Annotated in this window: 42 protein-coding genes and 1 tRNA gene (2 of these 43 running past the window's edge); 25 read left to right on the top strand and 18 right to left on the bottom strand. The window is 60.7% G+C overall.

Annotation, left to right across the window (positions count from 1 at the left end):
• The 4 genes from EI291_RS10305 to EI291_RS10290 all read left to right on the top strand — a co-directional run.
• On the top strand, positions 1-406 hold the final stretch of the coding sequence (locus EI291_RS10305; protein WP_125419732.1) for a SulP family inorganic anion transporter. Its footprint begins 1,133 nt before the window's first position; 406 of the gene's 1,539 nt are visible here — the last part of the coding sequence; its start codon lies off the left edge, out of view; it ends in the stop codon at positions 404-406.
• 320 nt (positions 407-726) lie between these two features.
• Positions 727-1,776 (top strand): 2Fe-2S iron-sulfur cluster-binding protein, encoded by a 1,050-nt coding sequence (locus tag EI291_RS23420; RefSeq protein ID WP_125419731.1) that lies wholly within the window; start codon positions 727-729, stop codon positions 1,774-1,776.
• 10 nt (positions 1,777-1,786) lie between these two features.
• Positions 1,787-2,824 (top strand): FAD binding domain-containing protein, encoded by a 1,038-nt coding sequence (locus EI291_RS10295; protein WP_125419730.1) that lies wholly within the window; start codon positions 1,787-1,789, stop codon positions 2,822-2,824.
• A gap of 111 nt (positions 2,825-2,935) precedes the next feature.
• On the top strand, positions 2,936-5,188 hold the full coding sequence (locus tag EI291_RS10290; protein WP_125419729.1) for a xanthine dehydrogenase family protein molybdopterin-binding subunit: 2,253 nt from the start codon (positions 2,936-2,938) through the stop codon (positions 5,186-5,188).
• 93 nt (positions 5,189-5,281) lie between these two features.
• Here EI291_RS10290 and EI291_RS10285 read toward each other — a convergent pair whose 3' ends face one another.
• Together EI291_RS10285 and EI291_RS10280 are read right to left on the bottom strand one after the other, a co-directional pair.
• Complete coding sequence (locus tag EI291_RS10285) at positions 5,282-7,081, bottom strand: M61 family metallopeptidase (protein WP_125419728.1); 1,800 nt, start codon at positions 7,079-7,081, stop codon at positions 5,282-5,284.
• 108 nt (positions 7,082-7,189) lie between these two features.
• On the bottom strand, positions 7,190-8,239 hold the full coding sequence (locus EI291_RS10280) for an SMP-30/gluconolactonase/LRE family protein (RefSeq protein WP_240635483.1): 1,050 nt from the start codon (positions 8,237-8,239) through the stop codon (positions 7,190-7,192).
• 184 nt (positions 8,240-8,423) lie between these two features.
• On the opposite strand from EI291_RS10280, the gene EI291_RS10275 reads away from it, so the two are divergent.
• Positions 8,424-9,437 (top strand): SMP-30/gluconolactonase/LRE family protein, encoded by a 1,014-nt coding sequence (locus EI291_RS10275; protein WP_125419726.1) that lies wholly within the window; start codon positions 8,424-8,426, stop codon positions 9,435-9,437.
• 3 nt (positions 9,438-9,440) lie between these two features.
• Here EI291_RS10275 and EI291_RS10270 read toward each other — a convergent pair whose 3' ends face one another.
• Entirely contained in the window at positions 9,441-10,241 is an 801-nt protein-coding gene (locus EI291_RS10270; RefSeq protein ID WP_125419725.1) for an XRE family transcriptional regulator, read from the bottom strand.
• Between the two features lie 208 nt (positions 10,242-10,449).
• Between EI291_RS10270 and EI291_RS10265 the strand changes: the two genes are divergently transcribed.
• From EI291_RS10265 to EI291_RS10225, 9 genes are all read left to right on the top strand, one after another.
• Positions 10,450-10,857 carry a YbjN domain-containing protein gene (locus EI291_RS10265; protein ID WP_125419724.1) on the top strand — a complete coding sequence of 136 codons (408 nt, stop codon included), beginning with the start codon at positions 10,450-10,452 and terminating at the stop codon, positions 10,855-10,857.
• 65 nt (positions 10,858-10,922) lie between these two features.
• Positions 10,923-11,627: a PspA/IM30 family protein gene (locus tag EI291_RS10260; RefSeq protein ID WP_125419723.1), complete on the top strand. Its 705-nt coding sequence runs from the start codon at positions 10,923-10,925 to the stop codon at positions 11,625-11,627.
• Between the two features lie 48 nt (positions 11,628-11,675).
• Complete coding sequence (locus EI291_RS10255; RefSeq protein ID WP_125419722.1) at positions 11,676-11,912, top strand: hypothetical protein; 237 nt, start codon at positions 11,676-11,678, stop codon at positions 11,910-11,912.
• Between the two features lie 43 nt (positions 11,913-11,955).
• Positions 11,956-12,615, top strand: a complete 660-nt coding sequence (locus tag EI291_RS10250; protein ID WP_125419721.1) for a hypothetical protein — start codon at positions 11,956-11,958, stop codon at positions 12,613-12,615.
• A 158-nt stretch (positions 12,616-12,773) separates the two neighbouring features.
• The gene (locus tag EI291_RS10245) at positions 12,774-14,942 is read left to right on the top strand and encodes a flotillin family protein (RefSeq protein WP_240635482.1); all 2,169 of its coding nucleotides are present in this window, start codon (positions 12,774-12,776) and stop codon (positions 14,940-14,942) included.
• 192 nt (positions 14,943-15,134) lie between these two features.
• Positions 15,135-15,557, top strand: coding sequence for an endonuclease domain-containing protein (locus EI291_RS10240; protein ID WP_125419720.1), 423 nt, complete (start codon positions 15,135-15,137; stop codon positions 15,555-15,557).
• A gap of 39 nt (positions 15,558-15,596) precedes the next feature.
• Complete coding sequence (locus EI291_RS10235; RefSeq protein WP_125419719.1) at positions 15,597-20,660, top strand: DNA repair ATPase; 5,064 nt, start codon at positions 15,597-15,599, stop codon at positions 20,658-20,660.
• Positions 20,661-20,713: 53 nt separating this feature from the next.
• On the top strand, positions 20,714-22,501 hold the full coding sequence (locus tag EI291_RS10230; protein WP_125419718.1) for a Shedu anti-phage system protein SduA domain-containing protein: 1,788 nt from the start codon (positions 20,714-20,716) through the stop codon (positions 22,499-22,501).
• A 71-nt stretch (positions 22,502-22,572) separates the two neighbouring features.
• Positions 22,573-23,112: a pyridoxamine 5'-phosphate oxidase family protein gene (locus tag EI291_RS10225; protein ID WP_125419717.1), complete on the top strand. Its 540-nt coding sequence runs from the start codon at positions 22,573-22,575 to the stop codon at positions 23,110-23,112.
• A 142-nt stretch (positions 23,113-23,254) separates the two neighbouring features.
• Here EI291_RS10225 and EI291_RS10220 read toward each other — a convergent pair whose 3' ends face one another.
• Together EI291_RS10220 and EI291_RS23415 are read right to left on the bottom strand one after the other, a co-directional pair.
• Positions 23,255-24,301, bottom strand: a complete 1,047-nt coding sequence (locus EI291_RS10220; protein ID WP_125419716.1) for a CUB domain-containing protein — start codon at positions 24,299-24,301, stop codon at positions 23,255-23,257.
• 72 nt (positions 24,302-24,373) lie between these two features.
• Complete coding sequence (locus tag EI291_RS23415; protein WP_125419715.1) at positions 24,374-25,201, bottom strand: hypothetical protein; 828 nt, start codon at positions 25,199-25,201, stop codon at positions 24,374-24,376.
• Positions 25,202-25,882: 681 nt separating this feature from the next.
• Here EI291_RS23415 and EI291_RS10210 point away from each other — a divergent pair.
• Positions 25,883-26,968, top strand: coding sequence for a fatty acid desaturase family protein (locus tag EI291_RS10210; protein ID WP_125419714.1), 1,086 nt, complete (start codon positions 25,883-25,885; stop codon positions 26,966-26,968).
• A 103-nt stretch (positions 26,969-27,071) separates the two neighbouring features.
• Here the strand turns inward: EI291_RS10210 and EI291_RS10205 are convergent, their stop codons facing one another.
• Positions 27,072-27,419, bottom strand: coding sequence for a DUF3140 domain-containing protein (locus tag EI291_RS10205; protein WP_125419713.1), 348 nt, complete (start codon positions 27,417-27,419; stop codon positions 27,072-27,074).
• Between the two features lie 133 nt (positions 27,420-27,552).
• Between EI291_RS10205 and EI291_RS10200 the strand changes: the two genes are divergently transcribed.
• Together EI291_RS10200 and EI291_RS10195 are read left to right on the top strand one after the other, a co-directional pair.
• Complete coding sequence (locus tag EI291_RS10200) at positions 27,553-27,975, top strand: STAS/SEC14 domain-containing protein (RefSeq protein ID WP_125419712.1); 423 nt, start codon at positions 27,553-27,555, stop codon at positions 27,973-27,975.
• 31 nt (positions 27,976-28,006) lie between these two features.
• A complete protein-coding gene (locus EI291_RS10195) occupies positions 28,007-29,320 on the top strand; it encodes a flavin monoamine oxidase family protein (protein WP_125419711.1) in 1,314 nt (437 codons plus the stop codon).
• Positions 29,321-29,389: 69 nt separating this feature from the next.
• On the opposite strand, the gene EI291_RS10190 is transcribed toward EI291_RS10195, so the two are convergent.
• From EI291_RS10190 to EI291_RS10155, 8 genes are all read right to left on the bottom strand, one after another.
• Positions 29,390-29,758 (bottom strand): hypothetical protein, encoded by a 369-nt coding sequence (locus tag EI291_RS10190; RefSeq protein WP_125419710.1) that lies wholly within the window; start codon positions 29,756-29,758, stop codon positions 29,390-29,392.
• Between the two features lie 276 nt (positions 29,759-30,034).
• On the bottom strand, positions 30,035-31,042 hold the full coding sequence (asnA, locus tag EI291_RS10185; RefSeq protein WP_125419709.1) for an aspartate--ammonia ligase: 1,008 nt from the start codon (positions 31,040-31,042) through the stop codon (positions 30,035-30,037).
• Positions 31,043-31,487: 445 nt separating this feature from the next.
• Positions 31,488-32,204: a PD-(D/E)XK nuclease-like domain-containing protein gene (locus tag EI291_RS10180; protein WP_125419708.1), complete on the bottom strand. Its 717-nt coding sequence runs from the start codon at positions 32,202-32,204 to the stop codon at positions 31,488-31,490.
• A 157-nt stretch (positions 32,205-32,361) separates the two neighbouring features.
• A complete protein-coding gene (gene gnd / locus EI291_RS10175; RefSeq protein ID WP_125419707.1) occupies positions 32,362-33,357 on the bottom strand; it encodes a phosphogluconate dehydrogenase (NAD(+)-dependent, decarboxylating) in 996 nt (331 codons plus the stop codon).
• A 204-nt stretch (positions 33,358-33,561) separates the two neighbouring features.
• Positions 33,562-34,179 carry a cyclase family protein gene (locus EI291_RS10170; RefSeq protein ID WP_125419706.1) on the bottom strand — a complete coding sequence of 206 codons (618 nt, stop codon included), beginning with the start codon at positions 34,177-34,179 and terminating at the stop codon, positions 33,562-33,564.
• Positions 34,180-34,275: 96 nt separating this feature from the next.
• Complete coding sequence (locus EI291_RS10165; RefSeq protein ID WP_125419705.1) at positions 34,276-36,921, bottom strand: MGH1-like glycoside hydrolase domain-containing protein; 2,646 nt, start codon at positions 36,919-36,921, stop codon at positions 34,276-34,278.
• A gap of 102 nt (positions 36,922-37,023) precedes the next feature.
• Positions 37,024-37,842 carry an SDR family oxidoreductase gene (locus EI291_RS10160; RefSeq protein WP_125419704.1) on the bottom strand — a complete coding sequence of 273 codons (819 nt, stop codon included), beginning with the start codon at positions 37,840-37,842 and terminating at the stop codon, positions 37,024-37,026.
• Between the two features lie 169 nt (positions 37,843-38,011).
• A tRNA-Lys gene (locus EI291_RS10155) sits at positions 38,012-38,087 on the bottom strand.
• A 195-nt stretch (positions 38,088-38,282) separates the two neighbouring features.
• Between EI291_RS10155 and EI291_RS10150 the strand changes: the two genes are divergently transcribed.
• Positions 38,283-38,882, top strand: a complete 600-nt coding sequence (locus EI291_RS10150; RefSeq protein WP_125419703.1) for a hypothetical protein — start codon at positions 38,283-38,285, stop codon at positions 38,880-38,882.
• Positions 38,883-39,022: 140 nt separating this feature from the next.
• Here EI291_RS10150 and EI291_RS10145 read toward each other — a convergent pair whose 3' ends face one another.
• Both EI291_RS10145 and EI291_RS10140 read right to left on the bottom strand, forming a co-directional pair.
• Positions 39,023-39,775, bottom strand: coding sequence for a TerC family protein (locus EI291_RS10145; RefSeq protein ID WP_125419702.1), 753 nt, complete (start codon positions 39,773-39,775; stop codon positions 39,023-39,025).
• A 31-nt stretch (positions 39,776-39,806) separates the two neighbouring features.
• On the bottom strand, positions 39,807-40,613 hold the full coding sequence (locus tag EI291_RS10140; RefSeq protein WP_125419701.1) for an SDR family oxidoreductase: 807 nt from the start codon (positions 40,611-40,613) through the stop codon (positions 39,807-39,809).
• Positions 40,614-40,826: 213 nt separating this feature from the next.
• Here EI291_RS10140 and EI291_RS10135 point away from each other — a divergent pair, with 213 nt between their 5' ends.
• The 5 genes from EI291_RS10135 to EI291_RS10115 all read left to right on the top strand — a co-directional run bounded on the left by EI291_RS10135 (position 40,827) and on the right by EI291_RS10115 (position 52,879).
• Positions 40,827-43,070, top strand: a complete 2,244-nt coding sequence (locus EI291_RS10135) for a GEVED domain-containing protein (RefSeq protein ID WP_125419700.1) — start codon at positions 40,827-40,829, stop codon at positions 43,068-43,070.
• A gap of 73 nt (positions 43,071-43,143) precedes the next feature.
• Positions 43,144-47,754, top strand: a complete 4,611-nt coding sequence (locus EI291_RS10130) for a T9SS type B sorting domain-containing protein (protein WP_125419699.1) — start codon at positions 43,144-43,146, stop codon at positions 47,752-47,754.
• 74 nt (positions 47,755-47,828) lie between these two features.
• On the top strand, positions 47,829-50,162 hold the full coding sequence (locus tag EI291_RS10125; RefSeq protein ID WP_125419698.1) for an erythromycin esterase family protein: 2,334 nt from the start codon (positions 47,829-47,831) through the stop codon (positions 50,160-50,162).
• Between the two features lie 154 nt (positions 50,163-50,316).
• Entirely contained in the window at positions 50,317-51,726 is a 1,410-nt protein-coding gene (gene rlmD / locus EI291_RS10120) for a 23S rRNA (uracil(1939)-C(5))-methyltransferase RlmD (protein ID WP_394343378.1), read from the top strand.
• Positions 51,727-52,504: 778 nt separating this feature from the next.
• Positions 52,505-52,879: a hypothetical protein gene (locus EI291_RS10115; protein WP_125419697.1), complete on the top strand. Its 375-nt coding sequence runs from the start codon at positions 52,505-52,507 to the stop codon at positions 52,877-52,879.
• A 167-nt stretch (positions 52,880-53,046) separates the two neighbouring features.
• On the opposite strand, the gene thiL is transcribed toward EI291_RS10115, so the two are convergent.
• Both thiL and EI291_RS10105 read right to left on the bottom strand, forming a co-directional pair.
• Positions 53,047-54,069, bottom strand: coding sequence for a thiamine-phosphate kinase (gene thiL, locus EI291_RS10110; protein WP_125419696.1), 1,023 nt, complete (start codon positions 54,067-54,069; stop codon positions 53,047-53,049).
• A 224-nt stretch (positions 54,070-54,293) separates the two neighbouring features.
• On the bottom strand, positions 54,294-55,367 hold the full coding sequence (locus EI291_RS10105) for a T9SS type A sorting domain-containing protein (protein WP_125419695.1): 1,074 nt from the start codon (positions 55,365-55,367) through the stop codon (positions 54,294-54,296).
• A gap of 342 nt (positions 55,368-55,709) precedes the next feature.
• Between EI291_RS10105 and EI291_RS10100 the strand changes: the two genes are divergently transcribed.
• Positions 55,710-56,303, top strand: coding sequence for a hypothetical protein (locus EI291_RS10100; RefSeq protein WP_125419694.1), 594 nt, complete (start codon positions 55,710-55,712; stop codon positions 56,301-56,303).
• Positions 56,304-56,571: 268 nt separating this feature from the next.
• Positions 56,572-57,671: the 5' portion of a HelD family protein gene (locus EI291_RS10095; RefSeq protein WP_240635481.1), read on the top strand. The gene runs 958 nt beyond the window's last position; the window shows 1,100 of its 2,058 coding nt (coding positions 1-1,100); it begins with the start codon at positions 56,572-56,574; its stop codon lies off the right edge, out of view.

Here is a 57,671-nt window from a genome sequence, read left to right as displayed (position 1 = left end):
CCTGGCGCTGGCGGTGCTGCTGGGCGTGGTGGTGTCGGCTTTGGCTTTCGCCTGGGAGAATGCCCAGCGCATCCGGGCCCGCAAGCACCTGGATGCCGACGGCGTGAAGCACTACGAGCTGTATGGCCCGCTGTTTTTTGGCTCGGTGCAGGCTTTTACGGAGAAGTTCGACCCCGTCACTGACCCAACTGAGGTGGTGATTGATTTCCGGGAAAGTCGGGTGGCCGATATGTCGGGTATTGATGCGTTGCACAAGCTCACGGAGCGGTACCAGCGGGCCGGCAAAACCCTGCGCCTGCGCCACCTCAGCCCCGATTGCCGCCGCCTACTCGCCAATGCCGGGGCGCTCGTTGAAGTCAACATTCAAGAAGACCCCGAGTACATAGTGGCTACCCCGCAGGGCTAGTCTGTACCGCCACGTTACATGTCCACCGCCCCGGTTGCCTTGGCAGCCGGGGCGGTGCGTTTTAGCGGCAGCTACCTGTTAGCTTCCACGCGCCCCACCCATTCGTGCAGAATTATGCCGCGGCCGGTAGCGGCAGGCAGATGGCAGCCGGCTTCTGAAAATCGGTTTCCAACGCTGCAACGGCATTTTTGGGCCTACTGATGGCGACTTGCTACCCACCGTGCGCGGTGCCCGGTTCCGCCGCCGGCCGGGCCCGGGTGGCGCGGAGCCCCCACATTCCGGGCTGTTTCGCGTATGCGGGTCTGAACCTGACCTGTAGTATGTCCGACGAACCAAGACTCCCGCTTGGCGAGCCAGCCCCCGATTGTCTGCTCCCCAATGGCCGATATCTGCACGAGCTGCGCGGTCAACCCGTGCTGCTGGCCTTCGCCCCCGAGGAATGGAACCCGGCCCACGCCCACCAGAGCACCATTTTCACCCAGCTGCTGGGCGCATTCGATGCCGGCAGCTCCGCGCCCGAGGCGGTGGTTTCCTGCTGGCACTCCCTGAGCTGCCACGGGCCGGTGGCGGCGCAGTTTGGCGTGGCGGGCCAGCGGGCCCTGCTGCTGCTGGACGAGCAGGGCCGGCTCCGCTGGCAGACCACCATCCGCCCCGGGCATGAGCTGCGGACGGGACAGGTGCTGGCCGCCCTGGAGGCACTACGCCCCGACGCCCCCGCCCCGTGTGCGGCTGCCGGGGAAGCGGCTGCCGGGGCCGCCCTGGCACCGGCCGGCGGCGGCTTGTCGCGCCGCACCTTTGTAACGGCGACGCTGGCTACTGCGGCGCTGCTGTTGCTGGTGGGCGCGGCGGAGGCTGCCGGGCCAGTTTCACCCACCGAAACCCAGCCGCCTATGCCTGCTCCCGAAGCCGCTACCGTGCCCGTCACCCTCACCATCAACGGCGAAGCGCACCGCCTGGAAGTGGAGCCCCGCGTGGTGTTACTGGATGCGCTGCGCGAAAACCTGCACCTGACCGGCACCAAAAAGGGCTGCGACCATGGCCAGTGCGGCGCCTGCACGGTGCATCTGGACGGGCACAGCGCCTTGTCCTGCCTCACGCTGGCGGTGATGAGCGAGGGCCGGAAAATAACCACCATCGAAGGGCTGGCCCAGGGCGAGACGCTGCACCCCATGCAGGCCGCCTTCGTGAAGCACGACGCCTTTCAGTGCGGCTACTGCACGCCGGGCCAGATTATGGCCGCCACGGCGCTGGTGCAGGACAAACAGCGCCGCTCGGCCGCGGAAATCCGGGAGGCAATGAGCGGCAACCTATGCCGGTGCGCGGCCTACCCCAACATCATTGCCGCCATTCAGGAAATCCAAACCGCTTAGCCGCCCTCCCATGCACCCATTCACCTACCAACGGGCCACCACGCCCGCCCAGGCCGTAGCGGCCGTGGCCCCGGCTCCCGGGGCGGCCTTTGTGGCCGGCGGCACCTCCCAGCTCGATTTAATGAAGGAAGATGTGCTGCGCCCCAGCCTGCTGGTGGACGTGACGGCGCTGCCCCTCACCACCATCAGCGCGCTGAACGGCGGGCTGCGGCTGGGCGCGGGCGTCTCGAACACGGCGGCGGCGCTGCACCCCGAGGTGGCGGCCCGCTACCCAGCCGTGAGCGAGGCTTTGCTGGCGGGAGCTTCCACCCAAATCCGGAACATGGCCAGCCTGGGCGGCAACCCATTGCAGCGCACCCGCTGCCCTTACTTCCGCGACCCGGCCCAGGCCTGCAACAAGCGGGAACCGGGCTCGGGCTGCGCGGCGCTCCAAGGCATCAACAAAGTGCACGCCCTGTTCGGGGCCTCGAATAGCTGCGTGGCTACCCACCCCAGCGACCTGGCCGTGGCCCTGGCCGCCCTCGATGCCCAGGTGCAGGTAACCGGCCCCAACGGCCCACGCACCATTGCCTTCCCCGACCTGCACCGCCTGCCCGGCGACACGCCCCAACAGGATACCACCCTGGCCCACGGCGAGCTGATTACCAGCATTGATTTGCCTGCCTTTACCGGTCGCTCCCATTACCTGAAGGTGCGTGAGCGGGCCAGCTACGCCTTTGCGCTGGTATCGTGCGCGGTTGCGCTGGAAATGGAGGGCCAGAAGATTCGGCGGGCGCGGGTGGCGCTGGGCGGCGTGGCCCACAAGCCCTGGCGGGTGCCGGCGGCCGAGGCCCTGCTGGCCGGCAAGAAGCCCTCCGAGAAGCTGTTCCGCGCCGCCGCCGAAGCGGCTTTTGCGGATGCCAAGCCGCTGGAGCACAACGCCTACAAAATCCCGATGGGCCGCAACCTGATGGAGCGGGCACTGCTGGAAACCAGCGGCTTGCAGCCCTTGCAGGGCCCCGCCGGCACCGCCTTCGCCGCCAGCGTGGGCGGGGTAAGCGGCGAGTAAACATTTAGCTGTTAGCTGATGGCTATTGGCTGTTGGCTTCCCGCTCTAAGAAGAAAATTCACACCGACAAAAAGCTAACAGCCAACCGCTAGTAGCTAACAGCTTAATAAAATGGTAGAAGCAACCGGCAAACCGCTTGAACGAGTTGATGGGCGGCTGAAAGTAATGGGGGCGGCGCGCTTCAGCGCCGAGTGGGACGTGCCAGGCCTCGCCTACGGTGCCATCGTGAGCAGCAACGTGGCCCACGGCTCCGTGCGCGCCATCGACAGCGCGGCGGCTTTGCGGGCGCCCGGCGTGCTGGCCGTGCTCACCCACGAAAACGCGCCCCGCCTCCAGCCCATGCCCGAGAAGGTGAACGGCTCGTTGTTCCGGGGCGAGGGCGGCATCACGGAAACCCGCCAGCCGTTGCAGAACGCCACCGTGGAGTACGCCGGTCAGCCCCTGGCCGTGGTGGTGGCCGATACGCTGGAACGGGCCCGCCACGCCGCCAGCCTGGTGCGCGTGACCTACGACGTGCGCCCGCCCGAGCTGACTTTGGAAGCCTCCACCCGCCGCACCCTGCCCGAAACCTTCACCGGCAACCAGGACGAAAAGCTGCAGGTAACCGTGGGCGACCCGAAAACGGCCCTGGCCGCCGCCCCGGTCAAGCTCACGCGGGTGTATGAATCGGGCATTACCCACCACAACCCCATCGAGCAGCTGGCCAGCATTGCCCGCTGGGAAACTCGCAACGGGGCCGAGTTTCTGACCCTCTACGACACCACCCGCGGCGTGGAAAACCTGCAGGAAGTGGTATCCAGCTCGCTGAGCCTGCCCAAGGACAACGTGTACATCATCTGCCCGTTCATTGGCGGTGCGTTCGGCTCCAAGGGCTGGATGTTTGCCCCGCCCCTGCTCACGGCCATGGCGGCCCGGGTAGTGAAGCGGCCGGTGAAGATAGAGTGGCGGCGACAGGACATGTTTGCCGTGGCCGGCCAGCGCGCCGCCACCCGCCAGACGCTCAGCCTCGGGGCCGCCCCCGACGGCCGGCTCACGGCCCTGCAACACGATACCCAAACGCATTCTTCCCAGTCGAGCGGCTACACGGAGCCCTGCGCCCGGGTTTCGCGCATGATGTACGCGGTGCCGAACCTGGGCTTTGCCCACCAGCTCCACCACCTGCACCTGCCTTCCCCCTGCCCCATGCGCGGCCCCGGCGAAACCGTGGGCGGCTGGGCCCTGGAGTGCGCCATGGATGAGCTGGCCGCCGAGCTGAACTTGGACCCCGTGGAGCTGCGCTTGCGCAACTACGCCGAGAAAAACCCCGAAACTGGTAAGCCCTGGAGCAGCAAGCACCTGCGTGAGTGCTACGCCCGCGGCCAGGAGCTCATTGGCTGGAGCAAGCGCAACCCCAAGCCCCGCTCCATGCGCGAGGGCAACAGCCTCATCGGCTACGGCATGGCCACCACCATGTACCCCGCCGCCCGCCGCCCCGCCGCGGCCAAAGCCACGTTGTTTGCCGACGGCCGCGCTTTGGTGCAAAGCGCCACCCACGAAATGGGCAATGGGGCCTACACCATCTTCCGCCAGATCAGCGCCGACGGGCTGGGGCTGCCGGTGGAGCAAGTACGCTTCGAGCTGGGCGACTCGGCTCTGCCGGCGGCCCCCACCAGCGGCGGCTCGGCCACCACGGCCACCATCGGGCCGGCTTCCCTGGCTGCCTGCCGCAACGTGCTGGCCGCCCTCAAGCAGCTGGCTATCCGGGATGCGAAGTCGCCGCTGTACGGGGCAACGGCCGACGACCTGGAGGCCCGCGACGGCCGGCTGGTGCGCAAGGCCAATCCCGCTCAGGCCGAGGACTACGGTACCATTCTGCGCCGGGCCAAGCTGCCTTCTTTGGAAGCCAGCGGTGAGGCCAAGCCCGGCGAGGAGCGGGAGAACTACTCGTTCTATTCGTTCGGGGCCATATTTGTGAAGGTGCGGGTAGACGAGCTGACGGGTACCGTGCGGGTGGATAAGCTGTGCGCCGTGCTGGACGTGGGCCGCCTGATGAACCCCCGCACCGCCCACTCCCAGATTATCGGGGGCGTAGCCATGGGCCTGGGCGCGGCCCTCATGGAAGAAACCCAGTACGACCCGCGCAGCGGCCGCGCCGTGGTGCGCAACCTGGCCGACTACCACGTGCCCAGCATGGCCGATACCCCCGATATCCAGGTGGAATGGCTGAATATTCCCGACCCGCACATCAGTGAGCTGGGGGCGCGGGGCATCGGCGAAATCGGCTGCGTGGGCACGCCGGCGGCCATCACCAACGCCGTGTACCACGCCACCGGCCGCCGCTTCCGCTCCCTGCCCCTCACCCCCGATAAAATTGTGCAGGGGTAGCCCTGCACCACCCGCAGCAAAAAGCCCGCCCCGGCTCTCCATCTTGAGAGAACCGGGGCGGGCTTTTTACCAGCCTTGGGTGTGCGGAAAACCCTACAGGTTTTTCATCCACGCCTCGCGCAAAGCCAGCTGGGCCGGCGTGGCGCTGGGGTTCTGACTGAACACGTAGCGCTTCACTTCCTCGGTGCTGCCCAGCTTCACGCGCAGGGTTTGCTCCTGGCCGTTGCGGACGATGGTGAGGGGCAGCTCGGAGCCAGGGGCGCGGCTGGCGGCGCGGCGCAGGCCGGCGTAGTCGTTACGCACGCCGTCCACGGCCACTAGCTGGTCGCCCACCTGCACGCCGGCCTCGGCCAGGGGGCCGCCTACGCGGGTGAAGTACACGCCCGCTTCGCGCGGGGCCAGCCCGATGGCACCCAGCGAGGCAATCTGCTTGCCGGTGCGCTGAATGGGCTGATAGCTCACGCCTACTTTGGCGTAGTACTCGGCCAGGGGCAGCGGCTCGGCATTCTGCACGTAGCGCTTGAAGAAGTCGCCGATTTCGGGGTACGTCAGCTTGGTGAAGTCTTCGAAGAAGGTTTTCTCGCTGAAGGGCTTGTTGGGGCCGTACTGCTTGGCCAGCTGCAGCAGCACGTCGCGCAGGCCGCGTTTGCCGCCGCTCAGCTCCAGCAGGCGCAAATCGAGCAGACCGGCCGTGAGGGCCCCGCGCTGGTAGATGTTGCCGTACTGGCGCTGGCCCTCATCCGAAAACGAGTTCAGGCCCAGACGACTGAGGCTGTAGGTGGTATCGGCGCGGGTCCGGTCGTACTGCACTTTATCGTGCAGCATGCTCAGGTAGTCGTCCAGGGGCACCAGGCCGCCGCGCAGCTGCATCATGTGCGAGGCCCATTCGGTAGTGCCTTCGTAGAGCCACAGATGCTCGGAGCCGGTGGGCTGCACGAAGTTGAACTGCTCAATCACCTCGGAGTGGATGTTGAGCGGCGTCATCACGTGGAAAAACTCGTGGGCCGCAATATCCACCACCCCCTGCGCCGACTCAGGCGTGAGCGGCTGCTCGGGCAGCACGTACTCGGAGCTGTAGGAGTGTTCCCAGGCCCCGGCCGAGCGGTCGGCGAAGTGGTAGAGGAAGGCGTAGCGGTTCACCGGCAGCTGGCCCCCGAAGAAACTCTGGGCGGCCGTCAGCATCTTCTGCATATAGCCCAGCAGCGGCTCGGCCTGCACCTTATCGGTGGCCGAGTAGCAGTACAAGGCCACATCGGCATTGCCCAGCTTGGTGCTGGCCTCGGTGAGGCGGCCCAGCAGAATGGGCGAATCCACGGCGTGATCGTAGCTTTTCAGGTGGTAGTAGCCGTCCTTATCGGCCTGCAGCACCGAGCCGGCCTTCCAGCCGCTGGGATACTGCAGCTTCAGGCGCAGCGGGGCGGCCTGCAGGCCCTGGGGGTAGCCCAGCAGTGTCTGGCCGTTGAGCAGGGCGTGGTCCAGTTCCAGCGAGGAGCCGCACATGCGGTATATGTTGTGCTCCTTTACCGGGGTGTCCCAGGTTTCGGCAATGGTGTAGCGGATTTTGCGGGTTTTATCGGGCTGGCTGAGCTGCCACTGGTTGGTGTTCAGCTGCTTTACTTCCAGCGGCTTGCCTTTCTCATCGAAGGCCTGGAAGTTGCTCACGAAGCGGCCCATGTCCATCACCTGGTAGGTGCCGGGTGCGGTGGCCGCAAACTGGTAGATGGCCTGGTCTTTCTTGAGTTTGGGCAGCTCCAGCTTCACCTGAAAGGCGTTGCTGTTGGTGGCCGGGTCCATGCTCACGGTGTAGGTCAGCTCCTTGGGGCCTTTAGCCAGGGCCGGCGCGGCCAGGCCCAGCAAAGCGGCCAAAGCAGCCGAACGGAAAATCGGGTTCATGCAGGATGTAACGGGTGAAAAGTGCGCTAACAGACGCGGCCCGGCCCCAACCGTTGCGTTGAAACCGGGCCGCGCAGCCCGCAAAGATTACCCGATTTTAAGAAGCGGCTACGGCAGCTTCATCCGGAACAGGCGGAATGGGTACTCCACCCGGTCCTGGCCGTTGTTCCACTTGGGCGTGCGCTCAATCTGGGCGGCGGTGAGGTAGAGGTAGCCGCCCGGGCCGAGGCCAAACGAATCGGGCCAGAGCAGGCGCGCATCCTGCACCACGGTTTCCAGGCGGCCGGCGGGCGTTACGCGGCGCACGGCGTGGCCCGGCGAGTCGGTGAGGTACACGTTGCCGGCGGCATCGGCCAGCATACCGTGCGAGATGCCCACCTCTCCTATTTCCTCCACCTGTGCGGCCACCTGGGCCGGGCTGAGGCTGGCGTCGCGCAGGGCTTCGGTGGCAATGCGGTAGAGCTTGGTCTGGTTGATGGCGCGGTAGTAGAGGTAGCGGAAATCGTGGGTGAGGGCAATGCCGTTCACGTTGCTGCTGAAGGGCTTGCCGTTCTTATCCTTCACTTCCTTGCCATCAATCCGCAGCACGAAGCCCGGGGCGGCCAGCACCGACTTATGGCCCTGCAGCACCAACCGGCTGCGGCCGGTGCGCAAATCCAGCACCACCAGCGCCGCCAGCTTGGGGTCGGAGAGGTAGGCGACCTGCTGCTCGGTATCCACGCGCACGTCGTTGAGGCCCGACCGTTCCCGGGGCAGGTCCTCGAACCGGTAAATCCGCTCAACTTTATTAGTCGCCAGGTTGATATGCACCAGCTTCACGCCTTCCTTCAGGGGCGCTTCGTCGTCGGGGTTGGCGGGGTCCAGTACCCACAGGTGGTCGTTGCGGTCCACGAATAAAGCCTGCACGTTTACCCAGCGGCTGGCGGCTTTCGTGGAATCCCACTGGTTCCACAGGGCATCGGGGAAGGGCCGGCGCTGCCCGTCCACGATTTCCGCCAGCCCGAAATCGTAATCTTTCGGCTTCTTGGGGAAGGTGACGAAAATGCGGTTCTGCTGCGACACGGCCACCCCGATGGGCTGGTGGCGGCCAAACTCGGCCACCGGCTCCAGGGTGGAAAGCGGCCGTACGGATTGGGCGGAAGCGGCGGATGCAGTCATAAGCAAAGCGAGAGGCAGCAGCAGTACACGGGCGAAGGGCATGGCAAACGGCGCGGGGATGGAAGCCGGCGGCAAGTCGTTCGTACGCGGCCCTTCCGCCGGAAGTTGGCCCCAGCGGCATAACCCCCAAGCCCGCCCCTCGGTACACCCCAGACAGACTCCGCCCATTTTCTCCTCCCCGCTTATGCGTTTCTCCGTGCTTACCGCCGCCCTGCTGCTGCCCCTGCTGGCTCCGGCGCAGGCCCCGCGCTTCACCACCATCGGCCGCGTAGTAGCGCAGGTGCCAGCCTTTAACCAGCTCATTGCCCCCGGCACGCCCATCGAAGTGGTGGCCTCGGGCCTGAGCCACGCCGAAGGTCCACTGTGGGTGCCCGATAGCACCATGCTGCTGTTTTCCGATTCGCCCACCCGCACGATTTACCGCTGGTCGGAGCGCAATGGGCTCAGCAAATTCCTGGAAAGCAGCGGTTTTAGCGGCCGGATGCCCTACGGCAAAGAGCCCGGCACCAACGGCCTGGCGCTGGATGCGCAGGGTAACCTGCTGCTGGCCGAGCACGGCGACCGGCGCGTGGCCCTGCTGCCCCTCGGCCAGCCCGGCGGCAAGCGCACCCTCACCGATGCCTTCGCGGGTCGCCGCTACAACAGCCCCAACGACGTGGTAGCGCATCCCAGCGGCAGCATATACTTCTCCGATCCACCCTTTGGCCTGCCCCAGCAGGCCCAGAGCCCTTTGCGCGAGCAGCCCGGCAACTACGTGTACCGCCGCCGCCCCGATGGCCGCGTCAGCCCGGAAATCACCGACCTGACGCTGCCCAACGGCCTGGCCCTGTCGGCTGATGGCCGCCAGCTGTTCGTCTCGCAGTCTGATTCGCTGCGGCCCGTACTGATGGCGTACCCGGTGCGCGGCAACGGCAAGCTGGGCGCTGGCCAGGTGTTTTTCGATATGCGGCCCCTCCCCCGCCGGCCCAAGGAAGTACCCGACGGCCTGAAGCTGGACCGCGCCGGCAACGTGTGGGCTTCGGGCCACGGCGGCGTGGTGGTCATTTCGCCCCAGGGCCAGCACCTGGGCACCATCGACGTGGGCGAGGTCGTATCCAACTGCGCGTGGGGCGACGATGGGCGCACCCTCTACTTCACGGCCGGCTCGCTGGTATGCCGCGTGAAAACGCTGGTGCAGGGCACCACCGGCGGCCGGTAAGCCTCACTCGCCCAGGCGGGCCAGCAGCTCCTCCACCTGCCGCTCCAGCCGCGTCACCCGGTCCTCGATGCGCGACGGGGGCCGCAGGTGGGTGGTAAATACGGCCTTCACTTCCCAGATTTCCAGGGCCTGGTCGAGGGCGAATTCCTGGGCCCCGTAGTCGGGGTTGTCGGCGCGTAGTTTGAGCACCGTGGCCGACAGCCGCTCGGCCAGCCGGCGCACCAGCAGGCCCCGCTGCGTGAGGAACGCGTAAATGCGGCCAGGGCGCAGGCTGCCGCCCGCCGCCCGATCAACGCGGCAGCACAATACCACATCCTGGTGGCGCAGGCCCTGCTGCTGGTGCTGCATTTCGGCCCCCACAATCTCGAAGGCGCGGGTGGTGGGGCCCAGCTCGTGCGGAAACGTGAGCGGCGGCAGCGCGTCGATGAAAGCGGTGTTGTGGTGCTGCACGATGTACTCGAGCAGGCGGTCGGCGGGCACGAAGGGCGTGAGCTGGGCCAGGCGGTCGGCGGCGGCAGCAGCGGCAGCAGCGGCCGGGGTGGCGGGTACTTCGGTAGTCGGTTCCTGCCGAAAAATATCGAAGTGGTAGAGCTCGTTCACCGTCAGTTCTTTTGTCAGTAGCAAGTCTACCGACAAGCCAAAATGCTGAGCAATCTGAATCAGCGTTTCCATTTTGGGCTCCGACCGGCCTTCCTCGTAGGCCCCCACACTGGGTCGGGCCAACCCAAACAGCTCCGCAAAAGCCGCCTGACTCAGCTTCTTGACGGTTCTTATCTTCCGGATGTTCTTTCCAACGAACGACATGGGCAGAAAAAAATATTCGCTCAAAGTTTGAGCACATCTCAAACTTTGAGTACACTTGCAGCGTAAAGCTACCACAATACCGGTGACGGGTTCCAACCACTCGCTATTTTTTTGAGCCACCAGCGGATTCTTCTGCTTCCGCCGCCGTTTGGGCCGCCCGCCTGCGTACCTTCCGGCCTCCCTCTACCCGCCATATTCTCCCTGCCCGATGAGCAACCCCTACTTCGCCAAAGTTCAGACCTACCTGCTGGAGCTGGAATTTGAGATTCAGCACCAGGACGAGGCCACCAACCTGCTGGTGGTGAGCAAGCCGGAGCTGGGCATCGACCATCTGGTGCTGGGATGCGGCGAGCCGCTGCTGATTCTGGAGCAGTATCTGCTGGAGCTGCCCGCCCCCAATTGCGACATCTACCAGCGCCTGCTGCAGAAAAACCGGGACATCATTCACGGGGCCTTCGTGCTGGATGACACGGGCCGCCGGGTGATTTTCCGCGATACGCTGCAGCTGGAGCACCTTGACCGGCCCGAGCTGGAGGCCGTGTTCAACTCCCTGGCTTTGCTGCTGAGCGAATTCAGCGACGAGCTGATTGCGTTTTCGAAAGGCTCCCTGAGCTGACGGGCCAGCCGCTACGGTTGGTGCCCGGGCATTCTCCGATTTTTCATCATCACGCTTCAACTGCCATGAATCTCTTCAACCGCATCTTCAAAATCGGTCAGGCGGAAGCCCATTCGGCCGTCAATCAGCTCGAAGACCCAATCAAAATGACCGAGCAGGGCCTGCGCGACCTGCGCCAGGACTTGGACAAGGCCCTGCACGCGCTGGCCGAGGTGAAGGCCCAGGCCATCCGGAGCCGCAACGAAGCCGAAACGGAGCGGGGCCGGGCGCTGGAATACGAAAACAAAGCCGTGCTGCTGCTCCAGAAAGCCCACCGGCAAGAGCTGGCTACGGCCGAAGCCGACCGGCTGGCCACCGAGGCGCTGCTGAAGAAAACCCAGCACGAAGCTCAGGCCGCCCGCGCCGCGCAGGATCAGCAGACGTTTGAAGCCTCGGCCCAGCAGCTCGACCAGAACGTGCAGCAGCTCAAAAGCACCATTTCGCAGTGGGATAATGAGCTGAAGACGCTGAAAGCCCGCGTGACGGTGAGCACGGCCACCAAAACCATCAACCAGCAGCTGGCCCAGCTGGATTCGTCGGGCACGGTGGCCCTGCTGGAGCGCATGAAGGAGAAAGTGGCCGCCGAGGAAGCCTTGGCCGAATCGTACGGGCAGATTGCCCAGGAAAGCCGCACCATCGACCAGGAAATCGACAAGGCCCTGGGCCAGGACGGCAGCGGCCAGGCTTCGGCTGATTTGCAGGCCCTCAAGGCCCGGCTGGGACTGAGCTAACCGCCTCTCCCAGCTATTCTCTGGCAACATTATTCTCTATCGAATACCATGAATACCCACGAAAAACGCCCCTTATACCTGGGTTTTGCCCTGTTGCTCTGTAGCGTTGTGGCCCGGGTGCAGCACTACGATTTGCAGGGGCTGACACCCATTATGCCCTTTGGCTGGGTGCTCATCGTGGTGGCATACCAGCGGTACAGCAAGCGGCTGGAGCGGCGCAACGCCGAGCTGGAACAGCAGCTTCAACCGTCCCTGCCAACGGCTACACCTGCCCAGGGCCGATAAGTCAACTGAGTGATTTTTGGCCACCCATGCTCCCTTCCGGCCTATGACCGAACTTCTACACGCCGCGGTTTCGCCACCCAACCTGCTGGCCACGGGCCTGCTGGTGTTCGTGCTGTTGTACTGGCTGACCGTTATCTTGGGCCTGCTTGATTTCAAGACCCTGGACATCCAGACCAGCCACGACTTCGATGCCCCGCACCACGCGCACCTGGATACTGATGCTTCTCACGCGGGCGTGAGCTGGCTCAACCACGCGCTGGCGTTTTTCAACCTGGGCCGGGTACCGCTGATGGTGTTTTTGAGCTTCGTGGCCCTGCCGCTGTGGGTGGGCAGCATTCTGCTCAATTACTACCTCGGCAACGAATCCTGGCTGCTGGGGCTGGGGCTGCTGGTGCCCCTGCTCATTGGCAGTCTGCTGCTGGCTAAGGTGCTCACGCTGCCCTTCGTGCACCTGTTTGCTGCCATGGAGCGCAACCACGACGAGGGCGCGCAGCCGCTGGGCAAGGTGTGTACCGTGCTGCTGCCCGCCACCCACGAGCGGCTGGGCCAGGCCAGTGTGCAGCTGCGCAGCGGCGCCCCGCTCATGCTCAACGTGCGGGCCGCTTCGGCCGCTACCGAGTTGAAAAAAGGCGATACCGCCCTGATTATCGACTACGATGCCGCCCGCCGCTGCTACCTTGTGGAGCCCTATGACGCCCTCTGAACTACCTCCCTCCCCCGGCCGCCGGCCGCCGCGCTACTGGCTGCTAGAAGTCATTCTGGAGTTGCTGGTAGTCATCCTCGAAATTCTGGCTGCTTAGCACTTTTCTCTCTTCGCCCATCTTCTCTCCCGATTTGCCTCTACTCCTACTCCTTACATCCATGTTAGAACAACTTTCCCTGGTGGTGATTGTCGTCATTGCCATCCTGATTCTGGGCTTTCTTGCCATTGTGGCCCGCATGTACCAGAAAGCGGTGCAGGGTGAAGCCCTGGTGCGTACCGGCCTGGGCGACACGAAGGTGTCGTTCAGCGGCATCTTTGTGGTGCCCATTCTGCACAAGTTGGAGGTGATGGACATCAAGCTTAAAACCATCGTCATTGCCCGGGCCGGCTCCGAGGGGCTGGTGTGCAAAGACAACCTGCGGGCCGATGTGAAGGTGAACTTCTTCGTGCGGGTGAACAAGACCGAGCAGGATGTCATCAACGTGGCCCAGAGCATCGGGGCGCACCGCGCCTCCGACCCGGCCGCGCTGGAAAGCCTGTTCGACGCCAAGTTTTCGGAAGCCCTCAAAACGGTGGGCAAGCACTTCGACTTCATTGAACTCTACAACTCCCGCGAGCAGTTCAAGCAGGAAATCCTGCGCATCATCGGCACCGACCTCAACGGCTACGTGCTCGACGACTGCGCCATCGACTACCTGGAGCAAACCCCGCTCACGGCCCTCAACCAAGACAACATTCTCGACGCCGAAGGCATCAAGAAGATTATTGCCCTCACCTCGGAGCAGAAAATCCAGGCCAACTCCATTCAGCGGGAGCAGCAGAAAACCATCAAGAAGCAGGACGTAGAGGCGCAGGAAACCATTCTGCAGCTGGAAAAGCAGCTGATTGAAAACCAGGAAAAGCAGAAGCGCGAAGTGGCCAACATCAAGGCCCGCGAAATGGCCGAAACCGAGAAAGTGCAGCAGGAAGAACGCCTGAAGGGCGAAAAGGCCCGCATTGCCACCGAGGAGGAAGTCCGCATTGCCGAGCAGAACCGGGACCGGCAGGTGCTGGTGGCCGAGCGCAACAAGCAGCGCACCGACGCCGTGGAAACGGAGCGCGTAGCCCAGGCCAAGGCTCTGGAAGCCAACGAGCGGGAGCGGATTGTGGCCCTGGCCCAGATTGAGAAGGAAAAGGCCCTGGAAGAGGAGCGCAAGAACATCCAGACCATCATCCGGGAGCGGGTGGTGGTGGAGAAGGCCACCGTGCAAGAGGAGGAGCGCATCAAGGACACCCGCGCCCAGGCCCAGGCCGACCGGGAGAAGCTGGTGGCCATTACGGCCGCCAAGCAGCAGGCCGAGGCCGCCACGGTGGCCCTGGTAGGCAACGCCGACATGGAGAAGCAGGCCGCCGAGTTCCGTGCCAAGCAGGCCCTCATCGACGCCGAAGCCGAGAAGGCCGCGTCGGAGTTCCGCGCCCAGGCCATCCGCACCCTGGCCGAGGCTGAGGCCAGCAAGGCTGCGGCCGTGGGCCTGGCCGAGGCCCAAGTGATGCAGGCCAAAGCCACCGCCCGCCAGAAGGAAGGCGAAACCGAGGCCACCGTGCTCCAGCTCACCGCCACCGCCGAAGCCCAGGCCATTCAGGCCAAAGCCGCCGCGCAGGCCGAAGCCGACGAGAAGCTGGGGGTGGTAGCGGCCAAAGTAAACCGCGAAAAAGGCCTCGCCGACGCCGACATCATTCAGGCCAAAGCCGACGCCGACCAGAAGAAGGGGCTGGCCGAAGCGGCCGTGTCGGAGCAGAAGTTTGCGGTGGAAGCCAAGGGCATCGAAGCCAAGGCCGATGCCATGAAGAAGCTCGACGGCGTGGGCAAAGACCACGAGGAATTCAAGCTGCGCCTCGACAAGGAGAAGTCGGTGGAGCTTGCCCAGATCAACATTCAGAAGGACATTGCCGCCTCGCAGGCCGAGGTGATTGGCGAGGCCCTGAAAGCCGCCAAAATCGACATCGTGGGCGGCGAAACCATGTTCTTCGACCAGATTATCGGCTCCATCACCAAGGGCAAAATGATTGACCGTGCGGTGCATAACTCCGAAGTGCTGGGCACCGTGAAGGACGCCTTCTTCAGCCCCGACGGCGGCGGCGACTTCAAAGCCAACCTGCGCCGCTTCGTGGACCAGTTTGGCCTGAGCTCGGAGGAAATGAAAAACCTGAGCGTGTCGGCCCTGCTGCTGAAGATGATGAACCAGGCCGGCGACGACGCCACCCGCGCCACCATCACGCAGTTGGCGAGTACAGCCGCGGCGCTGGGCATCGGGGATAAGCCGGCCCGGATGCTGGAGCTGAAGTAACACCAACTATCCTTTAAGCTAGTGCTAGAAAACTAGCTCCCCTCCTCAGATGAGGAGGGGTTGGGGGTGGTTGACCAATCGTAGAACAGCAATTGGAAACTAGCTTTAATAATCGTTCTAGTGTTCAACCACCCCTAACCCCTCCTCATCTGAGGAGGGGAGTTGGATTTTAGCTCTAGTCATTTATGCACTATGACCGGTACTAACCACATTCACAACCTAGGCTATCAGAAATCTACCCGCCGCACTTTGCGCAGCAACCTCACTCCGGCCGAAGCCTTGCTTTGGAAAGCGCTTCAGCGCAGCCAGCTAGCCGGTCGCAAGTTTCGGCGCCAGCACGGCATCGGGCCGTACATCGTGGATTTCTATTGTCCGGCTGAAAAGCTGGTGGTAGAACTAGACGGAGCGGGACACTTCACGGCGAGTGGTGAGGCGCAGGATCAGGAGCGGGATGCTTACCTGGGCAGCTTGGGCCTGAAAGTGCTGCGGTTTGAGAATAAGTTGGTAATGCAATATATCGAGAGTGTATTGGCGGCCATTGAAGCTGCTTTTCAGCATACGGTTCACTCGTCATCAACCACCCCTAGCCCCTCCTCATCTGAGGAGGGGAACTAGTTTCTAGTTTTAGCCCTGGCTGACGTTGGGGCTGTGTTTATGGAACAAGCTACCCAACTCGAAACCGGCACCTACGGAATCCTGCGCAACCGCCTGCTCAAAAGCAGCACCGACCTGCGCCAGCGCCTCGACCAGCTCAACGCGGAGCGTAAGCAGGTGTTTGGGGCCGTGGATACGCGCCTCATTGGCACCGGCCGCATCAGCACCGAAAACAACTGCGTGGCCTGGGACATGGTGCCGGTGGGCCAGCGGTTCATTTTCGGCTACAACGTGGTGCTGGGGCTGAAGGCCGAGCCCGATCTGGCTGACGTGTTTGGGGTGTACGAGTACGCCGCGCACGACTTCCGGCCGCTGGGCCTGGAGCTGCTGCAGCATCCGCAGTTTCTGGAAGAGTTTCGCAACCTGTACCGCTACTACAAGAACACTCAGTTCGTGAAGTTCGCCGTCATTGGCGTGCACCTGTTCATGGTGTTTCGGGTGGGTAAGAGTGCGTCGGATGTGAAGACGTTTAAGTGGCTCATCCAGGGCGAAACGCTGACCTACCTCGACAACCGCTCCGACCACGAGTACACCTTCCCGCCCCAGCACGAGTTCCAGTGGAAGCGCGCCACCCGCGACATGCAGCGCGGCGGCAAGCACCCCCACATCAGCATCGAGGACAAGGTGTTCGTGGAAACCGTGGGCGGCGACCTGACCATCAAAGTTGAGGACAACACCACCTCCGGCCAGGGCATTCTGAGCGAGCCGGTGGACGACAAGGACCAGACCCTGGACGACTCAGAAATCTACTACGCGGTAGTCGGTAACCTGATTCTACTGAAAATCCGGCCTTACCAGGAGCAGCAGTACCGCTACTTCATCTTCAACCACCGGCTCAAAACCGCCCAGCGCCTCGACGCCCTGGCCGATGCCTGCGTGCTGCTGCCCGACGGCCAGGGCCTTATCTTTCCGCACGGCTTCTACCTGCAAACCGGCGACAACAAGCTCTTCGACAACGGCCTGCGCGAGATGCTGTTCGAGAAGCGCGTGGTGTCGCCGAACGGGGAGGATTTCCTGTACGTGTTCTTCAACAAGGACCACGGCACCTACCTGCTGCTGAGCTACAACCGCATTGCCCAGCGCGTGGACAACCCCATTGTGTGCCACGGCTATGCGCTGTTTGAGAACGGGGAGCTGTGCTACTTCCGGGCCGACGACGAGCCCAAGAAGCATCACGCCGTGCAGATCTGGCAGACGCCCTACACCGCCCCCGATTTCCAGCTGCCCGTCACGTCCGATTCCTACCTCTACAAGCTGGGTAACAAGGAGATTGTACGGGCCATGAGCGAGGTGCAGGAAGTGCTGACCCTCGCCGGCAAGGACGACAGCTACGCCGGCCTCTACCTCGACCTGATCCGCCAGACCACTGCCCTCACCGACGCCTACCACTGGCTGCGCGAACCAGCGGCCCAGGCCCTAGCCGAGCCCCTGGCCGAAATCCGGCAGACGGCCACGGCGGCCGTGGAGGAGTTTGAGAAGGTGCAGAGCCTGCGCAAGAACACGGCCCAGCAAACGGCCGCCGTGTTCCAGAAAGCCGACGAGCTGACCGGCCGCATCCGCCGCTCGGCGCCCGATACCGTCACGGAATTTGTGCAGCTGCTGGGCGAGCTGCGCGGGGTGCGGGGCGAGGTCATTTCGCTGAAGGAGCTGCGCTATGTGGAACTGCCGGCCGTGGAAAAGCACGCCCAGGACCTGGAGGCGCTCAGCAAGGAGGTGGCGCTGCAAACCGTGGACTTCCTGCTCCGGCCCGATGCCCTCCTGCCCTATTCCCAGCGCGTGCAGGCCATTGCCGACGGCGTAGAGCAGGTGCAGAAAACCATCGAAGCCGACCAGCGCGAGCAGGAAACCGCCGCCGTGGCCCAGGAGCTGGAGCTGCTGATTGAGGTGGTGAGCAACCTACCCATCCCCGACCCCACCCAGACCACGGCCATCATCGACAACATCTCGACGGTGTACGCCCGCTTCAACCAGATTCGGGCGGCCCTGAAGCGGCGGCGGCAGGCCCTGGCCGGCACCGAGGCCCAGGCTGAATTCACGGCCCAGCTCAAGCTACTGGAACAGGCCCTCACCAACTACCTCGACCTAGCCGACACCCCCGCCAAGTGCGACGAGTACCTGACCAAGCTCATGGTGCAGCTGGAAGAACTGGAAGGCAAGTTCCCCGACTTCGACCAGTTCATCGAGCAGCTCACCACCCGCCGCGAGCAGGTGGTGGAAGCCTTCGAGTCGAAGAAAACCGCCCTGGTGGCCGCCCGCAACCAGCGCGCCACCGCCCTGCTGCAAAGCGCGGAGCGGCTGCTGAAAGCGGTGCAGAGCCGCGTCAGCCGGCTGGAATCGGTGGCCGACATCAACGGCTACTTTGCCGCCGATGTGATGGTGGAAAAGGTGCGCCAGACCGCCCAGGACCTGCTCAGCCTCGGCGACTCGGTGAAGGCCGATGACGTGCAGAGCCGCCTGAAAACCCTGCGCGAAAACGCCGTGCGCCAGCTCCGCGACCGAGCCGACCTGTTCGCCGACGGCGGCCAGACCCTGCGCTTCGGCACACACACCTTCACCGTGAACACCCAACCGCTGGAGCTGACCGTGGTGCTGCGCGACGGCGACCTGCACTACCACCTCACCGGCACCAACTTCTTCCAGAAAATAACCGACCCCGCCCTGCTGGCCTCCCGGCCCGTCTGGGAGCAAACCGTGGTATCAGAAAACCAGGACGTGTACCGGGCCGAGTTTCTGGCCTGGCGCATACTGCAGGCCGCTCAGCACCCCGCCCCCGCCAACCCCGAGGCCGGCCGCCCCGCCGTGCTTTCGGTGCCCGAGCTGGGCCACCTGAGCCCCGCCGAGCTGCTCAGTTACGTGCAGCAATTCATGGCCGCGCGCTACCAGGAAGGCTACCTCAAAGGCGTGCACGACCACGACGCCGCCCTGCTGCTCACGGCCCTGGTGCGCCTCACCCGCACCGCCGACCTGCTCCGCTACCCGGCCGATACCCGCGCCGCCGCCGCCCTCTACTGGCTGCGCTTCGCCGACCCCGACCAGCGCGCCCACTGGGAGCGGCAGCTCCAGGGCATCGGCGTGCTCCTGCAGGTCTTCCCCGATTCCCAGGAGTTCGACCAGCTGAAAGCCGAGCTGCAAGCCGCCGTCGAAACCTTCGCCACCCAAACCGGCCTTTTCACGCCAGAACAGGTGCAGGAAGCCGGCGACTACCTGTTCCACGAGCTGACCCACACCGGCTCCTTCATCATCTCCCAGGAAGCCGCCGACCTGCACCAGCAGTTCCAGAAGCAGCTGCAGGACCGCCACGCCACCGACCTATTCCAGCAGTCCATCGACCAGCTCCAGGACCAGCCCGTAGCGCAGTTCCAGCTGGTGCGCCAGTGGGTGCAGGCGGCGCACCCCGCCCCCCAGCCCCACCCTCGCTTGATGCGCGACATCCTCCGGGAGAGGGGGAGCCTCGCGTCAGCAAGTGCTAGCGCCCCTAATCAAGAACAAAATTCATCTAACGAAAATCGTCAGGCTCCCCCTCTCCCGGAGGATGTCGCGCATCAAGCGAGGGTGGGGCCGGGGGGTGAGGCAACCGAGGTAGCCGTCCTCCTCCTCACCCACACCTTCGACCCCGCCCGCGTCGTCCACACGCCCACCACCGAAACCCTCGAAGGCTTCCAGGGCACCCACCCGCGCATCACCACGAACAACGAAAACCAAACAACGAAAAACGAATACCACCTCAACTTCCCCGAGTTCCGCCGCCGCCTGCTGCACTACGACCGCGCCACCATGGCCCAGTTCGAGCAGTTTCAGGAGACGAAAAAGCAGCTGCTGGCTCGGGCCGCCGAGGACATGCGCCTGGAAGACTTCCGGCCCCGCGTACTCACGTCATTCGTGCGCAATCAGCTGATTGACAAAGTGTACCTACCCATCATCGGGGCCAACCTGGCCAAGCAGATCGGGACGGCCGGCGAGGGCAAGCGCACCGACCTGATGGGGCTGCTGCTGCTCATCTCCCCGCCCGGCTACGGCAAAACCACTCTTATGGAGTACGTGGCCAACCGCCTGGGCCTCATCTTCATGAAAATCAACGGCCCGGCCATCGGGCACGCCGTGACTAGCGTCGACCCCGCCCAGGCCCCCAACGCCGGGGCGCGGCAGGAGCTGGAGAAGCTGAACCTGGCCTTCGAGATGGGCGACAACGTGATGATTTACGTGGACGACATCCAGCACTGCCACCCCGAGTTTCTGCAGAAGTTCATCTCGCTCTGCGACGCCCAGCGCAAGATTGAGGGCGTGTACGAGGGCCACGCCCGCACCTACGACTTCCGCGGCCGCAAGGTGGCGGTGGTGATGGCCGGCAACCCCTACACTGAAAGCGGTGACGTATTCCAGCTGCCCGACATGCTGGCCAACCGCGCCGACATCTACAACCTTGGCGACATCCTCACGGCCGGCTCCGAAGACGCCTTCCGTCTCTCCTACCTCGAAAACGCCCTCACTAGCAACACGGCCCTGGCCCGCCTCGCCACCCAGAGCCCCCAGGACGTCCCCGCCCTCATCCGCCTCGCCGAAACCGGCCAGCAGGACGGCCTCAGCTTCGAGGGCAACCACTCGCCCGAAGAGCTGAACGAGTACGTGGCGGTGCTGCAAAAGCTGCTGCGCCTGCGCGATGTGGTGGCCCGCGTGAATACGGCCTACATTGCCAGCGCCGCCCAGGCCGACACCTACCGCACCGAGCCCCCATTTAAGCTGCAGGGCTCCTACCGCAACATGAACAAGCTGGCCGAGAAAGTCCGCCCCGTGATGAACGACCAGGAAATAACGGACCTACTGGCCGCCCACTACGAAAGCGAGGCCCAAACCCTGACCAGCGCCACCGAAGCCAACCTGCTCAAGCTGCGCGAGCTGCTGGGCTGGCTCACCCCCGCCGAGCAGGCCCGCTGGCAGGAAATCAAAGCCACCTTCCGCGACAACCTCCGCAACTCCGGCGCCGGCCAGCTCCTGCAGATGCTCGATAAGCTGGAAAGCATTGCCGGCGGGCTGAGTGGGATTCGTGAAGCGTTGAAGCGGGAATAATGTTAGCTTAGCTAAACGTCCTACACTTTTATAAACATCATCAGCTAAGCTCAATGGCTTCAAATCGATTTAAGGTAGATGCTAAAATAGCAGGGTTATTAGGCGAGAATTATCGTTCATCAGAACACGCCCTTCGTGAATTGGTAGATAACTCATGGGACGCTGATTCAAAGAATGTCTGGATTTCTCTACCACCCTTCCTAACGCCAATTACTGATGATTTCAAAATCATCTTCATGGACGACGGCACAGGAATGACTCCTGAAGAAGTAAGGAGTGAATACATGACTATTGCTCGTAATCGTCGTGAGCGAAAAGGGGATAATACGTCTAATGGAAGACTTGTAAAAGGCCGTAAAGGTATTGGGAAATTTGCCGGCCTATTCGTTGGTTCCACAATGCGTTTAGAAACAGTAGCAAGAGGTAAGAAAACCATTCTGACTATTGAAAAAGAAGAGCTATCAAAAGCTAAAAGGGATATCGAAGACATTGATTTACCTATAGAAGAAATCAACTGCAATGAAGAAGACGGGACAACTATTACTATATATAATATAAATCAAAATTTATTATACCCAAATCCTGAAAGATTAAAACTAATATTAATAATGGAATACGGTCGTCAGGACCATTTTAATATTTATGTAAATAATGAAAGACTCGATGTTACTGATGTCAAAGGACAATCATTTGAATACAAAGAAGTTTTAGCCGACCTAGGCCCAGTTAATTTAAGATTTGTAATCAGTGATACCAGTCACAAGTTACGACAGCCAGGTATTTCTATACGCGTTGGCGGGAAGGCTGTAGGAAAGCCTACTTTTTTTGATGTTGACAAGAACAATCCTGATATACCTGGAAAGCTTTTGAAAAGATTGTATGGCGAAGTAGAGGCTAATGATTTATTGAATTACGTAACAGCTGATTGGGGTACAGTAATTGAAAATAGCCATGCCTTTGTAGCTCTTCATGGGTTTGTTAGCGACAAAATAGAACATGCTATCAGAAATGAATTTAAGAATGAAATATCTCTAGCTAAAGCAAGAATACAAAAACAGGTACATATAGAACTACAGAAGTTACCTGAATACAAGAGAGAATATGCAAAAAAGGCATTAGATAAGGTAATAAATAACTTTTATACGCTCCCAGAAAACAAGCTAAGATCATTAATAAGTGTTGTTTTAGATACTATCGAGAAAGATGAATATTGGGAAGTCATAAAAGCACTTGATGAAGCTCAGCACGCCGATGTTTCAAGTTTTGCTGATGCACTAAATCTCTTCGGCTTAGTTGAAATGGCAATGATGTCTAAACAGACGGCATCTAGAATAAACTTCCTGTTAATGCTGCAAAAGCTAGTAAACGATCCTAAAACAGAAGAGAAAGAAATTCACAAAGCAATTGAGAACAATCTTTGGATTCTAGGTCCTGAGTACTCTATCATGGCTTCTAACGTTACATTAAAGACTGTAATAAAAAGAATTACAGGCAGGAACCAGTATAATGGCTCTCATTCTCAAAACCGCCCTGATCTTTTATTAACACAAAACGTTTTAGGACACTACCTTTTAATAGAATTTAAAAGACCTTCTCATACGTTAAGCAGAAATGATATCGCACAGGCAGCTGATTATAGGCAAGAAATAACGCCCTTTCTAACTGGCTCAGCTATTGACATTATAGTACTAGGTGGGAAGTCAAATATTAATTCTTTGTACAGCCATGGCGAGGGAATTAAAGTACTTACATTCAACGATGTAATTAGCAATGCCCATACATTACTAAACTGGCTCTTGTCTCAACTAAATCAAAATCCGTCCCCTTTAACACGAGTTTAGAACAGTGTTAAAGGAGACGGATTTTCGGCCTCCAGCATTTAAGGGCTCTATCCAGCCAACTTCTCTCACTCATGGGCAAACAGTACCCCGCTATCAGCGCCGACATCCAGGCGTTTATCGAGCAGCAACACATCTTCTTCGTGGGCACTGCCGCGGCCGATGGGCGCGTGAATATCTCGCCCAAGGGCCAGGATACCCTGCGCGTGCTCGATGCCAACCGGGTGGCCTGGCTGAACCTGACCGGCAGCGGCAACGAAACCGCCGCCCACCTGCTGGAAGTCAACCGCATTACGCTGATGTGGTGCGCTTTCGAGGGCAAGCCCAACATCCTGCGCCTCTACGGCACCGCCACCGTGTACCACCCCCGCGACGCGGAGTGGGCCGAGCTGCTGCCGCTGTTCCCGCCCCTGCCCGGCGCCCGGCAGGTTATTGTGGTCGACGTAGACCTGGTGCAAACCTCCTGCGGCATGGCCGTGCCGTTCTTCGAGTACCAGGCTGAGCGCAACGAGCTGAACCACTCTATGGATAAGCGCGGCCCCGAGCAGGTGGCGCAATACTGGCACACCCGCAACACCCGCAGCCTCGATGGCAAGCCCACCGGTATCCACTAGCGTAGCGCCGAAACCACAGCGCGGCTGGCTGCGCCGTCCCGCGCCGCTTGCACATGCATCACCAAACGGCCCCGTTCAATTCGCAGCATAGCTGCTCAAACGTACACCTCACTCGGCACAGCCGAGCGACTACATACGTTATCTAGTTCACCCGAATCCAGCGCAGCCGGAAGACGGCGTTGGTACCGCGCGAGTTGCGCACGTAGAAGCGAGTCAGGTTGTTGCTTAGGTGCTCGTAGCTGTGCGACACGTACTCGCCCCCGCCCCCGCCGGTCTGGTCCACCACCACCATCAGCGCGGGCTGATAGCCCAGGTTATGCTGCCAGTCGAAGGAGCCGGTGCTGCCGGCCGCGATGGTCAGCAGGTCCGAGTTGTAGGAATCCTGGCGCACCGAGCCGTTGACGTGCAGGCGGGCCTGGGGCGTAGCGGTGCCGATGCCCACGTTGCCGTTGTTGTCGATGCGCACCCCTGCGTTGGCGCCGTCGTTGCTGAGCCAGTGGCCGTTGAGGCGCAGGTTGAAGGCGGCAGCATGGTTGCCCAGGTTGTCGCCGGGCAGCGTCACGGTGCCGCCATCGCTCAGGCTCAGGGTGGTGCCCGCCAGGCTGAGCCGCTGGGTGAGGGCCGCAGTCGATTGCAGGGTACCGTCGGGGAAGCGCAGGCCGCCCTGGCTACTGTAGATGGTGCCGGCCACCTGCAGCTTTTCTAAGGGCAGGGTCGTGCCCACGCCCACGTTGCCGACGTAGGTGCTGGCGGGCAGCGGCACGCAGCTGAGCGTGGCCGCGAAGCCTTCCGCATTTGAGCTGGCGTCGGTGACGAAGTATAGCGTGAGGGCTCCCAGCACGTTGGTGGCCGTGAAGGTCTGGCCCTGACCGGTGGTGCCCGTCAGCGCGGCCAGCAGCGGGCTGCTGGTGCTGCCCCCGTCGTAGATGTACAGAAAATCATAGTTCTGCTCGATCTGCACCAGCGAGAACGTCAGGCTGACCCGGCCGGTCGCGGCGTCCGTCGGGCGCAGCACCAGGACGCCGTAATTGCCCGTGAGATAATCACTATTGGGGCCCGAGGCGTCGTACACGGTGCCGCTACAGCCAGTGACGGTGGTAGTCCCCGTGCCGGTCGGTATCAGAATAGTTTGGGCGCGCAGCGCCAGGGGCAGCAGCAGCCCCAGCAGCAGGAGGTACACGTGTTTCATAGCAGGCAGGCCAGGACAATGGACGGCCTAAAAGTAAAACCTCTTACCAATAGTACCAGCCGGAAATGGGCATTAGTCGCCGCGGCCGGATTTGCGGGCCGGCGCGCCCGCCCCTGGTAAGCGGGCCACCTGGGCTGGCAACGCGAGCCGGGCCGCGTGGTCGGCTTCGGCGCGGGCAGCACCGGCTCCGGCGGCCCGGCTTCCCGGCCACGGGAGTACCCATTCGCTTGGCACCCACTTATGCTCCGAAGGCAATACCTCCCCCCAATCTTCCACTTGACGACGCGCAATCGGGAAGTTGTCGAGGCGCAGCACGGGGCCGGTACTTTCCCACCCGCGCACCGCCTGGGGCAGCGCGTCAGCGGGCTGTACAATCTGCAGCGGCCCCGGGAACAGGTGCTGACTCGATGGTCCGGCCTGGGCAGTGCTGCCCGGCCTGCTAACGGACCTGGTCTGCAGCCATGGAACCCCGTGCACCTTGCCGGCTGATGCCGACTGCCACCGGCCGCGGAAAGCCCTTGCGAAGGCTCCACAACTGAGGGGGCCAAACACAGCACCCGTTTCGCCAGTAGTACCGGCTCCGCCCATGCCCACTGCCCGCCCCGCGGCCTTCACCGCTGCCAGCTGCAACTGAAAACCGGCGGCCTCATCCCGCCGACCGGCCGCCCCGCTCTGACCGCCCGAGCCGCCCGTAATCAGAGCCCGGCGGCCTTTTAGACGGCCCGAGCCCTTGTAGCTTTTTTCGCCGTGGTTGGGCAAGGGGGCCATCTTGCCGGCCAGGCCCAGCCAGGGCTGGCTCTGGCTCTTGAACAGGGGCTGCGGGTACCCGGTATTCGGATTCTGGAGCGGCTCAGCGGCAGCTGGTTCGGGTGCGGCTTCGGCTCCGAAAACCGGCGTCACGGCCGCGGCGGCCAGGGTAACGCCGAGGCCGCCCGGGGCTTAGCGGCGGCTCATAGTGGAGGGAATGTGTGGCATATACTTCGTGAAAGACAGCTTAAGGTTGTGCAGCTGCTTACGTAAGGAGCCACAACGAACATTGCTAGGGTTGGGCTTACCCGCAGCACAGAGCAGCGTGCTGAATCTTTTTTCGTCACCCGCCCCGATCAGAAATGCTGGGCTCCTAATTTCTACAAATCCCACAGTACCCCGCCATTGGTCGGCTGTGCCGTGAGCGTTCTGCCCCGGTCATAGCCAAACAACACCACTGGCTCCATCCAATTGGCAGCGCAGCTGCTCAGGCATATATGTTACTCGGCGCAACCGAGCAACGGCGCTGTCCCTGGCCGCGCCGTCGCTCGGTTTTCCGGCGGGAACCACTTTGGCCGCTGGCCTCACTCCCGGCAAAACCAGCCAGCCACGCCGGCCGGTTGCATGGTGGGCGCAAGGCACTGAGGCGGCAAACGGAACGCTTACCACAGCACCGAGGTTAAGAGGATGAAACGTACCCCGAGTACCCTGCTACTCCCTGCCAGCGGTACCGCTGCCGAGGTGTCCTCACGAAAAGCCGTAGGTTTACGTTTTCCCCCTTTTCATAGCCGAAGCGGTCTGGACTGCTCTAGCGCAGCCTTTCCCCTTCCGTTTATGCGTACCACGCTCAAATTTACCAACGTCGCCCGCTCGACGTTCTTTGCCACCGTTCGCCAACGGGCCGACGCGTATTTCACTAGTCAGCACCTTTCCCGCCATGCCAACGGGGCTATGTGGGGCAAGGCTATGTTCTTTCTCGGCAGCTTTGTGGCGTTGTATCTGCTGATCCTGTTTGGCTCGTTCAGCCCCCTGGTGATGCTGGGACTGGCCGGCCTGTTGGGAGCCTGCTGCGCTTTCATCGGGTTCAACATCTGCCACGATGCCCTACACAATGCCTTTTCCTCCAACCGGCGCGTAAACCGGGCGTTCAGCCTGTTGTTCAACCTGATTGGGGCCAACCCCTACGTGTGGACCATCACGCATAACGTGGTGCATCATACCTACACCAATATCCCGGGCCACGACGAGGATATAGAAGTAGCACCGGGGCTGGTGCGGCTGTCCACCGAGGATCCGCTGAAGCCGTGGCAGCGCTACCAGCGGTTCTATGCCTTTCCGCTGTATGGGCTGGCGTCGCTGTCGTGGGTGCTGCGCAAGGACTACGTGAAGTTTTTCCAGAGCAAAATCGGGGAACACCCCACTCCTTCCCATCCCCGCCGCGAGTACATCAACCTGTTTGCCTATAAGGCCCTGTACTACATCCTATTCATTGCTGTGCCGCTGCTGGTGCTGGATATTACCTGGTGGCAGTTTGTGCTGGGCTTCCTGACCCTGCACTTTGTGGAGGGGCTGGTGCTGGGTCTGGTGTTTCAGCTGGCCCACGTGGTGGAAGGCACCGCTTTTCCGCAGCCCAATGCCGGCGGCGACATGCAGGAGGCCTGGGCCGTTCATCAGTTGCGCACCACGGCTAATTTCGCTCCCCAAAGCAAACTAGCCAGCTTTTTGTGCGGGGGCCTTAACCGGCAGATTGAGCACCACTTGTTCCCGAACATCTGCCACGTGCACTATCCGGCGCTTTCCCGCATTGTGCGCGAAACGGCGCTGGAATTTGGCCTGCCCTACCTGGAAAATCCTTCCTTTGCCTCGGCCTTACGCTCCCATTACCGCATGCTGCACAAGCTAGGGCAACCTGCCTGCTAAGCGCCTCCTCCAGAGCCTCGCAAACCTCTGCATGCCCGGGCCCGGCCTCTCACGAGAAGCCGGGCCCGGGCATGCAGGAATAAACTAGACTTGTGCCGGCTGATTACTTCTTCAGCGGGTCATGCCCCCAGTTCATGAGGGAATAGCGCCAGCGGGAGGTTTCTACGTCCTTCTTGTCGTGGGGGCCCTGAGCTAGGTGGCGGCTGATGTAGCTGTGCACTTTATGCATGTGCTCCTCGTCGGCGGCGGTGAGGTCGGCTTTTTTCTTGTGCAGGATGCGCACAATCTTCTCGCCCGAGTGGTGCCCCACGCTGCTGCCGTCGCCGCTGTCCTGCCCTACGGATTTCGATTCGTCCGTTTTCAGCCATTTCTCCAGCTCGGAGGCGGTCATGTTCACGTCCTTTTTGAAGGCGGCCTGGATATCGTCGGGAGTTGTTTTGGCGGTGGTCATGGTAACTGGAGGCTTAAGGTGGATGGTTGGGAAAAAACGTACCCCGGCCGCGGGAGGTTACCCGTTTAGCCAGAATCCCGCTACTGCCGGGCTTAGGCTCCGTATCTTGCGGCCGCGCTTCGTTCCTGTATCTATGCCACACACCCTTATCAACTCCTTCGGCAAGCCCTATCTCATCACCGAATGGGATGAAGCCAACCAGTGGCTGTACAACCGCTGGATGGGCCTGCTCAGTACCGAAAACGTGATTCAGGGTGCCGTGGAGGGCTTGAACCTCATGCAGCAAACAGGGGCCACCGCCATCCTCAACGACAACCGCGAGGTAACCGGCTCCTGGAACCAGGCCAACGAATACCTGGCCCAAGAGTGGATGCCGCGGGCCGTGGCGCTGGGTCTGCGACGGTTTGCCCACGTGCTGGCCCCCGGCATCTTCGCCCAGATGTCGGCCGAGCAGCTGCATGTGCACGTCGGCTCGCAGTTTGAGATGCAGCTGTTCAACGACCTGGATACGGCCCGGCAGTGGCTGCAGGCAGCCCGGTTAGCCACCTCCGCCTGAACACGACTCGGGAGCTGGTAGTTTTAGCAGTATGTCTGACATTGATGTACTCATTATCGGTGCCGGGGCTGCCGGGCTGCTGGCCGCCCGCAACCTGGCCCAGGCCGGTCGACGCGTGCTGGTGCTGGAAGCCCGGCCCTACGCCGGCGGCCGCATCCAGACGCTGACCGCCGAAGCCGGCTTCAGCGCCCCCACGGAGGCCGGGGCCGAATTCCTGCACGGCGACGTGCCCCTCACCCGCGAGCTGCTGACTGCCTACGATATTGGCTGGCACGACACTGCGGGCACCACCTACGAGGTAACGGCCGGCCAGGCCGCCGTAGCCGAGTCGTTCCTCGACGACATGCCGCTGCTGCTGGAGCGCCTGCAGCAACTTTCCCACGACCTGCCCCTGGCCGATTTTTTGGTCCAGTATTTTCCCGGCGACGAGTACCAGCTCCTGCGCGAACAGGTAACGCGCTTCGCCGAAGGCTACGACGCCGCCGATGCCCGCCGCGCCAGCTCCTTTGCCCTCCGCGACGAATGGAGCGGCAACGGTGCCGAAGACTCCCCCCGGCCCCTAGGCGGCTACGCGGGGTTGATACAGGGACTGACGCAAGAGCTGCAGGCCGCCGGCGCACAGCTGAAACTTGGCGCGCAGGTAACCCGCATTGAGTGGCAGCCCGGGCAGGTAACCGTCAGGTGCCAGGATAGGCAGGTATTCCACGCGTCTCAGCTGCTTCTCACGGTCCCGCTGGGCGTGTGGCAAGCCCCGGCAGGCCAGCCCGGTCACTTCTTCCTGGAACCTGAGCTACCCGAGCACCGCACTGCCGCCCAACAGCTGGGTTTCGGCCCGGTTATCAAGTATCTGCTGGAGTTCGATGCCCCCATCTGGGAGCAGCCTTCCGCCGACATAAAGCAAGCCCTACCGGATATGGGCTTTCTGTTCTCGGATGCTGCCGTGCCTACCTGGTGGAGCCAGCAACCCGGCTCCCGGCCCTTGCTCACGGGCTGGGTAGCCGGTTCGGCCGCTGCTCACCGCCAGCACCTCTCCCTTTCCGAGTTACTGACCGAAGCGCTGGACTCGTTGGCCTACCTGCTCCAGAGCACACCAGCCCATCTGCGGCAGCACCTGAAGGCGCACCGCATCCTCAACTGGGCCACCGACCCAGTAGCGCTGGGAGCCTACTCCTACCCAACCATCAACGCAGCTGCATTCCGAGCTACGCTTTCGGCTCCGGTTGCTGACACGCTGTTCGTGGCCGGCGAAGGAGTATACAACGGTCTGTATTCGGGTACAGTGGAAGCCGCTCTGGTAACCGGAGCAACAGCAGCTCAGCAAATGCTACAGCTTTCTGCCCCATAGGCATAAACAACAGCCGGCCCACTCTGCTGGGAGAGTGGGCCGGCTGTGTGCGTTACTGCGGTAATCCGCTTAACGATGCTCGTAGCGGTGCTGAGCTTCCCAACGGGCTTTTTCGGCGGGCGTTACGCGGTGCTTTTTATCAAAACCGTAGTTGAAGTCCCGGTCGTTACGGTCGTTGCGACGGTCGTAGTCGGAGCGCCGGTCATCGTCGCGCCCGTCGTTGCGGTGCTGGGCTTCCCAGCGGGCCTTTTCGGCGGGCGTTACGCGGTGTTTCTTATTGAAGCCGTAGTTGAAGTCCCGGTTGTTACGGTCGTCATACTTGTTGTATTCGCGGCGGTACCGGTCATCGTCGCGGTGGTCAGGAGCAGGAGCTGCCAGCGCAGCGGTAGAAGCCAAGAGTCCAAAGGCAGCGGCAAGAGAAAGCAGGGAGGTTTTCATGATGATGCAGGGAAAGAAAGTGGAAGAAAATAGCCGTTTGCTGCGTAGCAGAGGCTTTCTGTTTTAGTTAAGCGCTTGTATTCCCACTTGCAAGCCTGGTACCGAACCACTGCCAACCCGGCCAACACCCTGGCTTTACTCTTCCGGATCCGCACTTTATCCTACCAACCCCGGGTATTCCTCCGCCGAAACTCCAGGGCACAAAAAAGCGGGGAAGCTACGGCCGCCAAACCTGCTTCCCCGCCCTGCTGCCGTGGGCAGCATTCCCCGGCTACCTTACAGCAGCCCTACACCAGCCTCCGCCAGCTCTTCCCGCACAGTCTCGGGCCAGATGCTCACCTGCACCTCCCCAATGTGGCCTTTGCGCAGCATAAACATGCATACCCGGCTCTGCCCGATACCGCCTCCGATGCTCTGCGGCAGCTCATCCTTCAGCAAACGGGAGTGAAACGAGAGTTCCTGCCGGTCCTCGCAGCCGCGTAGCGCCAGCTGCCGCACCAGCGCCTGCTTATCCACCCGAATTCCCATCGACGATACCTCGAAGGCCGTTTGCAGCACCGGGTGCCAGAGCAGAATGTCGCCGTTGAGGCCCCGGTAGCCACTTGCGGTTTCGGTGCTCCAGTCGTCGTAGTCGGGGGCGCGGCCGTCGTGGGGCTCCCCGTGGCTCAGCTCATGCCCAATACCCATCAGGAATACCGCGCCGTACTGCTTTGTGGCCTCGTGCTCCCGCTCCTTAGGCGTGAGCGTGGGGTACTGTTTCAGCAGATCTTCGGCGTGCAGGAAGGTGATTTTGCCGGGCAGCACGGGAGTAATTTCGGGGTATTCAGCGGCTACGCGGGCTTCGGTGGTTTTCAGAGCCTCGTAGATACGCTCCACGGTAGCTTTCAGAAACTCCTGGGTGCGCTGCTCAGGGATAATGTGCTTTTCCCAGTCCCACTGGTCCACGTAAATGGAGTGGATAGGCGAGTAATCTTCATCGGGGCGCAAAGCGCGCATATCCGTGAGCAGGCCTCGGCCGGCCTCAATGCCCAGCTCCTGCAGGCGCACCCGCTTCCATTTGGCCAGGGAGTGCACCACCACGGCGCGGCGCTCATCCAGCGCCTTAATCGGGAAGCCCACGGGACGTTCGATGCCGTTCAGGTCGTCGTTGATGCCGGTCCCGTCCAGCACGGCTATCGGCGACGACACCTTGCTCAACTGCAGCTGCGTGCTGAGTTCTTTGGCGAAGATTTCCTTTACAAAGCCGATGGCTTCTTCTGTTTTTAATAATTCCTGCGCAGTCATGGCAATTATTATTTATGGTTTTTGAAATGGTTTTTATTTTCGAAAAGGCACACGAATTTCCGTCTCCCCTGCGGGAGTTTTTTTTTAGAAATCCGAAAACACTTTGTGCGCAACTGGCGGGGTTAGCGGCTGGCTACTTACCATGCCGGGCCGGACCGTGGGCACAAAAAAAGCCTTCCGGGCTGCGGAAGGCTTTAAAAGAAAATCAGTTAGTGATTTTTCAGTTCTCCAATGGAGCAATAGCCTTCCAGTCCCGAATAAGATTATTCGAGTTATTATTCTGGAGATTATTGCGGAAATGACGCATGATTGGGGTCAGTTTTTCGTCTGATGTATGCAAGTATAGAAAACCTTATTTAAAATACCAAAGAATGCCATAATATTATTTTCACTGTTTCTAATTATAACAACCATTTTTCCGGCAATATGATACCGTATTCAGGGTTTATTCAGTTTCGCCGGTCAAAGCGTCGCGTACGTCGCGCACCGCCTGCACCACGGATAGGGGCACCGGCGCGTCAGGCTTAAGCAGCCGCAGCAGCCGCAGGTATTTGGCCCGGCCTTCGCGCAGCAACTGCGGCGGCACCTCATACACAAATACCTTGAAGGGCTCTACCTTCTGCACTCCTACCAGCAAAAACCGGTCGGCGTGCAGGGCGTCGGCGTAAAAGGCGGCCTGCCGGTCGTAGTCATACTGCGAGCATTGCTCCACAAAGTGGTTATGGTCGCGGGCCATGGTGGTTTTAAAGTCGATGATGGTATACGGCTGTCCGGGCTGATCCACCACAAGGTCGGCGCGCAGCTTGCAAAGCGTGTCGGTTACGGGCTCCGTGAAAATGCAGCTGGGCTCGGGCGTGCCGGCTTCCAGCAGCGCATTCACCTCGGGGTTCAGCTTCACGCCTTCCACCATCCACCACACCAGCGTATCGTTGATGCCCGGCTCGCCGGGCTGGTACAGATCGGGCTCCAACAGGGCCGTGTGAAACGCCGTGCCCAGGCCCAGGGCCCCGCCTACGCTGTTGTGCGGACGGGGCGGGCGGCCATTCAGGGCATCACGGAGGCGGGAAAGGTCGGAGTTGGCAATGGCCGGCAGGGCGCGGTAATCGTCGTACGGTATCCGGAGTAGGTCGGGGCGGGCGGGGGTAGTGGTTAGCTCAGTCACGTAAGGAGAACAGCGGAGCCCTGAAAAAGGCTCCGGGAAAGAAGGCAGAATCGGGTTTGGATAGGGGTAGTATACGGCTTTTTCCGCAAACTCCGGGCGCAGCACCGTCGGCCTGGAGGTAGCGCACAGCCAGGCTGCGCGCCACCTCGCTAGCAGATTACTGCGGGCTGCCGGGTTCCCGGTTGGCTCGCTCGCCGGTTTCTTCGGGCATTTCGTACTCGCCCACGCGGCCGTACTGCCGCTCGTGCTGAATACCTTTGTCCTCGCCGTAAGGGTGGCCGCCGAAGCCGTGGCGCATCATGGCAATGGCCTTGGCCCAGGTGGGGTCTTTGTCGCGAGAGGTGAAGAGCTGCATCACCGACTGGGTGATAACCGGAATGGGTACCTCCATGTGCAGGGCATCGGCCACCAGCCAGTTTACTTCGCCGGTGTCCTCGATGTAGCTGGGCACATTGAAGCCGGCTTCCTCGTCGTACATTTTCTTCATCAGCTCCACCAACCAGCTGCGCACCACCGAGCCGTTGTTCCACAGGCCCAGAATAGCGCTGATATCCAGCTTTTCGCGGAAGTGGGTGAGCATGCCCATTCCCTCCCCGATGGCCTGCAGCATCCCAAACTCGATGCCGTTGTGCACCAGCTTCACGTAGTGCCCCGTACCGGCCGGACCAGTGTGCAGGAAGCCGTCGGGCACGGCTGTTTCCACGAAGAAATCTTTGAGCTGGTTTACGGCCGCTTCGTCGCCGCCCACCATGTAGCAGGCACCGGTACGTGCTCCGCCGGGGCCGCCGCTGGTACCGCAGTCAATGAAGTACATCCCCTTCTCCTTGAGCCGGGCGGCCCGCCGGATGGAGTCGCCCCAGTATGAGTTGCCGCCGTCCACGATAATGTCGCCTTCTTCCAGATGGGGCTGTAGCTGCTCAATGAGGCCATCCACAGCGGCACCGGCCGGAATGTACAGGAACACTTTGCGCGGGCGGTGTAGCCGCTGCACCAGCTCCTCAATGCTGCTTACCACGTGCAGGTTTTCGGATTCCAGATCGGGACGCGGGTGCAGGTCCATGCCAACTACGGGGTAGCCTTTTTCGGCCGCCTGCCGGGCCAGGCCGGCACCCATTTTACCCAGGCCAATGACGCCTATCTGCGTTTTGCTCATGATGTTGTTGCGGTTGAGGAGGATGAAAGGATATGAGTGGATGAGTTAGCCGCACGTCATTCCGAGTGCAGCCGAGAAATCCCGCGTGCTGATGATTGGGTAGCCTTGCAACGTCGGCCACTTCGTAGCCCAGGGGTTAAACCTTGGGTTATCGAAGCAACGTCAGCGCGTCATGCCGGGCTGGAGGGGCAGCATGATGTTCGGCTACTCAATTTTGCGGGCAATGACTCGGGCGGGCGCACCGTCGGCACCGGCAATTTTGAGGGGTAGGCAAATCAGCTCGTACTCGCCGGGGTCGGCGTGTTGCAGGGCCAGGCCTTCGATTACGCTGATGCCGGCTTCCAGCAGAATATGGTGAGTATCAGCGGGGCCCACGGAGAGGTAATCGACGCCCACGCACACCACGCCCTGGTCGCGGAGCCATTCGGCGGCATCGGCCCGCACCCGCACGAAATCGGGGTTGAAGGGTTGGGTAGCCCACTCCTGCCGGGAGTTGCGGGTTTTGAACAATACCCGGCTGCCGCGCGGCAACTGCAGGTGCTCGATTTCAGCTTTGGTCACAAACTGCGCATCCCGGATTTCCACCAGCAGCGCCGGGCCCATCAGAGTCGTCAGGTCGAGCTGCGTTACATCCTCCCCATTTTCCAAGAAGTGCAGGGGCGCATCTACGTGGGTGGCGGTGTGCACGCTCAGGCTCATTTCAGTCACGTTAGCGGCGTCGCCGCGGGAAATGCTCAGCGTCTTTTTGATGTGCACCGGCGCGTTGTCGGGCCAGTAGGCCATACCGTCGGAAATTGTGGTCGTGAAATCAAGCCAATTCATCGGGGAGTTTCTGGTTGCTGGTTACTGGTTGCTAGTTACCTGTTGCTGACTTCTGGTTGTTGGACAACTAGCGACTAGAAACCAGCAACCAGCAACTCATTCATCGGGGTGGCGGGGCTGCAGAAGCTTGGCAATGAGGCCCGTCCAGCCGGTTTGGTGGCTGGCACCCAGCCCGGCACCGGAGTCGCCGTGGAAGTACTCGTGGAAGAGCAGGTAATCCTTGAAGTTGGGGTCATTCTGCAGCTGCTTATCGGGGCCAAAACAGGGCCGCTGCCCGGCTTCATTGCGCAGAAACAGGCTGGTAAGTCGCTCCGTGAGAGCCTGCGAAATTTCCAGCAGCGTGCAGTAGCTGCCCGAGCCGGTGGGGTATTCTACCTTGAACTCGGGGCCATAGTAGTGGTAAAACCGCTGCAGCGACTCAATCAGCAGGAAATTCATGGGCATCCAGATGGGGCCACGCCAGTTGCTGTTGCCGCCGAACAGCGAAGTAGTGGACTCGCCGGGTTCGTAGTCCACCACTGCATTCACGCCCTCTTCCCGCTGAAATACGAACGGGTGCTCCAGGTGGTAGCGCGACAACGCCCGCACCCCGTACTCGGAAAGGAATTCGGCCTCATCCAGCATCCGGCGCAACAGCAGTTTCATGCGGTGGCCGCGCAGCAGGCTCAGCAAGTGGGTCTGGCCCTTGCCGGGCTCCTGCCAGCGGCTCACCAGGGCGGCCAGCTCGGGCCGGTGGTCCAGAAACCAGTTCAGGCGGTGCACAAAGCGGGGCACATCCTGCAGGGTATTGGTATCCAACACCTCTACCGCAAACAAGGGAATCAGCCCCACCATCGAGCGAATACGCAACGGAAAGCGGCCGTTTTCGGGCGTATTCAGCACATCATAATAAAAGCCGTCCTCATCATCCCACATATCAATCTGCTGATCGGCCATGTTGGTCATGGCGTGGGCTATGTAGAGGAAGTGCTCGAAGAACTTGCTGGCCAGATCCTGATATACGGGGTTGGTGCGGGCCAGTTCCAGGGCGATGCGCATCATGTTCAGGGCAAACATGGCCATCCAGGCGGTACCGTCGGCCTGCTCAATGTAGCCGCCCGTGGGTAGCGGGGCGCTTCTATCAAACACACCGATGTTATCCAGCCCCAGAAAGCCACCCTCAAACACGTTGCGGTTGTTGCGGTCCTTGCGGTTCACCCACCACGTAAAGTTCAGCAGCAGGCGGTGGAAGATGCTTTCCAGAAACACCGTGTCGCCTTTCCCGCTCTGTTTCTGGCAGATTTTATATACCCGCCACGTGGCCCAGGCGTGCACCGGGGGGTTCACGTCTTCCAGCTTCCACTCGTAGGCCGGCAGCTGCCCGTTGGGGTGCATGTACCAGTCGCGGCAAAGCAGGTGGAGCTGGTTTTTGGCAAAGTCGACGTCTACCATGGCCAGCGGGATGCAGTGGAACGCCAGGTCCCAGGCCGCATACCACGGGTACTCCCACTTATCGGGCATGGAAATGATGTCGGCGTTATTGAGGTGCTGCCAAGTGTGGTTGCGGTTGTGCCAGCGGCTATCCGGCGGCTTTGGCAAAGCCGGGTCGCCGCGCAGCCACTCGGCCACATCGTAGTAGTAGAATTGCTTATTCCAGAGCATGCCGGCCAGCGCCTGCCGTTGCACAGTGCGGGCATCGGGGCTGTCGATGCCGGTTTGCAGCTCCTGATAGTACGTATCGGCCTCGGCTTTGCGCTGGTTGAGAATGGCAGCAAAATCCGCAAAGGGATCCGCCAGCCCGGGAGCCGCCAGCCGCACGCGCACCGTGCGGCTTTCCCCGGCCGGCACGTTCAGCTGATAATGCACGGCGGCTTTAGAGCCCTGCCGTTCGGGGTTTATGCCGGCGCGCTGGCCCTGCACCACGTAGTCGTTGATGCTGTCTTTGCAGTATGGGGTGGTGCCAGGGGAATCGTAAAGCCGCTGCGCGTTGGTTTCGTTGTTGCAGAACAGCGCCTCTGCCGCTTGCCCGTCCGGCTGGTCGTAGTACAGGTGCAGGGCTGGCAGACTGGTATGGTCAACGCAAATAGCGCCGTCAGACTGCACCCGTAGCTGCGGCACCTGAGTCGTGTATCCCCAGGCCCAGGTGTTACGAAACCACACCTGGGGCAACACATGCAGCGGCGCTTCCTGAGGCCCCCGGTTATGCACCGTTATCTGCAGCAGCAGGTCCTCGGGGCCGGCCTTAGCATACTCCAGAAAGATATCGAAGTACCGGTTTTCCCGGAATACACAGGTATCCAGTAACTCAAATTCGGACTTCTGCCGGCTGCGGCGGGCATTTTCCTGCACCAGCCAGTCGTACGGAAAGGCATGCTGCGGATACTTGTAGAGCATCCGCATATAGCTATGGGTGGGTGTGCTATCGAGGTAATAGTACAACTCCTTCACATCCTCCCCGTGGTTGCCCTCAGGCCCGCTGAGGCCGAACAGCCGCTCTTTCAGGATGGGGTCCTGCCCGTTCCAGAACGCCGGGGCCAGGCACAGAAACTGGTGTTCGTCGCACACGCCACCAATAGCCTCCTCCCCCCAGCGGTAGGCATAGCTGCGGGCCATATCGTGGGTAGTGTAGGTCCAGGGCTGAGAATCGGGGGAGTAATCCTCACGCACGGTGCCCCACTGCCTGTCCGACACATAGGGACCAAACCGGTGCCAGGCCGCCTTGCCGTCCCGCGCCTCCTGCTGCCGTTGTTGTTCTTCGTTCATGTACTGGAGTTGCCGGTTATCAGTTGTTTGTTGGTCGTTGCTGGTTGTCAGTTATCCGGACCTTTCCTGACAACTGATAACCAGCAACTGACAACTAAAAACTCAGCCGTTATCCGCAAAGCCCGGGTACAGCGTCATCCCGCCATCGGCAAACAGGGTGGTACCCGTCACATAGTCCGATTCATCCGACGCCAGCCACACGGCCACTTTTCCAATGTCGGCGGGCTCCCCGATGCGACCATAGGGAATCAGCGTGAGCAGGCTTTTCTCCTCCTCCGGCGTGTCGCGGGCCGATGCGTTGATAGGCGTGGCAATGGCTCCCGGCCCAATGCTGTTTACGCGAATACGCTGCGGAGCCAGCTCCTGAGCCATGCTTTTCATGAGCTGCATAATGCCGCCTTTGCTGGTGGCATAGTTCACGTGGCCGGCCCACGGAATCACCTCGTGTACTGAGCTCATGCAAATGATTTTACCAGTGGCCTTCGATATTTCAGGCTGTGGCCCCCGGCGCACAAACTCCCGCGCTGCCTCGCGGGCACACAGAAACTGCCCGGTCAGGTTCACGTTGATGACGTTCTGCCATTTCTCCAGTGACATATCCAGAAACGGCGAGTCATCCTGAATACCCGAGTTATTCACCAGAATGTGCAGCGTGCCGCACTTCTCCCGGATTTCCTTAAACATGGCCAGCACCTCCTCCTCCTTGCTTACATCGGCGTGCACGGCGTAGGCCTTGCCGCCAGCCGCCTCAATTTTCTTCACCACTTCCGCTGCGCCCTCGGGGCTATGCGAATAGTTCACGAAAACGGTAGCCCCCTCGGCGGCCAGGGCTTCGGCCACGCCCGAGCCGATGCCGGAGCTGCCGCCCGTGACCAGGGCAATTTGATGTTGTAGTCGGCGGGAAGATGCAGAGTCTGGCATGTGGATATAGGCTAGGGTCTGCTTTCCTAGACTGTCAATGCTCGGCTTTAGTTACATGAATTTTTAATGAAGCACTGATAATCAACATTATACATAAATAAATATTTCATATACACCTATTTTTCAACAGGCATAAAATAAAAAAGCCTCACCGTGAGGTGAGGCTTTTTGGTGATCCCGCTGGGATTCGAACCCAGGACCCATACATTAAAAGTGTATTGCTCTACCAGCTGAGCTACAGAATCAGTTTCTTTGTAACCGGCGAGCGTTTCTCGCTGATTGTGGCACAAAAGTAGAGGCCCAAACGTAACCGTGCAACTGTTTTGCTGAAAAAAGCGCACCTTTTTTTTCTATTCCTGACCGTATTTTCCCAATCCGTTCAGGCCCAAAAAGTTAGTCCGGCTCTTCTAAAAGCCGATTCTCTGTTTCAGGCTGGTCAGATGGAGCAGGCGTATCCGCTGTACCGGCTGGCCCGGGAGCAGGATCAACTGCAATCGGCGCAGCAACTGCTGCGGATGGCGTATGTGCAGGAAGGATTGGGCCATTACCCGGCCGCGCTGTACTACCTGAGCGTATCGCAGGCGTGGCAGCCCCGCCATGCTACCTGGCGCAAAATGGTGAGCCTGGCCCAGGAGCACCGCCTCACCGGCTACCCCGATACGTGGCGGCAGAACCTGCTGATTACGGTGCAGCGCTACTACTATCTGCTGCTACAGGGCCTGCTGCTGCTGGCCGTGGTGGGCGGTACTCTCCTGCTGATTCGGCGACGTACGGCCGACAGGGCCTGGTGGGCCACCTATGCGGTATATCTGCTGCTGATCGGGCTGTTTCTGAATTTACTCAGCCCCGGCCGCATCGGGCTGGTGGCGCGGCCCCGGGCCCCCCTGATGGCGGGTCCCAGCGCCGGCTCAACCTGGCTGACTACCGCCGCCGCCGGTGACCGGTTTGAGGTGCGGGGCCAACAGGATATCTGGTTTCGGGTGCAGTGGCAGGGCCGCGACGCTTACATCCGCCGGCCGGATCTGCTGCTGGTGGACTAGGCTATATCTGCAAACCCGTTGAACACCAAGCTGAGCGGAGCCGAAGCCTCACTCTTGCTTCGTATGAACCGTCTGACGAAGCAAGAAAGAGGCTTCGACTCCGCTCAGCCGGACGTTTTTTTCGGCTTATTCTCCGGTCCCTATTTCACTAACTGTCGTTTCAGCCATGCGGTGAGCAGTGGTACGGCGAAAATCGCTACCGTCAGGATAGTCAGGCCGGCTTCGGCGGTTTCGCTGCTCAGAAACCGGCTTACCGGGTGCGTGGGCAAGAAGTGCTCCAGCAGGGACAGCAGCAGTTTCAGGCCCAGAATACCAATGACCATAAAGGCCGCCGTTTCCAGGAAGGGGTAGCGGCCCATCAGCAGCACAAACGCCTGCGCCACCAGCCGCATAGCCAGAATCCCGATAAACACGCCGGTGCAAATCAGAATGAGGTTATCGGTGAAGGCCACCACGGCAAACACGTTGTCGATGGAAAACGCCAGGTCCATCAGCTCGATGAGGGCTACGGTGGCCCAGAACTGCCCGAATGCGCCCAGCGTGCGGCGGTAGAGCCAGTTCTGCTGCTTATCAACTTCCTCCTCTTCTCCCCCATTCTTCGGGCGGAAGTAGTCGAACGTGAGGTACAGCAGGTACAGGCCCCCCAGGGGTTTCAGAAACCAGATTTCGACCAGAAACGAGGCGAAGATGATGCAGATGCCCCGAAATACATACGCTCCGATAATACCGTAGCGTAGCGCCTTCTGCCGCTGCTCCTTGGGTAAATCCCCAACCATGGTGGCCAGCACTGCGGCGTTATCTACCGAGAGCAGGCTTTCGATGATAATCAGGTTGCCGACAATGGCCAGGGCGGCCATCGGATTATCGAGAATTTGCTGCAGGTGGCTGTTCATGCACGCTGGTTAGAGTTGATACACTGGCCGACTACAGTACGAAATCGGGCTCTTCCTTCCGAAAATGATTGAGTACGAGCTTATCGGCTAGGCCGGGCAGCCATTTGTTCAGGAATACGGTGAGCTTGCCCTGGCTGGTGAGCACCAGGTCGCGGCGGCGCTGGCGCACGGCTTCCAGCAGGTGCTGGGCCACTTCCTCGCTGCTCATCATTTTCTGCTCATCGCGCGGCGACTCGCCCTGTTTGGAGCCATCGGCGGCCAGGGCCACGTTGCGGATGTTGGAAGCCGTGAAGCCCGGGCAGGCCAGCAGCACGTGCACGCCTTGGGGCATCAGCTCGGTACGCAGGGCTTCCAGAAAACCGTGCATGGCAAACTTGGAGGCCGAGTAGCCGGTGCGGCCCGGCAGGCCCCGATACCCCGCAATGCTGCTGATGCCCACAATGGAACCCTTACTCTGGGTGATGTAGGGCAGGGCAAACTTGGTGGTGTACACGGTGCCAAAGAAGTTGGTTTGCATCAGCTGACGGATAACGTCGAGGCTGGTGTCGCGAAACAGGGCCCGCATGCTGATGCCGGCGTTGTTGATGAGCACATCCAGACGGCCAAACGCGGCAATGGTTTCGCGCACAGCCCGCTCTGAATCGGCTTCCACCCCCACATCGGCCCGCACGGTGCGGTGCTGCACCCCCAGGCGGGCCAGCTCGTGGGCGGTTTCCTGCAGGCGGGCCTCGTCGCGGCCGGTAATGACCACCCGGGCCCCGGCCCGGCCAAACTCCAGGGCAGTGGCCCGACCAATGCCGGAAGTACCGCCCGTAATAAGAACTACTTTATCTTTCATAAGGACAAAAACCTGAAAAACCGACTCGAAAGCGCCGGCAAAACTACGGGTATTTTCGGCAGGCCATCGGTTAGGATACCGGAATAGCCGATTTACAGGAAGGCCGTATTTTCCCACGTTTTATATTGAATTCGCAGCCGAGAAAATTGTATTTTGCCCCGGCATGCCGTTACCTTCGGCACTTTTCTATCCCGACCATTTACGCTGTCTTTTATGAGTAAACCCTTACGTACTGCGACGGGTGATAAAGTGCGGATTGCCACTGGCCTGCTGGCGCTGTCCCTCCCGCTGCTTGGCCTGTCGGCCCGTGCGCAAACCTGTCCGCCGGCCACCAGCGCCTGCACACCAGGTGGAGCGCCCACGGCCAATTATCCTTATGCCATGGGGATTCTGAACGTGACCCTGGGCACCATCAACAATACTACTATTGGGGTGCAGGAAGGCTACAAGGACTATTCCTGCACACTCACTCCAGCTGCTTTGACTATTGGCGTGGATGCGGCCATCAGCATCCGGACCAATACCAATGCCGACGAGAACGTGCGGGTGTGGGCCGACCTGAACAACGACGGCACTTTCAGCCCCACTACCGAGCTGGTCTTCAGCTCCAATGCCAAGCGGGTGCATACGGGCACTGTGCGGCTGCCCATCGGTACCGTTACGGGCACGCGGCTGCGGCTGCGCGTGGCGGCTGATTATGTAAATGCCCCTGTACCAACGCCCTGCTCCACGCCGCAATACTCCCAAACAGAGGACTATTCTATTGTGGCCACTGCCAGTGTGCAGGCACCGGTGGCCGATTTTGTAGCTGATCAGACGCGTACCTGCTCGGGCACGGTGCAGTTCACGGATCAGAGCCAGAACGGACCTACCGGCTGGCTCTGGAATTTTGGGGATGGCACTACCAGTATCCTGCAAAACCCCAGCCACCGCTACACCACGGCGGGTACCTTCACCGTGTCGTTGACGGCCACCAACAGCGTGGGCAGCAGTGCCAAAACCCGCACCTCCTACATCACTTACGACAACGTGGTGCCGGTGGCCGCCAGCTGCACACCCGTTACGGCTGCATACTGCTGCGGCTACGGCATCACGCAGTTTACACTGGGCTCGTTCACGCAGACTTCGGCCAACGGGCAGGCCGGCTACGAGGATTTTACCTGTAACGGCAAGCTGGAGGTGATGTCGGGCGGGCGGTACACGCTGGGCCTGCTCACCGGCCCCGGCAACCCCCAGGACACCCGTGTCTGGCTGGACCTGAACAACGACGGCTCGTTCGGGGCCACGGAACAGATATTCCAGGCCCTGAACACTACCAACCCGAGCGGCCTCTTCGTGGTGCCGGCAACGGCCCCGCTAAATCAGCCGCTGCGCCTGCGCGTGGCGTCTGATTACGTGGGTTCTCCGTTTACGGCCTGCGGCGGTATTCAATACGGCCAGGCCGAAGACTATACTGTAACCGTACGCCCCAACACGCTGCCGCCGGTAGCCGGTTTTACCTCCAATTACGCGGCCGGCACCTGCCAGAGCAGCATTCAGTTCACGGACCAGAGCCAGAATGCTCCTACCAGCTGGCTGTGGAACTTCGGGGATGGCACCACCAGTACCCAGCAGAACCCCAGCCACGCGTACGCCGCTACCGGCTCGTACACGGTTACGCTCACGGCCACCAATGCTTTCGGCAACAACTCGGTTACCCGTGCTAACGCCATTGTGGTAACGGTGCCCTGCGTGCAGTACTGCACCGCCAGCGGCGACAATACCTCCTTCTGGATTACCACGGTTGGCCTGACGACACCGCAAACCACGGCGTTTACCAATACTTCCGGGGCCGATGCCAACGGCTACGGCAACTACGCCGGCCGCGTGATGATGATGCGCCAGGGTCAGACCTCAGCCCTGGCCGTAACCACCAACGCCAGCTTCCAGCGGGTAACCACCGTGTGGATTGACTGGGACCGGAACGGCTCTTTCAGTACCAACGAACTGATTTTCAATCAGATTACCTATAACCCTGCCAATATCTCCATTGCCGTGCCCTCGGGCCAGAATGTGGTGGGCTTCACACGGATGCGCATCATTGCCCGCCTGAACAACAACGTGCCCTATTCCTGCTCGGCCTCTGTGCAGCCCGGCACCGAAATCGAGGATTACAGCGTGCAGATAGTGCCGGCTACGGCCACGCTGGAAGCCAAGTCGCTGCCGGCCCTGACGGTATTCCCGAACCCCACTGTGGATGGGCAGCTGAATCTGCGCCTAGCCGATGCCAGTGCCGCCGATACTTACCGCGTGGAGGTGGAGAATACGCTGGGTGCCTGCCTGTACCGGAGCCAGCTACGCCTGGGCACGGCCGCTGATGCACGCCTCGACCTCAGCCAGCTGCCGCGTGGTCTGTATGTGCTGCGCCTGCAAGGTTCTCACGGCCAGAACGCCGTACGCCGGATTCTGCGTGACTAACTCCCTTCTATAAGCATGTTTTTACTGGCAGCCGGCCGTGCCGGCTGCCATTCCCCTCTTTTTACCCTCATCTATGCGCACACCCTTACTGCGTACGTGCCTGTTGCTGCTCATCTGTCTGCTGGCCGGGGCCCGCCCGGCGGCAGCTACCCACCTGTTGGGCGGCGAAATGAATTACAAGTACCTGGATGCCAACGGTCCGGCCAGTGCCCCGTTTCGGTATCAGGTGACGGTGCTGGTGTACCTGAACAAGGATGCCGGTTCGGCCGCGCCCGATGGTCGTCCTTCGGTAGATATTACCTTCTATAATAAGTCGCAGGCGGGGGCACGTATTTTCAGCGTGACGGTACCCCGCACCAGCTTTGCCGAAATCACGCCGCCCTCACCCGGCGGCTGTACGCTGCCCAACAGCCAGCCGCCGCGCGTAACGCTGGCCAAGTACGTTACTATCGTAAACCTGCCGTTGTCGTTTGATGGCTATTACGCCTTGTACACCGATACGGCCCGCAACGTGGACGTGACCAACCTATCCAACTCCGGCGGCACCAACATGACGCTGTACACGGATATGGCCCCGCCGCTGCTGCCGAATACATCCCCGGTTTTCTCGGATACGGCCGTAGCCGTTATCTGCCAGGGCGACACCAGTATCATCCTCAATAATGCCTACGATGCCGACGGGGACCGGCTCATCTACTCCTTTGGCACACCGTACCAGGGCCAGGCACCGTTTGGTGCCTTAACCCCGCCGCCGCCGCTGGTTAACTATGCCAACGGCTACAGCGTGACCAAGCCGTTCGGGCAGGGAGCCGGGAGTTACGCGTCTCTGAATGCCAGCACCGGCCTGAGCTATTACGCGGCTCCTATCCAGGGCAAATTTGTAGTGGCGGTTGACGTGAAGGAATACCGCACCATTAACGGCCGCGAAGTGCTGGTGGGCACTACCCGGCGGGATATTCAACTCGTATCGAGACCCTGCCAGCCCAACCAGGCCCCGGTGTTTACGCCGCTCTCCGTAGCAGTGAAAGACTACACGGTAGAGGAAGGCCGCACCCTCACGTTCAGCATTACTTCCACTGACCCCGAGCGTCAGTCGTTGACGATGAAAGTGAACAGCGCGCTGCTGGATGGCACCGGCCCGTTTGACTTCAGCATCAATGGTAACCAGGGCACCGTGCCGGCCGGCAGTCCCACGGGTAGCGCCAACGTAACGGCTACGGCCAGCGTGACGGGCAACTTTGTGTTTAATACCCGCTGCGGCAACGCCCGCGCTACCCCCTACGATGTGGTGGTAACCGTGAGTGACAACACCTGCGGCAGCAAGAGCATTTCGGAGGTATTCAGGATAACGGTGACCCGCGCAGCCGGCCCCAACCGGATTCTGGGCGACACCATTGTATGTGACCGGACCCAGGCCCGCACCTATACCGCAGCCGGCCCCACGGCCAACTCGTACCAGTGGAAAGCTCAGGGCGGCACTATTCAGGGCTCGGCCACGGCCAGCACCGTACAGGTACTGTGGGGCGCGGCCGGTACGGGCCGCCTCACGCTGCGCGGGGTATCCAGCCTGGGCTGCGCCACCGACTCGGTAGCCCGCACCATTGACGTGCGCAATGCGGCGGTGCTTACCGTCAGCCCCAATGTGAGTATTTGCCCGGGCGGCTCGACTACCCTGACGGCCAGCGGCAGCCAGAACTATTCCTGGACCAGCAGCACCGGCCAGACGTACACCGGTGCCAGCATCACGGTAACCCCGGCCCAAACCACTACTTACACCGTGCTGACTACGGATGGCACTTGTACTTCCAGCAAACAGGTAACTGTAACCGTAACGCCGGCCGTTATTGCCAACGCCGGCCCGGCCCAGACCACCTGTTCCGGCGTGCCGGTTACGCTGGGTACGGCGGCCCTGACGGGCTACACCTACCAGTGGAGTCCCGCCACCGGCCTGAGCAGCGCGGCCACAGCGCAACCGGTAGTTACCCTCGTTAATACCACAGCTGCCGCTCAGACGTATACCTATACCCTCACGGCCACCACGGCCCAGGGCTGCACCAGCACCAGCACGGTAACCGTAACGGTAAACCCCGCCGCCATAGCTAATGCCGGCACCGACCAGGCCGTCTGCTCGAATACAGCCGTTATGCTGGGCACTACGGCCCTGATGGGCTACACCTACCAGTGGAGCCCCGCCACCGGCCTGAGCAGCGCAAGCACCGCACAACCTACCTTAACTCTCAGCAATACCAGCTCTGCCCCGCAGATTTTCAGCTACGTGGTTACCGCTACCACCGCGCAGGGCTGCGTGAGCCGGGACACGGTGCGCGTGACAATTAATCCGGCCGCCGTGGCCAACGCGGGTGCCAACCGGGCCGTGTGCTCCTCAGAAAGCACCGTGCTGGGGGCCGCCGCCCTCACGGGCTACACCTATCAGTGGGCTCCCGCCACCGGCCTGAGCAGCACGACGTCGGCCCAGCCCACATTCAGCCAGGTAAATACCGGCACCACTCCTCAGACGTACACCTACACGCTCACGGCCACCACGGCGCAGGGCTGCACGAATACCAGCACCGTTACAGTTACCGTAAACCCGGCCGCCGTGGCCAACGCCGGCCCGGATGCAGCGTTGTGTGACGGGAAGCGCGTAACCATTGGCACCACCGCTCTGGCGGGCTACACCTACCAGTGGAGCCCCGCCGCTAGCCTCAGCAGCGCCACTACCGCTCGGCCGGTATTCACGGCCCGTAACACCACTCAGTCGCCCATTACGCTGACCTATGTGGTAACGGCCACCACCAGCCTGGGCTGCGCCTCCCGCGACACGGTGCGTCTCACGGTAAACCCACGGCCGCTGCCCGACAGCATCCAGGGCTCCGTATCGGTGTGCCCCACGGTGCAGGGCGTGGCTTACAGCATCCGGAACCCGCGCAACTCGGCGTATCAGTGGCAGGTAACGGGCGGCACCATTGCCAGTGGCCAGGGCACCCCCAGCATTACTGTCAACTGGGGTGGGGCTACAACTTCGGCATCCGTAAAGGCATTTCAGCTCAACTCCTTCGGCTGCTCTTCGGATACCGTTACGCTGCCGGTTCGGGTGAATCAGCAGCTGGCCACGCAGCGGCCCACCGGCCCGGTGCAGGTGTGTCAGAACGCAGGACCCTTCACCTACCAGACCCAGTACACCAACGGCTCGGTGTATGCCTGGCAGATTATCGGCGGTACGCAGGTGAGTACCAACCAGGCCTCGGTGCAGGTGAACTGGACGCGTACCGGCCTAGTGAAACTTGTTGTAACGGAATCCAGCAACCCGGCCGGCGGCATCTGCCGGGGCACCAGTGACACGCTCTACGTGAACGTGCTGCCGGCTCCGGCCACCAACCTGGCTATCAGTGGCCCCAGCCGCGTGTGCGCCGGCTCCGGCAACGTGGTGTTCTCGCTGCCTGGCGCTACCGGCTCCACGTACGCCTTTACCCTGAACGGCACTACGGTTTCGGGAACCGGCAATACCGTTACGCTGCCCGTACCGGTTGCCAGCACCACGCCGTACACGGTTACCATCCGGGAAACCAACGCCAGCGGGTGCGTAGGTCAGCCCTACACCAAAACATTCCTGGTAGTGCCGCCACTGGCTATCAGCGGTCCGGCCAGCTACTGCCCCGAAGCCCGTACCGGCCTTACGTACTCTACTTCGGCCCTCACGGGTGGCCAGTACCAGTGGACGATTACCGGTGGCACTATCACCAGCGGCCAGGGCACCGGCACCGTTACTATTGATGTACCGACTGGCACCACCAACGCCACACTCAGCGTAACGGAAACCACCAGCCAGAGCTGCGCGGCCACCTTCACCATCCGGCCCGACAACGCGGCGGTGGCGCTGAACACGGCCTCGGTGGATGCGGCTGCCCAGGACCGCAGTATCACGCTGGCCCTGCAGGTGCCCGGCAACAGCGGCAACGGCAACCGGGTGCAGATTCTGCGCCGTGACGCCGGCAGCACCGGCGCCTACACTGCGGTAGGCAACGTGGCCAACACCGCTACCAGCTTCACCGATAATACGGTGGATGCCGACAGCAAAGCCTACCAGTACCAGCTCAACCTCACCAACGCCTGCGGCACCGTGCTCAGCAGCCAGACCCACACCACCATTCTCACCAACGCCGTAGCCACGCAAAGCGCCGGCGGCCGTGATGTGGGCAAGGTGCAGGTCACCTGGACGGCCTACCAGGGCTTTGCGGTGAAGGAATACCGCATCAGCCGGGTGGCCGACAACGGCACCGCCGAGCTGGTGGCTACCGTGCCCGGCACCCAGCTCAGCCTCGATTTGCCCAGCAGCACGGCCGGCTTCAACCAGTGCTTCCGCGTGCAGGCCCTCAGCCCCGATGCCGTGGCCCGCACCTCCGCCTCCAACGATGCCTGCGTGCGCTTCGACAACAAGCTGGGCTTCTACAACATCATCACCCCCAACGGCGACGGCAAGAACGATGTGCTCTGGATTGACAACGTGCAGCTCTATCCGCGCAACACGCTCACCATCTTCAACCGCTGGGGCAAGCAGGTGTACGAAACCCGCAACTACCGCAACGACTACGGTGGCCAGGAGCAGGCCCAGGGCATGTACTACTACCTCTTCCAGCTCGAGGACGGCACCAGCTACAAAGGCTGGTTTGAGTTGGTGCGCTAAGCCATACTAACTTGTAATTAAAGGCCGTTCAGCTGTTCTGAGCGGCCTTTTTGCTTGCGTCTCATTCACACTTTATGCGCTACCTGTACCTTCTCTTATTCTTTATTTCGGCCCCAGGTTTCGGATACGCCCAAGCGCGGCTTAACCTCCGTTTTGAACCCGAGGCCAACCGCCATCAGCCATTCCTGTTGTGGCATACCCGGGTTCCAGCCCTGTCGGCGCGCGTTGTGCGGCTGGATACCCTCACCAAAGCTGCCAACGGCCGGGGCAGTCTGCTCCTGGATTTGAGTACGGCCGAGGAACCCGTGGGCGGGGCTATGTACACCAGTATCCGGCCTGTTGATTCCCTGCGCGGGCACACCGTTACCATCAGCGGACAGTTCCGGACGCAGAATTTTACCGGCAAAGCCTTTCTCTACGCCCACGCCCAATCGGCCACGGCGGGCGAGAATCTGGCCAGCAACGACGACTTCACGACCCCAGCCCTGTCGCCCAACTCAGACTGGCACCGTGTGCAAATTCAGCTGCCTGTACCGGCCGGAGCCACCAGTCTGCTGTTAGGGCTGCGGTTTCTGGGCCAGGGACGCGTGTGGCTGGATGACGTGCGGGTGGAGTGGGGCTCCGGCCAACGCTACTCTGATCAATTGCTACCCGGCACTGAGCCGCTGCTGCTTACCCCCACCGCCCGCCAGCCCGACTGGGACTTTGAGCGCCGCCCAGCGCCCCTGCCCGACCTGCGCTACCGTGCCGTTCCCGACTCGGTGGAGCCCGCGCACGGCCGTTACAGCCGACGGCTGGAAGCCGGCCGTACGGTTCCGGCCTACGCCTACCTCGGCCAGACGCCACTGGACTCCAGCCTACGTGGCAAAACACTGGTGGTGCAAGGCCACGTACGGTACGCGGCAACTACGCCCACACCCGCGCTGTACTATACCCTGCTGGCCGAAAGCATGGGACCGGAAGGTAGGCGCGGAGCCCAGGAGGCATTGCGGATGATACCCTTGCCTGCCAGCACATCACAATCCGGTAGCGGATGGCAGCCGTTTCGGGTTGAAGTGCCTATCAACTGGAATGCCTACTACACGCAGTTAGTGCTGGGGCTGCGCCTGGCGGACGCGGGACCGGTGTGGATTGATCATGTGCAGCTCCTGGTAGATGGCAAGCCCTACACCTCCCCGCCCGACCATGCCACCCCGCCTCAGCCCACAGCGGCAGAGCTGGCCTGGCTTCGGCAGGCCGCCATACCGCTGCGCACTAGCGTACCCGATGCCGGCGACACCAAAGACCTGACGGCATTAGGGATGCTGCTTGGCAAAGCACAGGTTATCGGATTAGGCGAAATGACTTACGGCTCCCGCGAAATTGCCCAACTGCGTTACCGCCTGCTCCGTTACCTTGTTCAGCAGAAGGGCCTGCGTACGGTAGCGCTGGAAGCCGATGCTGCAGCCTGCCTCGCCCTGAACGATTACCTACAGACCGGCCAAGGCAACCCACGGCAGCTGGTGCAGGCGCTGGGCTCCTACAACTCCCCGGAAACCCTGGCTTTGGTACAATGGCTGCGCACTTACAATGAGGGCCCTACCGGCAAAGTACAAGTGTGGGGACTGGAATGCCGGCAGCCGGCAGCCTTAACGGCATATCTGAAGGAAATGCTACCCGAACGCGCTACTGCTTTACGCGCACGGCTGGACGATTTAGGCCGCGAACTACAACAGTTGCCCGCCGCGGCTATCCACCTGAACCCATTCACTGAACCAGGCAAAACCGATGCTAGGCTCACCGCAGCACAGGCTGCGCTACAACAGGTTGGCATGGCCCTGGAGAAACAAAACCGCCTCAGCGGCAGTCTGCTTCTGTCGGAAGTTGCTCTGCAACGACAACTGCTGCTGCTGCTGGAGCAGTTTGCCGGCCAGCATACCCTCGACCCGGATCTGGCCGACACCTATCGCGCCAACACCCTGGCGGAAAACATACATTGGCTGCATCAGCAAGCCCCCGACAGCCGGCTGATGGTACTGGCGCACAACACCGTGCTGGCTGCCACCAATGGCACCGGCCAGCGGCTACGGGCCACGTACGGCCCCGACTACGTGGCACTGGGTATGGCCTTCAACGCCGGAAGTTTCCGCATGGAAAACGGTACTGCCGGTTTCCGTACCGCCGTAGCACCGGCCGCTGAACCGGGCAGCTACGAGTACTATTTCCAGGCGGCCCGGCTACCTCTCTCCTATCTCAATCTACGCGCTGTTCCACTTACCCCGGCCACGCAGTGGCTGCACCAGAACCTGCTGTTGCGCGACGTGGGCTATGCATTGCCGCTGACCCAGTTTCTGCGCCACGACCTGCGCCGGGAGTTCGACGCCGTGCTATTCATACCTGCCACCACAGCTCTCCAACCGCTACCCTAGCTTTATATCATTCGCAACGAATCCAGGCTGATTCGTTGCTGCTTCCAGCCCGGACCCAACAACCTCCGACCCTTTCCCAACAACCCGGACAATCGTCCACAAAATCCGTGGAATCCGCTCAACATCCGTGGAATCAGTGATTACCTTTGCCCCTGTGAGGAAATCAGTTAAAAACATTCCCGCGGAGCTGCTCCGCGAAGTCGAAATTACCGACATGGTGGCCGAGGGTAAGTGCCTGGTGCGCCGCGAGAACCTGGTCATCTTTGTGACGCAAGTGGCCCCCGGCGACGTGGTGGATCTGCGCGTGACCAAGGCCAAAAAGAACTTCCTGGAGGCCGTACCCACGCACTTCCACAAGTATTCCGACCTACGGGTGCAGCCGTTCTGCGAGCATTTCGGCACCTGCGGTGGCTGCAAGTGGCAGCACCTGGGCTATGATACCCAGCTCAAGTTCAAGCATCAGCAGGTGGCCGACACACTGCAGCGCATCGGCAAGGTGGCCCTGCCCGAAATCCTGCCCATCCAGCCCAGCCCGGCCCAGACCTACTACCGCAACAAGCTGGAGTACACCTTCAGCCACAACGGCTGGCTTACCAACGAGCAGATTGCCAGCGGCCACGACTACGACCGGCGCGTACTGGGCTTCCACACGCCCGCCCGCTTCGATAAGATTCTGGACGTGAACCATTGCTGGCTGCAGCCCGACCCCAGTAACCAGATCCGGCTGGCTGTGCGCGACTACGCCCACGAGCATGATCTGCCCTTCAATAACCTCGTGACGCAGGAAGGCTTCCTGCGCAACCTCATCATCCGGACGGCCAATACCGGCGACCTGATGGTGATTCTGCAGTGCTACTACGCCCACGACGCGCTGTTTCCGCTGCTGGATTTCCTGCACGAGCGGTTCCCGCAAATCACCTCCCTCAACTACGTGCTCAACGACAAGGGCAACGAAACCTTCCACGACCTGGAGGTGGTGTGCTACAAGGGCGAGCCGCACATTCACGAGGAAATGGAAGGACTGCGCTTCCGCGTCGGCCCGAAATCCTTTTACCAGACCAACTCCGAGGGCGCGTACAACCTCTATAAAATCACCCGCGACTTCGCCCAGCTTACCGGCTCGGAGCTGGTGTATGACCTCTACACCGGGGCCGGCACCATTGCCAACTTTGTGGCACGGCAGGCCAGGCACGTGGTAGGCGTGGAGTATGTGGAATCGGCCGTGAAGGACGCCTACATCAACTCCGAAATCAACGGCACCACCAACACCGAGTTCTACGCCGGCGACATGAAGGACGTGCTCAATGCCGAGTTCATTGCCAAGCACGGCCGCCCCGATGTGGTCATCACCGACCCGCCCCGCGCCGGCATGCACCCCGACGTAGTGGCCCGCCTCCTCGAAATGCGCGCCCCCCGCATCGTGTACGTCAGCTGCAACCCCGGCACCCAGGCCCGCGACCTGGAGCTGCTGGACGAAGCGTATAAAGTGGTAAAAGTGCAGCCCGTAGATATGTTCCCGCATACGCACCACGTGGAGAATGTGGTGCTGCTGGAGTTGCGATAATTATTGTTATTTGCCACAAGTTAATATAGACATATTATGATAGAAAAAATCACAAAATATTTACCGTTATTATATATAATTTTGACAGCATTAGGCTTATTAAAACAAACTATATATTATAGAATATTTAATGTTAATATAATAGAATACATACAAATAACAGAGGTTTTAACCTTATTAACGAATGATATAATTTTATATATATTAATATTTTTTATCTGCATTATTACAATATTTTTACTAAGCAATACAGATTCATTTGATGAACATCAGCTGCTAAAAGTCTACAACATGCCATTTTGGCAAAGACACATAGCATTTTCCAACAAATTATCATGGGCTATGTTCCTAACAACTATAGGAGGAGTATCGTCATTGTTAATATCAGGCCAATATTATAGACTAACAAGTATAGTAGCGTTTACTTTCGCATCTTTTTTTTCATTTGCATACTTGGTTGTTACACTAGAGATATGCAGGGCATTTTTTAATCATACTCAGAAACCAAACACCAATATAGCTATTTCAATTCAGATATTATCTACATTTATTTTTATCTTAATAACTGTTGTTACGAAATCAGGTTTAGATATTAAGTTTAGAACTAACAAGCCTGATATAGAATTGTATACAGAACAGATTGGAAATCCAGTCAACAAAAACCACATATACATTGGAAAAACAGACAAGTATATATTTGTATATAACTACAAGAATCATAAAACAGAAGTATATACCACAGATTTCATTAAAAAGATAGTCATCCTAAACTAACAACATGGACTACACCAACGACCCTGAACTGAACGGCAAATACCTTGGCACCATCACCAAGGACTTTGCTACCGTTTCCGATACGCTGAGCGAGGCTTCCTCGCAGATCCGCAAGCGGGATATTTCCAAGTATCCCATCTTCGTGTTTGCCCGCCAGGAGGTGCCGCTGGGCGGCCTGCTCATCAACGCCGACGAGCTGAACCTGGAGTGGCACGTATTTGCCAGCTACCTGGAGCTGTTCGTGCAGCAGGGCATCATCAACGAGAATGGCATCGAAGCCTTCCAGCAAACCTACCGCGACGCCGACGAGTACTGCTGCCTGTTTGTGCTGGACGAGGAGTTCACCAACTTCGTGTACGTGCCCTACCCGGAGGACTAACCGTCATTGCGAGCGGAGCGAAGCAATCCTTTCTTTTCTGAGCACTCAACGATGACCTAAGCAAAAGCCCTTACTCCTACGTAGGAATAAGGGCTTTTCTTTTCTCAAGGCTTGTCGCGTGGCGAAGGAAAGATTGCTTCGTCGTGCCTCCTCGCAATGACGGGAGGCTACTCGAAGTGCTGGAAGCCCTGGGCGCGCAGCGGGATGGGCTGGCCGGACTTCGTAATCAGATTGGCGCCCTCGCTCTTGTCCACCATGTGGCCGATGATGGTGATATCGGGGTGGTTTTTGATTTTGGCGTGGTCGGCGAGAGGTACGGTGAAGAGTAGCTCGTAGTCCTCGCCGCCGTTGAGCATGCACATGATGGGGTCGAGGTTGAACTCGTTGGCTACCTCCAGGCTGGGGTTGGCAATGGGCAGGTTTTCGGTGAACACGCGGGCCCCGGTGCCGCTGGCCTGGCAGAGGTGCAGCACCTCGGAGGCCAGCCCGTCGGAAATGTCAATCATGCTGGTAGGCACCACGCCCAGGTCGCGCAGCTCGTGCACCACGTCCATGCGGGCCTCGGGGCGGAGCTGGCGCTGCAGCACGTAGGGGTATTTGCTGAGTTCGGGCTGGGTTTCGGGGTCGGCTTGCCAGGCTTGCTTTTCGCGCTCCAGCACTTGCAGGCCCAGGTAGGCCCCGCCCAGGTCGCCGGTTACGCAGAGCAGGTCGTTGGCACCGGCTCCGCTGCGGCGCACGGCTTTGCCCGCTTCGGCCAGACCCAGCGCCGTAATACCGATGGTGAGGCCGGCGCGGCTGCCGGTGGTGTCGCCGCCTACCAGGTCCACATTGTAGGCCTCGCAGGCCAGCCGGATGCCTTCGTACAGCTCCTCCACGGCCTCTACTGAGAACCGGGCGGGTACACTCACGGCCACTACAATCTGGGTGGGCAGCGCATTCATAGCGGCCACGTCCGATACGTTTACCGCCACGGCTTTGTAACCCAGGTGCTTCAGGGGGCAGAACGTGAGGTCGAAATGCACACCTTCCACCAGCAAATCGGTGCTGATAACCACTTCCTGCCCGGCTGGGGGCGCGAGGATAGCCGCATCATCGCCAATGCCCAGCACGGTGCTGGGCTGCTGCAGCTGCACGGTTTCCTGAATCCGACGAATCAGACCAAACTCTCCTACTTTATCTAAAGGCGTCATATACTCACTGATTTTGCTGCTTACGCAGATTACGCGGATTTCCTGCCCGACGGTGCAGGCCGGGCAAAGGTACGAACAGCACACCGCTCGGGGCTACAGTTACTATCGGTTACGTTGGCCGCGCACACCCTCTGCCAACAACAACGCCCACGACAAGTCGCGGGCGTTGTTTGGCTGCACCGAGGCTATTCTGTGCAACCAGTGTAATCCGTAAAATCTTTGATTTACTTCACCATCAGCTCTTTGTACACTTTCAGCTGGCCATCCTGCGAGATGAACTGCACGAAGTACAGGCCGGGCGTAAGGCGCGAAATGTCCAGCGTTACGGTTTCTTCGCTCAGGCCGCGGGGCTGGGCCGTGATGCGCTGGCCGAGGCCGTTCATCACCGTTACCGAGCCAACTTTAGCGCCTTTGATCTGCACGAAAGCTTTGCCGCTGGCGGGGTTCGGGAATACGCTGATAGACGAGTGGAATTTCTCCAGCGTTTTCAGCGGGGCGTACGTGCCGTAAGGGCCGGTGTAGTCGTTGTGCTCACCCAGGCGAGAATAGCTCTGGGCAGCGGGGTCCTGCACACCGCCGGGAAAGGCCGTGGAATACGACTGCCATTCGGCCGAAATATCGTAGCCGGTGCGGGCCGTAGGCGTGCCGCCCTGGGGCTGCGGGTTGGTGCGCGTGCCTATCGAAACCGACGGACGACGAATCAGGGACTGGTTAGCCGAGGTAACCAGGGTGCCGCTGGCATCTTGGGCCGACCACGACGTGCCGGGGTCCTGACCGATTACACCGAAAATATCTACCAGTATAGCCGTGCCCTGGCCGGCCGTAGCGCCCGTCCAGCGTACCAGTGCCAGCGCATCGTTGCCGTTGAAGTAGGCAACACCGCTCTTCACTAGCGTATTGGCACCGGCCGTGCCATATGGGAAAGCCCCCAACTGGTCGGCATTGTTCAGAATAGGCGTGATGGTGGCCTCCCCGTTGGCGTACACGAATACGTCGGCTGAGTTCAGCACGTTGGCACCGGTGGTGCGCTTGAGTTTCTCTTCTTCCGATACGGCAGTAGCACCGTTGGAATACCGACGAATGGAATATGCTTCCAGGTTTACGGCACCCGTGGTGGGGTTGAAAATTTCAACAGCCCGCTCGTTGCCGGATGAGTTGGAGATACCACCGTTATAGCTGGTGCCCGACTGGTGGGCTCCTTCGTCGTACTCGGAAAGGAAAAGTTCAGTGCCTTGGCCAAACGAGGCAGTGGCAGCTGCCAGCATCAGGGCCGAAGCTAGAATGTAGCTCTTTTTCATACTATTAAAACAAAAAGGTGTGGATGAACCGAACACAAAGATAGGGCAATTGCGGTGCCTTTGGATAATCCGAAGGCAGGAAAAACCCGGCCGCCACGGCGAAGCTCCACAAAGATTTTTCTACTAACTATCAGGCTGTAAAGCACTTTCCGCAAATCAACTTTCCGGGGCTGCTTTAACAGGCGGCGTGGGCATGGTACTGCCACTCTCCTTTCCGTACCGCTGTGCCCTGATTTCAGCTGCTGGTTTGCCCCACAGTTTGTTCTTTTAGCGTGATTGAGTGTTTTTTAAGGAAAATTCGTTGGTCTGGTGTACTCTTCAGCTTCTGCCTATCTCTCCCGTATGCTGCTCATGCCGCGCTTTGCTTCTCTTTTGCTGCTGCTGGCAGCCCTTACCACGGTTAGCTGCAACCGTACTCCCAAAGCCATCGACCCCGCTTCGGCGCAGGCCGTGAAGGTGCAGCTGGATATTCTGCAGGATTCCGTGGATGCCCGCTGGAGTGAAATGGTCGCTTCGGATGATGCCAAGCTGCATGATACCCGACAGCTGCTGCGCGAGCTGACCACCCAGCCCGGCACCAACCGCCAGCAACTGGCCCAGCTGCAGTACGCCAACGACCGGCTGCCGCGCCGCCGCTACACGCAGCAAACCATGGCCGAGTCGGAGCGGATTGATGCCTATGATTCCGCCCAGGACTCCCTGTTACGGGCCGTATACGCCCTGCTGCCCACCACGCAGGAGCCCCCCGCTCCCATCAAAACCCTCACCGACCAGATTCAGACGGCCGATGGGGACCTGGTGAGCTTCCGCGTGCGGTACGACCAGGCCGCCATGCGCTTCAACAACTACCTGCAGGTGCATGCCGCTGAGCTGCAGGAGCTGGGCGGAAAGTACACCAAGCTGCAGCCCCTGCCGCTGTTCACGCTGCAGAAATAGCTTCGTCGGCGGCCCGTTTCGGTTTCGCCGCTACGGGCAGGTTGTATGGATAGCGGGAAAGAAGTACCTCGTGCGGAGCGCAATGAAGCCTCTTGCTCGGCTGAGGCCGCTCTTGCAGAACGCAGGCACCCGAGTTGCTCCGCGGCACTCTGCACAACGCCCTGCCGCCCACACTGCCTAATTGGACATCGGATAAAAGCGGGCCGCTGCTTCAGGAACCGGGAATTTGATGGCACCTTTGTGGTCCGTTTTCCAAGAGCCGCCCGTGATGAACGCCACTGAGCAAGAAGAGAAAGAATACCTGGAAGAAATCAAGGAGCAGCTCACGCTGGCCGTGCGCCGCGTGGATGATGCCGTGAAGCAGTTTTCCAGTGAGCTGCGGCAGAAAAAACAGTACATCCACGAGCATCAGTCGGGCATGGACGAGGCCGATATGGTAGCCGCCGACCAGTCCATCAACCGCATGGCCCTCACGGGCGAAGGCGCGGTAGCCCGGAAGCGCCGCCTGCTCAAACTGGTGCAGTCACCCTATTTCGGCCGCATTGATTTCGGCACTTCCAGCCAGCCCGCCACGCCGGTGTACATCGGGGTGCATTCCTTTTTTGATGAGCAGCAGCGCCGGAATCTGGTGTACGACTGGCGCGCGCCCATTTCCTCGCTGTTCTATGATTTTGAGCTGGGCGAGGCTTCCTACGCTACGCCATCGGGCCCGGTGCACGGCCACATCGACCTGAAGCGGCAGTATAAAATCCGGGACGGCCGCCTGGAGTTTGTGCTCGACAGCGACGTGAACATTCACGACGACGTGCTGCAACAGGAGTTGGCCAAGTCCTCCGACGATAAGATGAAGAATATCGTCGCCACCATTCAGCGCGACCAGAACGCGGTAATCCGCAACGAGGAGGCTACAGTGATGGTAATTCAGGGCGTGGCCGGCTCGGGCAAAACCTCCATTGCCCTGCACCGCATTGCCTTTCTGCTCTACCGCTTCCGCGAAACCATTGCCGCCAAGGATATCCTGATTATTTCCCCCAACAAGGTCTTTGCCGACTACATTTCCAACGTGCTGCCCGAACTGGGCGAAGAGCACATTCCGGAAATGGGTATGGAGGAGCTGGCCGCCGATCTGCTGGAAAACCGCTACTCGTTCCAGACCTTCTTCGATCAGGTTTCCGCGCTGCTGGAGCACCACGACGCCGCCTTTATCGAGCGGATTCGGTTCAAGTCGTCGTTTGAGTTCCTGAGCCAGCTGAACCAGTACCTGCTGCACATTGAGAATACCTACTTCACCGTAACCGAGCTGCGGGTGGGCCGCACGGTGGTGCCGGCGGCCTTTATTCAGCAGAAGTTCCGGACCTACCACCGCGT

Source organism: Hymenobacter rigui, assembly GCF_003944715.1.
GTDB lineage: Bacteria > Bacteroidota > Bacteroidia > Cytophagales > Hymenobacteraceae > Hymenobacter > Hymenobacter rigui.
Note: the sequence above shows the minus strand (reverse complement) of the source record. Positions and strands in the feature narration are given on the sequence as shown.

Bases quoted from the DNA above. Each gene is read 5' to 3' on its own strand.
- EI291_RS10230 (WP_125419718.1), top strand. From the start codon at position 20,714: ATGGCTTCAAATCGATTTAAGGTAGATGCTAAAATAGCAGGGTTATTA.
- EI291_RS10280 (WP_240635483.1), bottom strand. From the start codon at position 8,239: ATGACTGCATCCGCCGCTTCCGCCCAATCCGTACGGCCGCTTTCCACC.
- EI291_RS10270 (WP_125419725.1), bottom strand. From the start codon at position 10,241: ATGTCGTTCGTTGGAAAGAACATCCGGAAGATAAGAACCGTCAAGAAG.
- EI291_RS10140 (WP_125419701.1), bottom strand. From the start codon at position 40,613: ATGAAAGATAAAGTAGTTCTTATTACGGGCGGTACTTCCGGCATTGGT.
- EI291_RS10235 (WP_125419719.1), top strand. From the start codon at position 15,597: ATGGAACAAGCTACCCAACTCGAAACCGGCACCTACGGAATCCTGCGC.
- EI291_RS10225 (WP_125419717.1), top strand. From the start codon at position 22,573: ATGGGCAAACAGTACCCCGCTATCAGCGCCGACATCCAGGCGTTTATC.
- EI291_RS10295 (WP_125419730.1), top strand. From the start codon at position 1,787: ATGCACCCATTCACCTACCAACGGGCCACCACGCCCGCCCAGGCCGTA.
- gnd (WP_125419707.1), bottom strand. From the start codon at position 33,357: ATGAGCAAAACGCAGATAGGCGTCATTGGCCTGGGTAAAATGGGTGCC.
- EI291_RS10260 (WP_125419723.1), top strand. From the start codon at position 10,923: ATGAATCTCTTCAACCGCATCTTCAAAATCGGTCAGGCGGAAGCCCAT.
- EI291_RS10210 (WP_125419714.1), top strand. From the start codon at position 25,883: ATGCGTACCACGCTCAAATTTACCAACGTCGCCCGCTCGACGTTCTTT.
- EI291_RS10275 (WP_125419726.1), top strand. From the start codon at position 8,424: ATGCGTTTCTCCGTGCTTACCGCCGCCCTGCTGCTGCCCCTGCTGGCT.
- EI291_RS10255 (WP_125419722.1), top strand. From the start codon at position 11,676: ATGAATACCCACGAAAAACGCCCCTTATACCTGGGTTTTGCCCTGTTG.
- EI291_RS23420 (WP_125419731.1), top strand. From the start codon at position 727: ATGTCCGACGAACCAAGACTCCCGCTTGGCGAGCCAGCCCCCGATTGT.
- EI291_RS10220 (WP_125419716.1), bottom strand. From the start codon at position 24,301: ATGAAACACGTGTACCTCCTGCTGCTGGGGCTGCTGCTGCCCCTGGCG.
- EI291_RS10115 (WP_125419697.1), top strand. From the start codon at position 52,505: ATGGACTACACCAACGACCCTGAACTGAACGGCAAATACCTTGGCACC.
- EI291_RS10160 (WP_125419704.1), bottom strand. From the start codon at position 37,842: ATGCCAGACTCTGCATCTTCCCGCCGACTACAACATCAAATTGCCCTG.
- EI291_RS10105 (WP_125419695.1), bottom strand. From the start codon at position 55,367: ATGAAAAAGAGCTACATTCTAGCTTCGGCCCTGATGCTGGCAGCTGCC.
- EI291_RS10285 (WP_125419728.1), bottom strand. From the start codon at position 7,081: ATGAACCCGATTTTCCGTTCGGCTGCTTTGGCCGCTTTGCTGGGCCTG.
- EI291_RS10200 (WP_125419712.1), top strand. From the start codon at position 27,553: ATGCCACACACCCTTATCAACTCCTTCGGCAAGCCCTATCTCATCACC.
- EI291_RS10240 (WP_125419720.1), top strand. From the start codon at position 15,135: ATGACCGGTACTAACCACATTCACAACCTAGGCTATCAGAAATCTACC.
- EI291_RS10195 (WP_125419711.1), top strand. From the start codon at position 28,007: ATGTCTGACATTGATGTACTCATTATCGGTGCCGGGGCTGCCGGGCTG.
- EI291_RS10145 (WP_125419702.1), bottom strand. From the start codon at position 39,775: ATGAACAGCCACCTGCAGCAAATTCTCGATAATCCGATGGCCGCCCTG.
- EI291_RS10130 (WP_125419699.1), top strand. From the start codon at position 43,144: ATGCGCACACCCTTACTGCGTACGTGCCTGTTGCTGCTCATCTGTCTG.
- EI291_RS10125 (WP_125419698.1), top strand. From the start codon at position 47,829: ATGCGCTACCTGTACCTTCTCTTATTCTTTATTTCGGCCCCAGGTTTC.
- EI291_RS10135 (WP_125419700.1), top strand. From the start codon at position 40,827: ATGAGTAAACCCTTACGTACTGCGACGGGTGATAAAGTGCGGATTGCC.
- asnA (WP_125419709.1), bottom strand. From the start codon at position 31,042: ATGACTGCGCAGGAATTATTAAAAACAGAAGAAGCCATCGGCTTTGTA.
- EI291_RS10245 (WP_240635482.1), top strand. From the start codon at position 12,774: ATGTTAGAACAACTTTCCCTGGTGGTGATTGTCGTCATTGCCATCCTG.
- EI291_RS10290 (WP_125419729.1), top strand. From the start codon at position 2,936: ATGGTAGAAGCAACCGGCAAACCGCTTGAACGAGTTGATGGGCGGCTG.
- EI291_RS10205 (WP_125419713.1), bottom strand. From the start codon at position 27,419: ATGACCACCGCCAAAACAACTCCCGACGATATCCAGGCCGCCTTCAAA.
- EI291_RS10170 (WP_125419706.1), bottom strand. From the start codon at position 34,179: ATGAATTGGCTTGATTTCACGACCACAATTTCCGACGGTATGGCCTAC.
- EI291_RS10100 (WP_125419694.1), top strand. From the start codon at position 55,710: ATGCTGCTCATGCCGCGCTTTGCTTCTCTTTTGCTGCTGCTGGCAGCC.
- EI291_RS10190 (WP_125419710.1), bottom strand. From the start codon at position 29,758: ATGAAAACCTCCCTGCTTTCTCTTGCCGCTGCCTTTGGACTCTTGGCT.
- EI291_RS10265 (WP_125419724.1), top strand. From the start codon at position 10,450: ATGAGCAACCCCTACTTCGCCAAAGTTCAGACCTACCTGCTGGAGCTG.
- thiL (WP_125419696.1), bottom strand. From the start codon at position 54,069: ATGACGCCTTTAGATAAAGTAGGAGAGTTTGGTCTGATTCGTCGGATT.
- EI291_RS10250 (WP_125419721.1), top strand. From the start codon at position 11,956: ATGACCGAACTTCTACACGCCGCGGTTTCGCCACCCAACCTGCTGGCC.
- EI291_RS10150 (WP_125419703.1), top strand. From the start codon at position 38,283: ATGGAGCAGGCGTATCCGCTGTACCGGCTGGCCCGGGAGCAGGATCAA.
- EI291_RS10165 (WP_125419705.1), bottom strand. From the start codon at position 36,921: ATGAACGAAGAACAACAACGGCAGCAGGAGGCGCGGGACGGCAAGGCG.